Annotated in this window: 55 protein-coding genes, 1 pseudogene and 1 CRISPR repeat array (1 of these 57 only partly in view); of the genes and pseudogenes, 20 read left to right on the top strand and 36 right to left on the bottom strand. The window is 68.9% G+C overall.

The genetic code is table 11. The features are described 5' to 3' along the window. From casA to ABT078_RS21645, 5 genes are all read right to left on the bottom strand, one after another. On the bottom strand, window positions 1-1,219 hold the 5' portion of the coding sequence (gene casA, locus ABT078_RS21665) for a type I-E CRISPR-associated protein Cse1/CasA (RefSeq protein WP_351230093.1). The gene continues 509 nt to the left of window position 1, outside the view; the window shows 1,219 of its 1,728 coding nt (coding positions 1-1,219); its start codon is at window positions 1,217-1,219; the stop codon falls past the left edge of the window. A gap of 239 nt (window positions 1,220-1,458) precedes the next feature. Beyond that, the gene (gene cas3 / locus ABT078_RS21660) at window positions 1,459-4,353 is read right to left on the bottom strand and encodes a CRISPR-associated helicase Cas3' (RefSeq protein ID WP_351230163.1); all 2,895 of its coding nucleotides are present in this window, start codon (window positions 4,351-4,353) and stop codon (window positions 1,459-1,461) included. 154 nt (window positions 4,354-4,507) lie between these two features. Then, window positions 4,508-5,452: a CRISPR direct-repeat array (repeat unit 29 nt; unit sequence GGGACCATCCCCGCGCGTGCGGGGCCGAC). A 114-nt stretch (window positions 5,453-5,566) separates the two neighbouring features. Further along, a complete protein-coding gene (locus tag ABT078_RS21655; protein ID WP_351230091.1) occupies window positions 5,567-9,202 on the bottom strand; it encodes a LysM peptidoglycan-binding domain-containing protein in 3,636 nt (1,211 codons plus the stop codon). Between the two features lie 7 nt (window positions 9,203-9,209). Further along, a complete protein-coding gene (locus tag ABT078_RS21650; protein WP_351230089.1) occupies window positions 9,210-9,596 on the bottom strand; it encodes a pilus assembly protein TadG-related protein in 387 nt (128 codons plus the stop codon). A gap of 71 nt (window positions 9,597-9,667) precedes the next feature. Next, window positions 9,668-10,126 carry a TadE/TadG family type IV pilus assembly protein gene (locus ABT078_RS21645; protein WP_351230087.1) on the bottom strand — a complete coding sequence of 153 codons (459 nt, stop codon included), beginning with the start codon at window positions 10,124-10,126 and terminating at the stop codon, window positions 9,668-9,670. Window positions 10,127-10,267: 141 nt separating this feature from the next. Between ABT078_RS21645 and ABT078_RS21640 the strand changes: the two genes are divergently transcribed. Next, complete coding sequence (locus tag ABT078_RS21640; protein WP_351230085.1) at window positions 10,268-11,428, top strand: RNA-guided endonuclease InsQ/TnpB family protein; 1,161 nt, start codon at window positions 10,268-10,270, stop codon at window positions 11,426-11,428. Window positions 11,429-11,530: 102 nt separating this feature from the next. Here ABT078_RS21640 and ABT078_RS21635 read toward each other — a convergent pair whose 3' ends face one another. From ABT078_RS21635 to ABT078_RS21565, 15 genes are all read right to left on the bottom strand, one after another. Further along, window positions 11,531-11,890 (bottom strand): TadE/TadG family type IV pilus assembly protein, encoded by a 360-nt coding sequence (locus ABT078_RS21635; RefSeq protein ID WP_351230083.1) that lies wholly within the window; start codon window positions 11,888-11,890, stop codon window positions 11,531-11,533. A 107-nt stretch (window positions 11,891-11,997) separates the two neighbouring features. Next, window positions 11,998-12,186, bottom strand: a complete 189-nt coding sequence (locus tag ABT078_RS21630; RefSeq protein WP_351230081.1) for a hypothetical protein — start codon at window positions 12,184-12,186, stop codon at window positions 11,998-12,000. Between the two features lie 23 nt (window positions 12,187-12,209). Further along, window positions 12,210-13,094 carry a type II secretion system F family protein gene (locus ABT078_RS21625; RefSeq protein WP_351230079.1) on the bottom strand — a complete coding sequence of 295 codons (885 nt, stop codon included), beginning with the start codon at window positions 13,092-13,094 and terminating at the stop codon, window positions 12,210-12,212. A 5-nt stretch (window positions 13,095-13,099) separates the two neighbouring features. Next, window positions 13,100-14,014 (bottom strand): type II secretion system F family protein, encoded by a 915-nt coding sequence (locus ABT078_RS21620; protein ID WP_351230077.1) that lies wholly within the window; start codon window positions 14,012-14,014, stop codon window positions 13,100-13,102. Further along, on the bottom strand, window positions 14,011-14,739 hold the full coding sequence (locus tag ABT078_RS21615) for an ATPase, T2SS/T4P/T4SS family (RefSeq protein ID WP_351230075.1): 729 nt from the start codon (window positions 14,737-14,739) through the stop codon (window positions 14,011-14,013). Before ABT078_RS21615 ends, ABT078_RS21620 begins: the two co-directional genes overlap by 4 nt. Next, window positions 14,736-16,283, bottom strand: coding sequence for a TadA family conjugal transfer-associated ATPase (locus tag ABT078_RS21610; protein ID WP_351230073.1), 1,548 nt, complete (start codon window positions 16,281-16,283; stop codon window positions 14,736-14,738). The genes ABT078_RS21615 and ABT078_RS21610 overlap by 4 nt, the downstream gene beginning before the upstream one ends. Beyond that, window positions 16,276-17,148, bottom strand: coding sequence for a CpaE/TadZ family protein (locus ABT078_RS21605; RefSeq protein ID WP_351230071.1), 873 nt, complete (start codon window positions 17,146-17,148; stop codon window positions 16,276-16,278). Before ABT078_RS21605 ends, ABT078_RS21610 begins: the two co-directional genes overlap by 8 nt. Next, on the bottom strand, window positions 17,148-17,840 hold the full coding sequence (locus ABT078_RS21600) for an SAF domain-containing protein (protein ID WP_351230069.1): 693 nt from the start codon (window positions 17,838-17,840) through the stop codon (window positions 17,148-17,150). The genes ABT078_RS21605 and ABT078_RS21600 overlap by 1 nt, the downstream gene beginning before the upstream one ends. A gap of 37 nt (window positions 17,841-17,877) precedes the next feature. Next, window positions 17,878-18,360 (bottom strand): ATP/GTP-binding protein, encoded by a 483-nt coding sequence (locus ABT078_RS21595; protein WP_351230067.1) that lies wholly within the window; start codon window positions 18,358-18,360, stop codon window positions 17,878-17,880. 404 nt (window positions 18,361-18,764) lie between these two features. Then, on the bottom strand, window positions 18,765-19,307 hold the full coding sequence (locus ABT078_RS21590; protein WP_351230065.1) for a hypothetical protein: 543 nt from the start codon (window positions 19,305-19,307) through the stop codon (window positions 18,765-18,767). 1,808 nt (window positions 19,308-21,115) lie between these two features. Continuing rightward, window positions 21,116-22,339: a methyltransferase, FxLD system gene (fxlM, locus tag ABT078_RS21585; protein ID WP_351230063.1), complete on the bottom strand. Its 1,224-nt coding sequence runs from the start codon at window positions 22,337-22,339 to the stop codon at window positions 21,116-21,118. An 86-nt stretch (window positions 22,340-22,425) separates the two neighbouring features. After that, window positions 22,426-23,583, bottom strand: coding sequence for a lanthionine synthetase C family protein (locus ABT078_RS21580; RefSeq protein ID WP_351230061.1), 1,158 nt, complete (start codon window positions 23,581-23,583; stop codon window positions 22,426-22,428). Further along, complete coding sequence (locus ABT078_RS21575) at window positions 23,580-26,603, bottom strand: lantibiotic dehydratase (RefSeq protein ID WP_351230059.1); 3,024 nt, start codon at window positions 26,601-26,603, stop codon at window positions 23,580-23,582. The genes ABT078_RS21580 and ABT078_RS21575 overlap by 4 nt, the downstream gene beginning before the upstream one ends. Before the next feature lie 72 nt (window positions 26,604-26,675). Further along, the gene (fxlA, locus tag ABT078_RS21570) at window positions 26,676-26,858 is read right to left on the bottom strand and encodes an FxLD family lanthipeptide (protein WP_351230057.1); all 183 of its coding nucleotides are present in this window, start codon (window positions 26,856-26,858) and stop codon (window positions 26,676-26,678) included. A gap of 183 nt (window positions 26,859-27,041) precedes the next feature. Then, complete coding sequence (locus ABT078_RS21565; RefSeq protein ID WP_351230161.1) at window positions 27,042-27,431, bottom strand: DUF6415 family natural product biosynthesis protein; 390 nt, start codon at window positions 27,429-27,431, stop codon at window positions 27,042-27,044. Between the two features lie 143 nt (window positions 27,432-27,574). On the opposite strand from ABT078_RS21565, the gene ABT078_RS21560 reads away from it, so the two are divergent. Next, a complete protein-coding gene (locus tag ABT078_RS21560; protein ID WP_351230055.1) occupies window positions 27,575-28,924 on the top strand; it encodes an NsdA family TPR-like regulatory protein in 1,350 nt (449 codons plus the stop codon). 110 nt (window positions 28,925-29,034) lie between these two features. On the opposite strand, the gene ABT078_RS21555 is transcribed toward ABT078_RS21560, so the two are convergent. Next, window positions 29,035-29,391 carry a hypothetical protein gene (locus ABT078_RS21555; protein ID WP_351230054.1) on the bottom strand — a complete coding sequence of 119 codons (357 nt, stop codon included), beginning with the start codon at window positions 29,389-29,391 and terminating at the stop codon, window positions 29,035-29,037. Window positions 29,392-30,397: 1,006 nt separating this feature from the next. On the opposite strand from ABT078_RS21555, the gene ABT078_RS21550 reads away from it, so the two are divergent. Next, window positions 30,398-31,279 (top strand): hypothetical protein, encoded by an 882-nt coding sequence (locus tag ABT078_RS21550; protein WP_351230052.1) that lies wholly within the window; start codon window positions 30,398-30,400, stop codon window positions 31,277-31,279. Between the two features lie 218 nt (window positions 31,280-31,497). After that, window positions 31,498-31,794: a hypothetical protein gene (locus tag ABT078_RS21545; RefSeq protein WP_351230050.1), complete on the top strand. Its 297-nt coding sequence runs from the start codon at window positions 31,498-31,500 to the stop codon at window positions 31,792-31,794. 282 nt (window positions 31,795-32,076) lie between these two features. On the opposite strand, the gene ABT078_RS21540 is transcribed toward ABT078_RS21545, so the two are convergent. Both ABT078_RS21540 and ABT078_RS21535 read right to left on the bottom strand, forming a co-directional pair. Then, a complete protein-coding gene (locus tag ABT078_RS21540; RefSeq protein ID WP_351230048.1) occupies window positions 32,077-32,502 on the bottom strand; it encodes a hypothetical protein in 426 nt (141 codons plus the stop codon). A gap of 265 nt (window positions 32,503-32,767) precedes the next feature. Beyond that, window positions 32,768-33,190 carry a hypothetical protein gene (locus ABT078_RS21535; RefSeq protein ID WP_351230046.1) on the bottom strand — a complete coding sequence of 141 codons (423 nt, stop codon included), beginning with the start codon at window positions 33,188-33,190 and terminating at the stop codon, window positions 32,768-32,770. Between the two features lie 98 nt (window positions 33,191-33,288). Here ABT078_RS21535 and ABT078_RS21530 point away from each other — a divergent pair, with 98 nt between their 5' ends. The 6 genes and pseudogenes from ABT078_RS21530 to ABT078_RS21505 all read left to right on the top strand — a co-directional run bounded on the left by ABT078_RS21530 (window position 33,289) and on the right by ABT078_RS21505 (window position 37,068). Continuing rightward, entirely contained in the window at window positions 33,289-34,026 is a 738-nt protein-coding gene (locus ABT078_RS21530; RefSeq protein WP_351230045.1) for a dihydrodipicolinate synthase family protein, read from the top strand. Window positions 34,027-34,398: 372 nt separating this feature from the next. Further along, window positions 34,399-34,803 (top strand): RidA family protein, encoded by a 405-nt coding sequence (locus ABT078_RS21525; protein WP_351230042.1) that lies wholly within the window; start codon window positions 34,399-34,401, stop codon window positions 34,801-34,803. Between the two features lie 182 nt (window positions 34,804-34,985). Then, a pseudogene (locus tag ABT078_RS21520) lies at window positions 34,986-35,306 on the top strand (nitroreductase family protein); the annotation flags it as partial. An 88-nt stretch (window positions 35,307-35,394) separates the two neighbouring features. Continuing rightward, window positions 35,395-35,889 (top strand): cupin domain-containing protein, encoded by a 495-nt coding sequence (locus ABT078_RS21515; RefSeq protein ID WP_351230040.1) that lies wholly within the window; start codon window positions 35,395-35,397, stop codon window positions 35,887-35,889. Between the two features lie 112 nt (window positions 35,890-36,001). Further along, window positions 36,002-36,856, top strand: a complete 855-nt coding sequence (locus ABT078_RS21510; protein ID WP_502981271.1) for an IS5 family transposase — start codon at window positions 36,002-36,004, stop codon at window positions 36,854-36,856. After that, on the top strand, window positions 36,853-37,068 hold the full coding sequence (locus ABT078_RS21505) for a hypothetical protein (RefSeq protein WP_351230036.1): 216 nt from the start codon (window positions 36,853-36,855) through the stop codon (window positions 37,066-37,068). Before ABT078_RS21510 ends, ABT078_RS21505 begins: the two co-directional genes overlap by 4 nt. 712 nt (window positions 37,069-37,780) lie before the next feature. Here the strand turns inward: ABT078_RS21505 and ABT078_RS21500 are convergent. From ABT078_RS21500 to nhaA, 5 genes are all read right to left on the bottom strand, one after another. Continuing rightward, on the bottom strand, window positions 37,781-37,993 hold the full coding sequence (locus ABT078_RS21500; protein WP_351230034.1) for a hypothetical protein: 213 nt from the start codon (window positions 37,991-37,993) through the stop codon (window positions 37,781-37,783). Window positions 37,994-38,330: 337 nt separating this feature from the next. Next, window positions 38,331-38,498: a hypothetical protein gene (locus ABT078_RS21495; protein WP_351230032.1), complete on the bottom strand. Its 168-nt coding sequence runs from the start codon at window positions 38,496-38,498 to the stop codon at window positions 38,331-38,333. Between the two features lie 25 nt (window positions 38,499-38,523). Next, window positions 38,524-38,796, bottom strand: a complete 273-nt coding sequence (locus tag ABT078_RS21490; RefSeq protein ID WP_351230030.1) for a hypothetical protein — start codon at window positions 38,794-38,796, stop codon at window positions 38,524-38,526. Then, window positions 38,793-39,242 (bottom strand): CBS domain-containing protein, encoded by a 450-nt coding sequence (locus ABT078_RS21485; protein WP_351230028.1) that lies wholly within the window; start codon window positions 39,240-39,242, stop codon window positions 38,793-38,795. The genes ABT078_RS21490 and ABT078_RS21485 overlap by 4 nt, the downstream gene beginning before the upstream one ends. A 13-nt stretch (window positions 39,243-39,255) precedes the next feature. After that, window positions 39,256-40,572 carry a Na+/H+ antiporter NhaA gene (nhaA, locus tag ABT078_RS21480; protein ID WP_351230025.1) on the bottom strand — a complete coding sequence of 439 codons (1,317 nt, stop codon included), beginning with the start codon at window positions 40,570-40,572 and terminating at the stop codon, window positions 39,256-39,258. A gap of 346 nt (window positions 40,573-40,918) precedes the next feature. Here nhaA and ABT078_RS21475 point away from each other — a divergent pair, with 346 nt between their 5' ends. The 3 genes from ABT078_RS21475 to ABT078_RS21465 all read left to right on the top strand — a co-directional run bounded on the left by ABT078_RS21475 (window position 40,919) and on the right by ABT078_RS21465 (window position 43,467). Next, the gene (locus ABT078_RS21475; RefSeq protein ID WP_351230023.1) at window positions 40,919-41,365 is read left to right on the top strand and encodes a hypothetical protein; all 447 of its coding nucleotides are present in this window, start codon (window positions 40,919-40,921) and stop codon (window positions 41,363-41,365) included. 199 nt (window positions 41,366-41,564) lie between these two features. After that, entirely contained in the window at window positions 41,565-42,089 is a 525-nt protein-coding gene (locus ABT078_RS21470) for a hypothetical protein (RefSeq protein ID WP_351230021.1), read from the top strand. A 115-nt stretch (window positions 42,090-42,204) separates the two neighbouring features. Next, entirely contained in the window at window positions 42,205-43,467 is a 1,263-nt protein-coding gene (locus tag ABT078_RS21465; protein WP_351230019.1) for a PP2C family protein-serine/threonine phosphatase, read from the top strand. 514 nt (window positions 43,468-43,981) lie between these two features. Here ABT078_RS21465 and ABT078_RS21460 read toward each other — a convergent pair. After that, on the bottom strand, window positions 43,982-44,314 hold the full coding sequence (locus ABT078_RS21460) for a hypothetical protein (RefSeq protein ID WP_351230017.1): 333 nt from the start codon (window positions 44,312-44,314) through the stop codon (window positions 43,982-43,984). Between the two features lie 295 nt (window positions 44,315-44,609). On the opposite strand from ABT078_RS21460, the gene ABT078_RS21455 reads away from it, so the two are divergent. After that, complete coding sequence (locus ABT078_RS21455; protein ID WP_351230015.1) at window positions 44,610-44,786, top strand: hypothetical protein; 177 nt, start codon at window positions 44,610-44,612, stop codon at window positions 44,784-44,786. A 244-nt stretch (window positions 44,787-45,030) separates the two neighbouring features. Here the strand turns inward: ABT078_RS21455 and ABT078_RS21450 are convergent, their stop codons facing one another. Together ABT078_RS21450 and ABT078_RS21445 are read right to left on the bottom strand one after the other, a co-directional pair. Further along, window positions 45,031-45,702 (bottom strand): hypothetical protein, encoded by a 672-nt coding sequence (locus tag ABT078_RS21450; protein WP_351230013.1) that lies wholly within the window; start codon window positions 45,700-45,702, stop codon window positions 45,031-45,033. Then, complete coding sequence (locus ABT078_RS21445; RefSeq protein WP_351230011.1) at window positions 45,668-45,838, bottom strand: hypothetical protein; 171 nt, start codon at window positions 45,836-45,838, stop codon at window positions 45,668-45,670. The genes ABT078_RS21450 and ABT078_RS21445 overlap by 35 nt, the downstream gene beginning before the upstream one ends. A 214-nt stretch (window positions 45,839-46,052) precedes the next feature. Between ABT078_RS21445 and ABT078_RS21440 the strand changes: the two genes are divergently transcribed. The 4 genes from ABT078_RS21440 to ABT078_RS21425 are packed head-to-tail and all read left to right on the top strand — an operon-like array spanning window position 46,053 to window position 48,847. Then, window positions 46,053-46,265, top strand: a complete 213-nt coding sequence (locus ABT078_RS21440) for a hypothetical protein (protein ID WP_351230010.1) — start codon at window positions 46,053-46,055, stop codon at window positions 46,263-46,265. 1 nt (window position 46,266) lies between these two features. Further along, entirely contained in the window at window positions 46,267-47,088 is an 822-nt protein-coding gene (locus ABT078_RS21435; protein ID WP_351230008.1) for a hypothetical protein, read from the top strand. Beyond that, window positions 47,085-47,762: a hypothetical protein gene (locus ABT078_RS21430; protein ID WP_351230006.1), complete on the top strand. Its 678-nt coding sequence runs from the start codon at window positions 47,085-47,087 to the stop codon at window positions 47,760-47,762. Before ABT078_RS21435 ends, ABT078_RS21430 begins: the two co-directional genes overlap by 4 nt. Further along, on the top strand, window positions 47,759-48,847 hold the full coding sequence (locus ABT078_RS21425; RefSeq protein WP_351230004.1) for a tyrosine-type recombinase/integrase: 1,089 nt from the start codon (window positions 47,759-47,761) through the stop codon (window positions 48,845-48,847). The genes ABT078_RS21430 and ABT078_RS21425 overlap by 4 nt, the downstream gene beginning before the upstream one ends. Before the next feature lie 260 nt (window positions 48,848-49,107). Here ABT078_RS21425 and ABT078_RS21420 read toward each other — a convergent pair whose 3' ends face one another. The 4 genes from ABT078_RS21420 to ABT078_RS21405 all read right to left on the bottom strand — a co-directional run bounded on the left by ABT078_RS21420 (window position 49,108) and on the right by ABT078_RS21405 (window position 52,703). Next, on the bottom strand, window positions 49,108-49,332 hold the full coding sequence (locus ABT078_RS21420) for a hypothetical protein (RefSeq protein ID WP_351230002.1): 225 nt from the start codon (window positions 49,330-49,332) through the stop codon (window positions 49,108-49,110). Between the two features lie 805 nt (window positions 49,333-50,137). Next, window positions 50,138-50,995 (bottom strand): hypothetical protein, encoded by an 858-nt coding sequence (locus ABT078_RS21415; protein ID WP_351230000.1) that lies wholly within the window; start codon window positions 50,993-50,995, stop codon window positions 50,138-50,140. A gap of 336 nt (window positions 50,996-51,331) precedes the next feature. Beyond that, on the bottom strand, window positions 51,332-51,832 hold the full coding sequence (locus ABT078_RS21410) for a site-specific integrase (protein ID WP_351229998.1): 501 nt from the start codon (window positions 51,830-51,832) through the stop codon (window positions 51,332-51,334). A gap of 199 nt (window positions 51,833-52,031) precedes the next feature. Then, window positions 52,032-52,703, bottom strand: a complete 672-nt coding sequence (locus ABT078_RS21405; RefSeq protein ID WP_351229996.1) for a hypothetical protein — start codon at window positions 52,701-52,703, stop codon at window positions 52,032-52,034. 311 nt (window positions 52,704-53,014) lie between these two features. Between ABT078_RS21405 and ABT078_RS21400 the strand changes: the two genes are divergently transcribed. Continuing rightward, window positions 53,015-53,836: a hypothetical protein gene (locus ABT078_RS21400; RefSeq protein ID WP_351229994.1), complete on the top strand. Its 822-nt coding sequence runs from the start codon at window positions 53,015-53,017 to the stop codon at window positions 53,834-53,836. Continuing rightward, window positions 53,833-54,090, top strand: coding sequence for a hypothetical protein (locus ABT078_RS21395; RefSeq protein WP_351229992.1), 258 nt, complete (start codon window positions 53,833-53,835; stop codon window positions 54,088-54,090). Before ABT078_RS21400 ends, ABT078_RS21395 begins: the two co-directional genes overlap by 4 nt. 325 nt (window positions 54,091-54,415) lie before the next feature. Here ABT078_RS21395 and ltrA read toward each other — a convergent pair whose 3' ends face one another. Continuing rightward, the gene (ltrA, locus tag ABT078_RS21390) at window positions 54,416-55,768 is read right to left on the bottom strand and encodes a group II intron reverse transcriptase/maturase (protein ID WP_351230159.1); all 1,353 of its coding nucleotides are present in this window, start codon (window positions 55,766-55,768) and stop codon (window positions 54,416-54,418) included. Between the last annotated feature and the right edge of the window lie 686 nt (window positions 55,769-56,454).

Genomic DNA, 56,454 nt, shown 5'->3' with positions numbered 1-56,454 from the left:
GCGCGTCGAACATCACGTCGTCGACGACGGCGGACTGCGTGCCGTACGCCATTCCGGTCAGCTCCACCCGCAGCGGGTACGCCTCCCCGATCTCCCCCCGCAGTTCTCCGAGTTGGTCGAGAAGCTCGCTGGTGGCGAATCCCGCTGTCCGCTCACCGGCGTCCTCCGAGCCGCGCTCGGGGGCGAGCAGGGCATCCAGCCCGCGCCAGGCGGCTTTGCCGGCTTGCAAACGTAGCGGCCGCCGCGGCGAAGCGCCGGCTGGCTTGCCCTTGGACTTCTCGCGTCCCCCTGTGGGCTCCAGGCGCCACATGGTGTGCGGCTCCACTTCGGGCGTGTGCGGCATCCGGTCCCCAGCCGCGACCAGCACCCGGGTGACGCGGAGGTCGCCGTCCTCGGTCCCCTCGGGGAAGAGGCGGATGCGCCGGGGCTGCCAGGTCCACAGGTCCAGCAGCCCCTTGGGCGCACGCTCCTGCCATTGCGGCGTCGCGACCGAACACGTGTCCTCGATCCGGCCGTCCAGGTCACGACGCCTCCACTGCGGCAGATCGTCGGAGCGCGAAGGAGGCCCCGCGGGAATGTTGAGCAATAGCGTCTCGTACAGGGTGCGGCCCACGGGCACGGTGACGCCGAACTGTCCGAGCGGGCCGGTGGGGTTGCCGGTTGTCTTGCCGCTCTTGACCTTCGGGTCACCGACCGCTCCGGTCTTGATGGCCGCGGTGTCCCAGCAGTGGGTGTGCAGCAGCCAGTGCACTGCCTGAGCGGGGGTGAGTGCCAGCACATCGCCTTCGGTGCGTGATGCGAACAACGGCACGTTGTTGCCCGTCGCAGCCGTCGCCACCAGCAGCCCCGCTCCCTTCGTTTCGCCCTTGGCGGTCCGCAGGTCCGCTACCTGGGCAAACGGGTGCTGGGGATGGAAGAGGTCAAAGCGTTCATGGTGTGTGTCGAAGTAGTCGTTCAGACGCTGGATCTGTTCCGGCGACCACTGGCCCGCTCGGAACCAGCCGGCCCACTCACGACTATCGGCGGGACGGCCCACAGCGTCCACGACAACCGGCAGCAGCAACTGGCGCAGCAGCGCCGGCCGCTGGGTCGGGATGTCGACGACGAGATCCCCGAGTATGTGTGCCTGCAGCACAGCCTCGCGCAGCGAGTACTCCCGCATCGGGCCGCCTGCAGCCGAAGGCAGCCCCAGGAATGGGTTACTGAGCAGGGAAAACACTAATACCCCCCTATTGGTGAAGTGTTTTCGTCTAGAACGTAGCGGCTTGCACACAGGTGCCGCAGTGGTTCCTTGCAATCCGGTATGGCAATCTGCGAACGGCCCCGATCAGACGGCAGACGCCGTCACGCGTACGGGGATGGCCCGTGTTTTCGTCTGGCGACCAACCAGGGCAGCGCGTAGGCCCCGCATTCCGCGGGGAGCAGGGGTGCCGGGCGCAGCACGCCCGGCACCCCTGCTCAACGGCACCTCGCGGTGCGCAATCCGAGGTCATCGTCGTACCGCACGATGAAGTCCCCCATCCGGGCGCTACGCGACGCGTCCAGCACCAGCGCGCGGCTGTGCCGCAACCAGGGATGCCCGCGCCAGCCTGGCAACGGAGAAAGCGCCAGTGCATCCTTGGTCAGCGTGGCCGGCAACCGGACGGAACTCCCGATCACCTCCTCCACAAGTGCAGAGTCCACATCGCCGTTGACCGTCAAGGCACGGCCCGACAGGGTGCGATACATCTCCCCTTCGGCAGCCTGCACCACAAGGACGACCTCGACGGACTCGTCCCCGTCGCGCACCGCGGCCTGGAGCTCCTCCTCACTGCTACCGCCCAACGCACCCGCGTAGTGCAGCCCCGCCAGCGTGGGACTCTCGTGCTCCCCGTGCCGCGTGAGCAAGAACTGGCTAGCCGCCTCAGCGCGCCGACGGTCCTCCCCCTCCTGCTCCTCGCGCGCTCTCACACCAGCCGCAGCCCAGGCCTCGGGCAGCAGATCCGCCTCCTCCCCGTACACCGCCCCAACCAGCTCCGGCACCTGGCCGGGGACCGCCCACTGCCCGCCGCTGCCCGGCAGCACAGCGGCCGTCCGCAGCAGCAGATGACGGCCGTAGATCATTTCGCTCGCGTAGAGGAAATCCGGCTCACGCCCCTCGTGCGGCTGAAGACCGGTGACGAACACCTTGGGCTGCCGCAGACGCACCGGACGACGCGTGCCGGCGTGCCGGTGCAAGCGCCCGATACGCTGCAGCAGCAGGTCGATCGGGGCCAGGTCGGTGACCAGCAGATCAGCGTCCACATCAAACGACTGCTCGGCCAACTGCGTAGCCACCAGCACCAAGCGGCCGCCCTCAGGCCGTGGCCCGTCCGGGCCAAGCAGGCTCAGAGACTCCTCCGTCAGCTCGGCCCGCCGCGCGACAGTGAACCGCGCGTGCAGCAGCCGGACTTCCTCCGCTCCGAACCGCTTCCGCAGCTCCTCAAAGAGACTCTGCGCGCGGGCGACGGTGTTGCGGATGACCAGCGCCGTCCCACCATCGGCAAGCTGCTCCCCCAGCAAGTCGGCGACCGACGCATCCGCATCGCACTGGACCGCCCGCCGCTCCCCACCGGAAGTCCGGGGGGCGGGCATCCGCTCGGGAAGGGTCTCCACCATCACCGGCAGGTCCCCACGCCAGGTGTCAGCAACGTCCACAAAAAATGACGGCGCCGCGGTGTCCTCGTCGCGCCACGCAGCGGTCACACTGGGATAACCGTCCGGCTCGGATACCTCGACGGCAAACTCCTCCCGCGAGGCAGCCCCTGCCAGGTAAGCGGTCACCAGCTCCCGACGCTGTCCAGGAGGAAGCGTCGCGGACAGTACAACAACCGGTACCCGCGCTTGCCCGAGCCAGCGCAGCGCCTCCAGCAGGAAACGGCTCATATACACGTCACAGGCGTGCACCTCGTCCAGAACCACGACCTTGCCCGCCAGCCCCGCCAAACGCAGCATCACATGCCGGGTCCGCGTCGCCGCGTACAGCAACTGGTCGACGGTGCCGACCACAAACGGCGCCAGCAGCCCCCGCTTGCTCCCCAAGAACCACTCGGCCGGCGCCAAACGCTCACCACCATGACCACAAACAGGAACGATCCCGTACGGATCGCCATCAAGGCCGTACTCGTCGACACCCGCATACAAGGCGTCAGGATCGGCACCACCATCCTCAAGCAGTGCCGCCCACTCCCTATTGAACGCGCGCTTACCGTGCAGCAACGCCACCTGCGACGCCAGCGAGGCATCGATCGCCCCCACCCACCGGCGGGTGCGCGTGAACATCGGGTCACTCGTCGCCTGCGTCGGCATCCCCACAAACACGCCATCCGCACCGAACCGCGCGGCCAGGATCTCAGCCGCCCCCAGCGCCGCCTCCGTCTTGCCCTCACCCATCGGAGCCTCAACCACCAGCAGCCCCGGACCCCCCATCCCCCGGGCAGCCTCCATCACCATCGTCTGCGACAGCCGTGGCACACACGCGAACCTGTCCCGAAACATCTCCGGACCCGGCACCGCAACAGCGCCCCAACCGCCACGCAGCCCCAACTGCTCCCAAGCCACCTTCGCCCGATCACGGGCCGCCCCCAGACCCACCCGACCCAAATCATCCGCACCAGGGAAGCGACGCTCATCGCTGGCAATCCAGTCGGCCATCACCACCAGACCACTCAGCTGCAACTGCACCGCCCGCAAGGGGACAACCACCGGCCGGACCTCACCAAGGTCCGCAAAACCCAGTTCACACGTGAAGACCTCCAGCACGGCCTGCTGCACCGCACGCCACATCCCAGTGCCCCGCAACTGGCCCTTGGCCATCCGGGGTTCCTGAACATCCCCCAGCGTCGGGAAAGCTCCGTGATGGCCAGCAACCAGCGGCCACACCCAATCCACGTGCTCCGCAGCCCACCCAGCCTCACCCAGGGCCTGCCGCATCAGCAGCCCACCGGCCCAGTCGTGACGCCAACGCTTCTTCTGCCTCGCACCGGCCACAGCAGCAGCTTCCAGCCAGGTCAAACCCACCGCCCGGACAGCCGCGCCCCCTTCCGGCCATAACCGCTGATGCGCCGGCGTCGCCTTCCCCCAGTCGTGCACACCACACAACCACGCGAAAAACCTGCGCCCCCGCCCCTGGCCGGCCACCTCATCCAGCACACCATGCGTCACCGGCGCCAGATAGCGATCCCAAACCAGCTCCGCGACCGCAGCAGTATCCAAAAGATGCGACAGGAGCAGATTCGTCCGACCCCCAGCGCGCTCCTTCGACTTCCCCCACAGCGCTCCAAGCCCCGCTACAGCCTCGTCCCCGTACCGCGCCCTCACCTGCTCTAAATCCATCATCCCACCCCCAAGTTCGAAGAACGTGAGGTTAGCGGGCACCACTGACAATGAGGCCAAGCCGTCCGAGAACGGCTTGGCCCTCCGTCACAGGCGCGGGCCGACGCGCTCGCGTGGGGCCAACATGTTCACGACCGCGCCGGTCGACAGCTCACGAACCAACCCCGCGCCTGCGGGGCCGACGATCTGGATCCAACAGAGAGTCCCTACGCCTTCGAACCATCCCCGCGCGTGCGGGGCCGACCCCCGTACCGGCCTGGCGTCCCTGGCGGGCATGGGACCATCCCCGCGCGTGCGGGGCCGACATGTCGTTCGTCGTCGCGTTCGTGGAGAACCAGGGACCATCCCCGCGCGTGCGGGGCCGACCGGAGGACCGGAGCGGCCTTTCCACCCTTCCCAGGACCATCCCCGCGCGTGCGGGGCCGACCGCGTAGACCGCGACGTGGTTACCGGGGCCTGGAGGACCATCCCCGCGCGTGCGGGGCCGACCTCAACGACTGGGCCGCCGCCGAAGCCGCCCAGGGACCATCCCCGCGCGTGCGGGGCCGACCAGCAGGGCGTCGGCCTCGGCGCGGTCGCAGCCGGACCATCCCCGCGCGTGCGGGGCCGACCGGGGCGGCGGGTGCGGGCAGGGTCAGACGGGGGGACCATCCCCGCGCGTGCGGGGCCGACCCTCCGTGCGGCGTATCCGTGCCGAGTTCGGCGGGACCATCCCCGCGCGTGCGGGGCCGACCTGCCCTTCCGGCCCACGGCCAAGATGATCTGGGGACCATCCCCGCGCGTGCGGGGCCGACCGCGGTCGGTCGTGCTGTCGGTCGGTTCCTCGGGGACCATCCCCGCGCGTGCGGGGCCGACTTGTGCGGGTCGCCATGTGTCCACCCAGGCACGGGACCATCCCCGCGCGTGCGGGGCCGACGCCGTCGCCATCGACTCGGGCATCATGTTGTGGGGACCATCCCCGCGCGTGCGGGGCCGACCAGTCGTGGGCGTGGCCCGCAACGCTCGATCTGGGACCATCCCCGCGCGTGCGGGGCCGACGAGACCGCGGTGACGGCGACGAGTGCGGCGGTGGGACCATCCCCGCGCGTGCGGGGCCGACGCTTGCTGAACTGGGATGTTACGCGTGCCGAGCTGCTGTCTCGTTCAGTCACGGCACGGATTGGCCTCTGCCGCAGGCGAGAACCGAAGCGATCACGGAATCGCGGACGATACATCAGCGGGCGCGCGCGGTCGTGCGGGGCAGCAGCTTTCGCAGGAGTTCCGCGGTCTCGCCTTCCATGTCGACGCCGCCGAGCAGCTGTTCGTTGATGCGGGCCAGGCGGGCGGCGGCCTCGCGTAGGGCGTCGATGTCGCCGACCGCGTGGTGGGCGAGGAAGATCTGGCGGTGCAGCATCTCGCTTTCCTCGGCGGCGAGGAGGCCTCGGTGAGCTGCCCATAGAGCGCCGGAGATGTCGTCGGCTTCCCGGCACCGGGTGGACAGTATGAAGGCGACGTCGACGACCGCGGAGACCATTTCCTGGATGATGGGCTCTGCCCAGGCGTAGCGCTGAGGGTCGATGCCGGTGAAGGGCCGGCCTCGGACCAGGGCAAGTGCGCGGCGCAGGGCGAGATCGCCGTCTTCGTTGTTGCGGGCGAGGCCGATGCGCGCGAAGCGCTGGAATCGGGTCCAGTCGCAAGTGACGGCGGGGCCGAGGCGGTATCGGCTGTCTCCGGTGTCCTGGACGCGCGGCAGGTGCGCGTTGCCGTCGATGTCCTTGGCTAGCCATGAGCGGGTGCGAGAGATGACGGCGTTGCGCATCTGCTTGTTGACCAGGCGCCCGGGCCAGAGGGCGTCGTCGATGGCGTGGTGGTCGACGCCGGGGTTGAGGGCAAGGTAGGCAACCAGTTCGGTGCCGATGCTGCGCCGGTTCGAGTCAATGCGGCCGCTTGCGTTTTCAAGGCTGATGGGCCCCAGTAGCAGCACGGCTGGATCGCCGTCCGTGGCCTCCGGTTCGACGTGAGCGGCTGCTGGCTCCGCGGTTGGCGACTCCGGGCGGTCGAGCGGAGCGGGAGCTGTGGTGGAGGCGGGTGCTGGTGCGGGGATGGTGACGTGGACGGCTGGCGCGGCAGGGTGCGCGCAGGGTGTGGCGGGAGCGAGGGCAACGTCCGCCGGGCCCGCGGCGCTCGCGGGGTCCTCATTCTTCGTTCGGTCGGCCTTCAGCTCGGCGTGGTGCGCGTCTTCTCCGGCCAGCACGTCGGCGAGCGAGGGCCCAGCGGGCTTGCCTTCTGGATCGTTCTCGCCTTGGGCGTCCTTCTTGGCCAGGTCGGTCGAGGGGCCTGTGTCCTCGGCTTCCGCGGCTTCTTCGGCGAGGGAATCCAGCTCGAGCTCGGCGTACTCCGCGGGCAGCCCATCGTCGTCGGCGGACTCCAAGGAGTCCTCGGCGGCATCTGCCGGTTGCAGCTCGTCCATGGTGCCTTCCTCGCCGTCAGCCAGCTCGGGCAGGTCAGCGTGGGTCCAGTCGGGCGCGGGGTCATCGGCGTCGCTGGCGGCGAGAGTGAGCAGCTCGATGGCGTCGGCGAAGTGCTCGTCGCTCAGGCCTTGCAGCCTGACGGGGAGGTTGGAGCCGGGCAGGACGATTGTCGCGTCCGGTCCATGGCATTCGAGGGTCCACGCCGTGGCTGGCAGCTGGGCGGGGGCGCGGGAGGTGATGACCGCGCCCGCGGCGCGGGGCTCTTCGCTGAGGGCGTGGAAGAGTTCGGTGACAGCCGTGTCCTCGGGGAGGTCTTGGGCGAGCATGACGTGTGACGTCCAAGCGCCGCCGGCGTCGTCCATGAGGCGGGCGGCGCGCAGGCTGATGGCGCCGATGGCGGCGAGAGCGCGTCGCTGGTCTGCGGTGTGGCTGGTCAGGTCGGCGGTGGCGGCTGCGAGGTCTTCGATGCGTACGACGCGCTCGGGGGCGGCCTGGTCCAGGCCGGGAGCGGTGTGGGCGAGTGCCGTGACTTCGAGGTGGTCCGGCAGCGGGGTGCTGGCCAGTTCGACTGCGATGGCCTGCAGGACCTGTCGTGCCGAGTCTGGGTCGCCGGCCAGGTTGAGGATGCCGACGTGGTCAAGGTCGACCAGGACTAGGTGACCGGCAGCGTCCCAGCCGATCGAGACGAGGGCTGGGTACGGGGCATCAGCGTCGTTCAGCGTTTCCTCGTCAGCCAGGTCGGGGCTGGACGCGGCGCAGGTCCACAGGTCCGCACGGCCGGTGGTTGCGCTGAACGGCTTCATGGGAGCGGTGTCATCGGCCAGGTGTAGCTCGACCTTGGATTCGTGTAGGACGACCGCTTCGACGACGGGCAGTTCACGGTCGGCGGCGGCGAGGTTCAGCGCGAGGGAGCGCAGCGCGGTGCCCAGCAGGTCGAATCCGGTGGGGTGCTGGGCGGCGCGCAGGCCCTGCTCGGTCACGGCCGCGCGGCCGGTTGGCATGGGGATGCGTCGGCCCGGTCGGCGGCGGCGCTGCTGCAGGATCCGGCGGGTGGCCAGAGTGCCGACCAGGGCGGCCGCCAGGGCGCCGGCGCCCGCCCATACCGCGACTGGGGCCAGGGCGTTCTCGCCGTCGTCGCTGTGCTGCGCGGCGGGCGCCTGGCCACGACCGGTGTCCTGGCTGCTTGGAGTGGGTGCCGGGCTGCTCGGTGCCGGTTCTGCCGTACGGGCAGGCGCCGGGGTTGCGGCTGGCGGGGCCGGATTGTCGGCCTCGGTGTCCCTGTCGGCTTCCTCGTCCGGTGTCTCCTCGGGCGTCGGCGTCGTGTCGCTCTGCCCCTCGGGCTTGTCCGGCGTCTTCGGGTCGGCCGTGTCCTTGTCGGCGGCCGGCTCGCCATCCGCGCCGGCCTTGGGCAGGTCCAGGTTCTGGCCCGGGAAGATGAGGTTCGGGTTGTCGAAGCGGCCGCCGCCCGGGGTGGCTTCGCCCTTGTTGGCCTCGTAGATGGCTGGCCAGTCGGTCGGGTCGCCGTGTTCGTCGGCGATCGACCAGAGGCTGTCGCCATCGCGGACCGTGACGCTCTCCGGCCGGGCGTCGGCGCTCTCGCTCCCGGGGCTTTCGTCGTCCGCCTGGTCCTGCTGCTTGATGCCCTGCTCTTCATGACTCGTCTGCTGCTCGGCAGCATTGCCTATGGCTGGGCCCTTGCTCACCGTGGGCGCCGAGCTGGTGGCAGCTGGGGCGACGGGCCGGGCGTCAGCAGGCAGGTTGATGACGGCGTCCTTGGGGAGGAACTCGTCGCCAGCGGCAAGCTGCGGGATGTCGGGGTTGAGGGCGGCGATGTCTTTCCAGCGCTTTCCGTCGCCGAGGTACTCCTCCGCCAGGTCCCAGGGCAGCTCCGTCGTCGAGGACACGGTGTGCTTGGGCCAGTCGGTCTCCTCGGCCAGGGCGGCCGGCTTGGTACTGGGCGATGCGCTAGCGCCGGGCGCTCCCACCGTTTGCACCGCCGTTGCCGCGACCGCGGGTCCGGTCGTGGCGGCCGAGGCGGCGGTGGGGGCGAGCAGCACGATGCCGCCGATGAGGAAGCTGGCGAGGGACTGCAGGCCGCCCAGCCCTTTGATCCTGGGGGCGGAGCGTCGGCGCAGAACGGCGACGATCTCCACCAGGACGGAGAATGTGAAGGCCAGCCATGCTGCCCAGCCGATGCAGGTGAGCACGACGAAGAAGAGGCTGCCGTCGTCCTGCCGCATCAGCAGGTCGAGACCGCCGGACAGTTCGGTCGGCTGATGGCCCACGGCGAGGAGCAGATACGGGACGCCGCCGACCAGGGCCACGAGAAGGGCCAGGCCGAGCAGGGCCCGCAACAGGGCGCCGAGGGCGCGCAGTGGGGCGGGGGTTCGGTGGGCCATGTACGGCTCAGCCTCCAGCTTGGGTCTGCAGGTGGGCTTTCGCGGTGCCGGTCACGCTGATCGTTCCCGCGCCGACGACCTGGGCAAAGTACGTGTCGTAGCTGTCGTGCACAGTGACGGTGAGCGTCTGCCCGCCGTCGGTAATCGTGACGTCGCCCTGGACGCCGGCTGCGGCGAGGTAGTCCTGAGCCGCGCCGACGGCCGCGTCCGGGTCGATCGTGATGGCGGTGCCCTCGATCGCCTGGGCAGGGTCGAGTTGCTGTCCCGCGGTGCGGGCGGCTTCCTGGGCAAGCGACGTGGCGCGGTTGCCGGCGTTCAGGGCGCCGCCACCGTCGACGAGCAGCCCCATCACCATGAAGATGGCGATCGCGGACACGGCGAAGAAGGTGGACATGGACCCGCGGTCGCGACGGCGTGGGGACAGTGCCACCGGCCGTGGTGCTCGGAAATGCTGAACCCAACCCATCATTGACGGCCCCTGTAGGTGTCGATGGGGCTGGTCCACGATGCGGTGAGCGTCTTCGCGCCGGGCAGGCCGGGAAGGCCTATATCGGCGAGGTTGGCGGTGCAGGCGATCGTCGCCGTCACGTTCGCCTCCACGCCGATGTCGAGCGCGTAGCCGGAGGTGTCCACCACCACGCTGGAGCTCTGGCACGTGATGCCCTCCCCTTCCAGACTGCGACTGGCTGCGGCCTGGGCCTCTGCCTGAGCGCTGCCGGCGTCGCGCTCGAGCGAGGCGGCGCGGGCCGCCGCGCGGGCTGCGGAGTCGACGGCGCCGTCGGCGTCGGTCACCCGCCCGAACGCCACCATCAGCAGCAGCAGGCCGATCATCACCGGCGCGAGGACCGCTGTCTCCAGCGCGTAGGAACCCCGGTCGCGGCGCAGCCCCCGCGCCAGCCGCTGCCAGTACGTGCGGATTTTCACTGTTCTCTCCAGGGAGGCCCGGCAATCAAGCCGGGGAGGAATGGGTCCTTGGAGCGGAGCCGCGCAGCGGCGGAGTTCCCTCCGTGTCTGTCGTGACCTGCACTTTCGGCTGCTGTCAGTGGCGACGGTTAGGTTGATGGGGTGAAGGTCGTGGTGCAGGTGAAGCTGCTGCCGTCGCCCGAGGCGGCGGCGGCCTTGGCGGCGACCCTGCCCGTGTGCAACCGGGCGGCCGATGCCGCATCGGCGGTGGCGTACGAGACGGGCACCACCACCCGCAACGAGCTGCAAAAGCTCGTCTACGCCCGCTTGAAAACGGAGTTCGGGCTGGCTGCCCAGCCGGCCGTGCGGGTGGTGAAGAAGGTCGTGGACGCCTACGCCACGTTGCACGCCAACATCCGGGCGGGAAACCTCGGCCCGAACGGGTCGAGGCGACGCAGGCGTGCGGAGTCGAAGCCGATCGTCTTCCGGCCTGATGCGGCCCAGCCGTACGACGACCGGATCCTGTCCTGGCAGCACGACGCGCGGACGGTGAGCATCTGGACCGTGGCCGGGCGGATCAAGAACGTCCGGTACACAGGCCATCTGGGCCAGTTGGCGATGCTCGAGAAGTACCGGCGGGGCGAGTCGGATCTCGTGCACCGTGACGGCATGTGGTTCCTGATCGCCACCTGCGAGATTCCCGAAGCGCCGCTCAACACCGACCCGGTGGACTGGATCGGGGTGGACCGGGGCATCGCCAACCTCGCCACCACGTCCGACGGGAGCAACTACCAGGGCCGCCGCCTTGGCCGCTACCGGCGCTGGCACGCCCGCAAGCGAGCCGAACTCCAGGCGAAGCAGACCCGCTCCGCCGCCAGGCGGGCCAAACGCCGGGCGAAGAAGGAAGCCCGGCACGCTACCCACGTCAACCACAGGATCAGTAAAGAGATCGTGGCCGTCGCACAACGCACCGGACGCGGAATCGCCCTCGAAGAACTGAGTGGCATCCGTGACCGGGTACGGCCTTCTCGCGACCAGCGGGCCACGCTCTCCTCCTGGCCGTTCCACCAGCTCGAAGAACACATCCGCTACAAGGCCCAGCGGGCCGGGGTACCGGTGATCTCGGTGGACGCCCACTACACCTCGCAGATGTGCCCCAGATGCGGACACACCGCCAGGCACAACCGTCCCGCCCGGGACACCTTCTGCTGTCGTCGGTGCGGGCTCGCTGGCCCCGCCGACCACGTCGCCGGGGTCAACGTGCGCAACCGTGCACGCTCGGCGTGGGTTCTCGTCAACGGACCCGTACCACAAAGGACCTGAACACCCCCTTTCGCTGGTAGATGCGACCCGTGACCGCCCTGCCGTAGGGGGCAGTCGGGAGCGCGACAAGGCGCAAACGACAGAGCCAACACGCTCGATCGTTTACGGCCGAGAAGTTGACGGCTGAGTCCACCGTTCGGTCGGAGCGTCAGCATGCTGTACGACATCCAGTTGCAGGCCCGGGACGAGGGTGGGGACGCTTCCGCGTACGGTGATGCGGATTTCCTGGGCGGTGCTGCCGGCCGAGGACACGCTCGCGCCCCGCACGCTGCCGCCGAAACGGCCGAGAAAGGCCTGCGCCTGGGCGACGCCGTCCCCTTCACTCGCGCCGAACTGGCGGCCGGCCTCCACGCCGTGACGGGCGGCGGACTGGGCGGCTTTGCGTGCGTGGTAGTAGAGGCCGACTTGGATGGAGGTGAAGATCAGCGCTAGCGCAACCAGCGCCAGGACTGCGAACTCCACGCTTCCGAAACCGCGATCGTCAGCGCGCAGGCGGCCGTTGACGACTCGCCAGCAGGTACGTACCCGGCTTCTCACACCACTCCCCTCCCTTGTCTGGTCTGCGTGGTTCAGCCTCCGTTGATGACGCCGATCTTCTCGGTGAGCTTGCTGCGGATGGCTACGACGAGCAGTCCGGCGCCGAGCAGGAGTGCGCCAGCCATCACGGCGAGCTCGGTGCTGGTGACGCCTGCGTCGCGAGCGTCACGGAGCTGCTGGTAGCGGGCGCGGATCCAGGTTGTGAGCATCTGGACGTCCATGCGGTGTCTTTCTCCTTTGTGGTTCAGCTGCTGAGGATGGTGATGGTGATCGGGATCATGACGAAGATCAACATGAGGATGACGCCGAATGTGACGGGCAGGACCATGGCGGCAGACGCCGCGTTGGCTTGCGCCTTGGCGTCGCTGAGGAGCGCGATGCGCAGCTGCCTGGCCTGGGCCTGCAGGGTGGCGTAGACGGCGGCGCCGTCGCCGGCCAACGCCAGGGTGTCGGCGGGTCGTGTGAGTTCGGGGATGTCGAGCTCGTTGCCGAGCTGCTTGAGCGCGTCCCAGACGGTGACGCCGGCGAGATCGGCCTGGTGGAAGGTTTGCCGCATCCTCGCGAAGATCCAGCCGTCGCCGACTTCAGCGGTTTGGGTCAGGGCTTGGGCTGCGCCCGAGTTGGCGATCCTGGCCAGTGCCACCCGCTCCAGGTAGGAGGCGGCGGCGTGCCGGACGATCAGGCGGGCTTCGGCCGCGTCCCGGGCGACTTCCTTGCCGGGCCAGAACCAGAACAGCCCGCCAAGCCCGAGCGAAATCAGTGCCGGCACCGCGTAGGGGAAGGCCACACCGGCGAGCGCAAGCAGGGCCTGGACCAGTTGCGGGAGCAGCAGCCCGTACAGCGCGAACAGGACTCGCTTGCCGAGATGCTCCGCGGGGCTGATGCGCAGCAGGTTCAGGTCTTTGAGCGGCAGGGTGATGCGGCCGCCGAGTTCGGCGATCAGCCGGTTGCCGACACGCTCCGGGAGCGACCCGGTCAAGGACGGCGCCGCAGACGGCAAGAGGGCGCTGACCTTGCCCGCGTCGAGCCGATCGAGGGCTGAGGCGAGGTCGGGCTTGGCGGGCCACGCGGCGCGTACGGCAAGTCCGATCAGCGCGCCGGCGGCGGCCGCGGGCAGGACGGCCTCCATGGGGATCATCGAGGCCCTCCGATGGTGAGCTCGGTGGCGGGCAGGGGGTCCAGCAGGCGCGGATCGGGCTCGGTACGGGCGATGCGGCGCAGCATGTTCAGCGTCCAGGCGAAGGCCCCGCCAATGGCGGCGAGCACGATCTGACCGAGCGGGGATTGGTACCAGCCGCTCCAGGCGTCGTTGAGCATGCAGCCGATCACGACGATGCTGATGACCATGGAGACCATGCGCGAGGACTTGCGGACGGAGGCGCGGTCGGCCTCCACGTCGCGGGCGTCGGCGGCCTGCTGGTGGATGGTCACGGCGAGGGCTTCGAGGGCGTCGGACAGGCCGGGGCCCTTGTAGACGGCGTGGGACTGGAAGAGCAGCACGACATGGTCGGATACGCCGTCGGCGAGCTCGTCCGCGAAGTGGGCGAAGGCGTGGTGGGCGTCCATGCCGGAGCGCAGCCGCTCGGCCAAGGCCCGTACGTTCGGCGCGATCGGGCCGGGCGCGGCCTTCGCGGAGGCGCGGATGGTCTGGGCGAGGCTGATACCGGCGGTGTGCACGCCGGCCAGGTGGTTGAGCCATTGCCCGAGGGCTTCGAGGCGCTCGATGCGGAGTTTGGCGGCGGTTCCGGGGGTGAGGATGAACGGCAGGCCCAGGACGGCGGCGCCGGCGAGCAGGCCGTGGACGGGCCAGCCGGTCCATGCCCACACCACTAGGGCGGCCACGCCGGCAGTGGTGACGAGGTGGCGCCAGCGGTGCTGCCAGTTCTCGGGCAGCTCGGCCTTCGCGCGCTGGATGCGGCCGGCCAGGCGCGATGTGGGTTTGATGGGGTCGGGCACGCGGCCGCGGATCTCGCGGACCGCTGCGACGACCGCGAGTAGTGCGAGCACGGCGCAGCAGGCTGCGACGAGAGCGAGCTGGGATGTGTTCACCGGTGCCCCCAGGTGCGGGTCGCGTCGGTGAGCCAGGTGTGGTCGAAGCTGGCGTGCTCGAGGTCCTGGATGCGGGCGGGCCGGTTCTGAAAGACGGCGCGGGGCTGCCCGGGTACGGGCGCGAACACCTGTTGCAGGGTGATGCTGTCCTCGCGGGGGTGGGCCTCGCTGATGTGGGAGACGAAGCGGCGTTCATCTCCCGGTCTGCCGTGGCTCTCGAGCTGGATGATCAGGTCGATGGCCTGCCCTACTAGATAGGTGGCCGCCTCGGGGTTGCCGATCTCGGCGGCGCAATGGTCGATGAGCTGGTTCAGGGCATCGCGGGGGTTCGTGGCGGTGAGCGTGCACATCGAGCCGGCGTCTCCCGATGCCATGGCCTGCAGCAGCGGGACCGCGCTGTCGGGGCCGGACTCGTCCACCAGGATGCGGTGGACGTTGTGGCGCAGGGCGATGGGCATTAGATCGGTGGCGCTTGGGCCGGTCATCTCGATGACCTGACGGCCCGGGCCGGCGAGGTTCAGCTGGGGGGCGACCTCCAGGGTGACGATCCGGTTGTGTGCCGGCACGGCGCGTCCGAGGGCTCTCAGCAGGGTCGTACGGCCGGTGCCGGAGCGCCCTGAGATCACTAGGTTCATGCCGCTGTGTACGGAGGCGTTGAGGAGCTGGGCCACGACCGGGTTGATGAGCCCTCGCTCGGTCAGCTGCTTCAGGTCGGGGAGGTTCATCGTGCGCTCACTGTCTGCAAGGGCTGGGGCCAGCCGCCGAGGTTTCCGGTGAGCCACTGCCGGTCAAACAGACCGGTGCGTTCGAGCTCGTCGATGAATGAGGGCATGTTCTTGTAGGCGCCGCGGATCTCGCCGCCTTGGGGGGCGAACAGCTCGGTGGTGGTGGGGCGGCCGCCTTCGCCGACGACGTCGTGGACTTCGTAGATGTGGGAGACGAACCGGTGCTTGCGGCCGCCGATCGCGGTCTCGTCCAGGTAGGTGAGGTAGACGACGACGTCGATGGAGGAGGCGATCAGATGGTGGGCGGCTTCGGTCGCCATCCCGGCCTCAGTGCACAACTGCACGAGGCGGCTGATGATGGCGTGCGGCCGACGGACGTGCAGGGTGCACATACTGCCGGAGCCACCGGCGGACATGGCCTGCAGCATCGGCACGATCTCGGTGGAGCGGACCTCTCCGACGATCACTCGGTTCGCGTTGTAGCGCAGCGCCGTGACGAACATGTCGGCGATGGTGACCTCGCCGGCGCGCTCGCCGCCGCGGACCTCGCCGTTGGACTGCCGGGCTTCGAACGCAAACGTCACTGGTCCGGGCTTGGGGCCGGGTTCGTCCAGGTAAAGCTCGCGGTCCGACTCGAGCGTCACCAGGCGCTCAGCCGGCGGGATCTCCCGGCCGAGCGCGCGGAGCAGTGACGTCTTGCCGGCGCCCATGTCGCCGACGACGAGGATGTTCTTCCTGGCGTGGACGCAGGCGACCAGGAACCGTTCCAGGAGCGGGTTGATGGAGCCCCACTGCACCAGCTCGGCGATGCCGTGCTGGCGGATACGGTGCTTGCGGATCACGACCGACGGGCGGGACGTCAGGAGCGAAGAGGTGACGCGGGAGCCGTCGGGCATACGGAAGCCGACCATGGGCGTGGCCTGGGTAAGTGCCCGCTCGCCGTGACCGGACAGGCGTGCCATCCGGTTGACCCAGGTGATCAGCTCTTCGTGGCTGTCGGCGACCCGGTCGATCGTGCGGCGCGGCTTGTCGTGGTACTCGACGTGTGCGCGCAGGCCGTCGACCATGACGTCCTCGACGCCGTCCTGGTCCAGTAGGGATTGCAGGCGGCCGCCGCGATACATGGAGTCGAACACCGCGGTGCCGATCGCGGCTTCCTGCTCGGCAGTCAGCGGAGTGTTGCCTTGGGCGTACTTGGCGGCCCAGTCGGCGACGACGTTGCGCACCAGGGACTTCGCCATTGCCCGGCGGTCGTCTTCTTCGAGCAGCTTGTCGGGGTCCTGGGCGCTGAGCTGCTTGGACACCTGGGCCTGAAGCTCCTCGATGACTTCCCAGCCGACTGGGAGCTCACCGGGCAGACCGGCCAGCCGCGGCACAGCTGCCGGATTCGCGGGCGCGGGCGCTGACGGCATCGGAGCGGAGGGCCGCAGCGGCTCTGCCGGACGGCGCTGGCCGATCCTGCCGGCGAGGAGTCCGGCGATATCCTCGCGGCCCATCGGCGCCGGGTGCCCGTTGACTCCTGGTCGATGCTGGATGTCAGCCACGCATCCCTCCCTGGCTATCCGTCAGCCGCTGCAGGACGCCGGCCAGCTGCGGGTTGGCCGGCCGCGGCGGGTACTGCTGCTGGATGCTGCGGCGGGACGCCGCGGCCTCGAACTGCTCCATGGCCGTGCGGGCATGTCGCAAAAGTGGGCTTCGGTTGTAGCCGCGCGGCGGCCGCCCTCCGTTTGTCAGGTAGTTCGCGGTGTCCGAGTCGAAGGGCAGGGCCGCCAGGACCGGCGTCTTCAGCACGTCGGTGACCTGATGGGCGCGGTAGGGGCCTTCCTCGATGAGCAGCAGTCCGAGCGCATCAGCTCCGGTTCCGAGCTCAGCAAGCTCGGTGCGCAGCGGGTTGATCACATGCTTGGTCAGGGCGAGGGACTGGTCCGTACCGCGGACCACCAGCAGGACGAGGTCGGCCTGATGAATCAGGGGGGCCGGGGTGAGCGTGGGGTGCAGGTGCCCTGCTTCAAGAGCGAGTCGGCCGGCGTCGATGACGACGTCGTATCCGGCCTCATCCGCCAGCACGTGCATGACCTCCGACAGGGCAGGCCAGGTGCGGCTGAGTGCGGCGGCCTGGGCCGGGTCGGTCAGGCCGGGCAGCAGCTTGCGATGTCCGGCAGCGTCCATTGACCACAGATGGTTGGCGAAGGCATTGGCCAGGGCTACGGAGCTGGTCCGCTCGGCCGCAGCGAGGTGGTACAGCCCGTACCCGGCGGTGACGTGTCCTTGCAGGAAGCCAGCCCGTATCGTTCCGCCGGCAGGGTCACACTCGGCGAGCAGCGACGGCCGCTTCGAGGCCAGGGTCAGCGCGAGGGCGGAGGCCGTGACGCCAGAGGACTTGGCGGAGAGGAGCGCAGTCACTGGCATCAGTTGCTCCGCGGTTCACGAACGAGGGCGATACGGCCCTGGGCGGCGCGGGTCGCCAGGAGCGGGCCGTCGGTGGTCGCGACGGCGAGGTTGACGACGACTGTGCCGGAGGCGTCCGGCCGGGAGACCGTTACGACGACGCCGCTGATGGTCGACGGCGGCGCCTCGGCGTCCTTGCTGCTCTGCTGCTCGCCCTGGGCGGGGGTGGTGACGGCGAGGACCTGGTCGCCGGGGGCGAGGGTGCCGGCCGGGGCCTGGCCGCGCTTGACCTGGACGCCGACCTGCTGCTTGTCGTCGCCAAGGCCCGTGCCGGCAGCGAGCTGCGAGGTGGTGAGCAGGCCGCCCTTGCGCAGATCGACCGCGGGCCGCTTGCCCAGCATCGACGCCTTCTGAGCAGCGGGCACCGGTGTCAGCGCGGTATCGGTGGAGACCTCGGCCACGATCAGGTCAGCGTCGGTCAGGGCCTGCCCGGCCGGCACATCGCGGGCGATCGCCAGGACCTGGACACGGTCACTGGCGGACGTGACGGCGGCGGCCGCGCCCAGGCTGGCCAGCACGGCCAGGACGATGCACAGTGCGGCGACCGACCAGCGGCGTTCCCGCTTGACTGGAGCCGTGGTGGTGATGGGGACCTCGGGGCGGGCCGGGGCGGCAGGGCGTGGCACCGACGGCGCGGCAGCGGGGGATTCCATGCGGTGAAGTGCCTCTCGAGTTCTTCGGCGGGGCGTACTAGTTGAGGACCTGAACCTCGACGACTGTGATGTCCACGTCGCTGTCGCGGATCTCGGTGAGCTGGCCTGTCTGGCCGCCCCCGGCCACCTGCCAGTCGATCGTCCAGGTGGACGTCGCTGTCACGTGGAACTTCCCGGACGGCTGCGTCGAGGACGGGACCTCGTAGCGGTGGCCGCAGTCCGGTGACGGCTTCTTGCCGTACTCCGGCTCGTAGGGGGTACCCGGCGTGGTGCAGGTGACGGTCTTCCCGTCCCCCATCTGCCACACGATCTTGCTGACCTTTGCAGTCGCGGTCACGGTGACGGCCCCAGCGGATGCGCTGGCGGTGTTCGGGCCGTACGTCTCTGGGCCGGTCTCGGTCCACATGTAGACGGGCATGCCGACGACGCCCTTGCCACCCGGCTTCGGCGTGATGCCGATCTCCGGTGCGCGCAGGCGCATCTTGTCGGCTGCCTGCTGAGCGAGCTGCGCGGGATCCACGACCGGGGCAGCTGGGGGTCCGCCAGGGCCTCCGTAAAGCGTCTCGGTGATCACTGTGGAGGCGCCGTCTTCCATGAAGTAGCGGCAGGTCCGTACATAAACGGCGCCACCGTCGGCAGGGTCGTGCCCTTGCCAGAACTCACTGCCAGCGGGTGGTTGAGGGTCGAGCTTCTGCGGAGGTGTGCACTCAGGCGGCTTCGCCTTGCCACCTCCGCCGCCCCCGGCATCGCCGGTTCCGCCGCCCGTGCTGCCGGGCCGCTCGCTGGGTGGTTTGCCGGGCGTTTCGGCCCCCACGCAGACGAACGGGTCGTCGCAGCCAGGACTGGCTGCGGGCGCTGCGAGGGCGGGGGAAGGAATCGTCAGTGTCGCCGCGGCAAGCAGGGTCAGCACGGTTGGCCGAGTTCTCAGCATGGCTTGACCTGCGGGTCGTCCTTGATGACCTTCCATCCGTCGGGCCACTTCTCGATGGTCGACGCGATGACGTACCTGGTCAGGCGGTCTGACGGAAGCGGTACTGGTTTGTTGTTCGACCGCTCGACGACGTTCCAGCGGGTGATGTCTAAGCAGCTAGAGAGCGTAGCGCTGGGTACCTTGCGCTCCATGTCGATCTTCGTGACTGTGGAGTTGTCGACGGTGACGCTGCCGGTCATCATCTGACCCTTCGAGTGCCTCTTCTTCGCAGCGTCCTCGGCGACGAACAGCGCGGTCCCGGCGGCATACTTCCGCAGGCCTGTGCCTTGTGACGTACCGCTCGCAAAGGTCTTCTCCATCTCCTTCCAGTAGTCGCGGTACGTTTCAATCGCTTCCTTTTTGGCGGACTCGGTCGGGTCCGCCGGTTTGGTCGACTGAATCGCGGGCGGTGTCGGGGACCCCTTGGGGTCGGTGTCCTTCGACTCGTGAGTGCTACAGGCAGATGTGGCCATCGTGGCGCAGGCCACGAAGAGCACAGCCGCGGACCTCGTGCCATTCCGCTCGCGAAGTGGTGCTCGACCTGATCGTGCTCGCAGTGGCACTGCGCCTCCCCGTGTGTCTTTGACGGCACCTGTCGCCCTGCAGCGGTTGGACGGCGTTGTCGCCGACCCCAACCGCCCCAGCTGGCTGGTCTGTTCACGTACGTTACGCATAGATGATCCAACAACACAGCTAGTTAGGACAGTTCAGGGCCCGCATGACGGGCTCAGAACCTGCCTGGTCCGGCTGGGCGGAAGCGGGCGCGGGCATTTCCGTCTGCCCTGGTCCGCGCTGCTGGCAGCAGCGCCGCACTGCTGCTGGGCGGAATTGTCGGCGGGAGCCGACGGGCCGACGGGGGGCCTTGTTGCCGGTGGGAGTGCATGCCGCAGTGCCGGTGAGGGTGAGGACGGCGGCGCGACGGCGAGCACCCCCTTTGTGCCTGCTGGTCCGGGACGTGGTGGTGTTCATGCGGGACTCCTTACGGCTGCAGCCGGGTGGGCTCGACGGCGGCGGGCCAGATCGTGATGACGTGGCCATCGAGGTGACAAACTGGTTCGGGTGGGCCGCCCGTACGGCGGTGGCGGACCAGATGTCGAAGGCACCGTGCAGGATGACCAACCCGTTGTGGTGCGTGGTGATCTGGCGGGCACCGGCGGGCCAGACGGTGATGGTTACGTCGTCACGGGTCACCTGCCGCCCGGACAGGGAAGCTCTGACAGCGGCGAGGTCCTCGGCGGTGAACCATCCGCTCAGGCGGATGAGGGTGCCGTGTCGGCGGACGCGCTGAGTGCGGGACGGCCAGGTGACGGGCGGAGCCGTGGTGGGCGCGGCTCCGTCGTGCCCAGCGATCAAATCGCTGCGAACGCAGCTGAGTGGCGTTTGCAGCGCACCGTTCACGACTGTTTTCCCCTTTGCGAAGCCGTCCTCGCGTTTCAGGCATGAACTGCCCCCGTTGACAGAAAGCTGCTGCGATCTGGCGAGATGATCCACCGCAGCAGCAAACATAGAATGTTTACTTACGGGAAGTCCAGTGGATTGTGTGGTGAACCTGGCACATGTCAATGGGAGTTGAACCGCTTACCTGGTGATGCGGCGAGGAGGGGCCTCAGCGGCAGGTTGGGCTGCATGCCCATAGGAGCGCGTCGGCGCGGTCAGCAGGCCCGTGCCGGTGAGGAACAGGCCGAAGGTCCCCGTCAGCAATGGTGACGACGGACATGCATGATCCCCGGCCGGACCTTGTAACCGGGTAGGCCGAACCGGGGCCATGCAGCGGGCGCCCTCTACTGCTCGCCATGGTCGCGCTTTCGCGCCCGCGTAGACGGGGGCGGGGTTCAAGGGCAGGCCACACGTCGAGGACGTGCACGCCTGTCGGCCGCGGGCCTTACCGCACAGCGCTGCGCCGGTCGTTACTGTAACAGCATGCCTCAGGCGAAGCAGGCTCGTACTTGCCGCCACAACCACATGGAAAGGGTCCGGCGCCTCCTCGGCGGCCGACGGCTCCGTTGGTGGAGCGGTCTTCTACTCAGGTACAGGCGTCTCAACCGGAGCCACGAACGTCATCTCTGGCTCAAGCCTGGAGAACGGGCTCTCCTGCATCTGGGAGCGGCTGGTCTCGGGTGAGAGGAGGGCTGTCTCGATCACCACCGTTCCTCCGGAGCTCTGCGGGGTTGACGTAAAGCGCAACCCCCTTCACTCCCGAACGTCAACGACCCTGATCTGTTACACAGCTCCGCTTGGGGCTCTCGGTCTCACGGACGCGTTGACGCCCCGACGCACGTCGGGGCCTCGCAGAGAGAGCAGTCCGTCAGAACGTGATCACCATGCGAGCGGACGGCTTCTCGATAAGGGAGCCATCGGCAAGTTGGTCGTCCGAGGTACCTGCCGGGAACAGGCTGATCACGGGCTCGGCAGTCCGGGCACTGCCCCAGGCCCGGATCTGTGCACACAGCCGCTCTGCGAGCGTGCCGCCAGCCGGGCCGTAGCCAGCGGCGCCGAGCCGGAAGCGGGGCTCGGCAACTTCCTCGGTCGTGATGCGTTCGAGGGTGAGGTACGCCATCGAGTCGCCTTCGACAAGAGCGGGGCTGAGAGCCGGAATCGCAGGACGGTGGAGCCCCACGTCGATAGCGGCAGGCTTCACAGTGATGCGGCAAGTGGTCTGCTCGGTGGCGGACAGGCGCAGCCAGACCCCATCGAAGGACTCGGCCGGTCCGACCGTTGTGTCGGTCCAGGCGACAGTTCCCGGTTGGGAGACGGCAGTGCGCAGGGCCGACGGGTCGATGGGCTGGTCGTCGTCCCAGAACAGGCGGATCAGGTGGTCGTCGTTGACGTAGCCGGAGTGTTCTCCGTCCTGGCCGATCATGGGCAGGAAGCCGCACATCTTGACGGAGTCGGACAGGAGCCGGTCGGGCTGTCGGGCGAAGGCGACGCTGCGTGTCAGTCCTCGCCAGCGAAGGGGGATGACGAGTCGGCCCTCGGGGGTGAGCTGCTCCTGCATGGCGGGAGAGGGGTCCCAGACGCCGACTGTGGCGATGATGCGGTCGAAGGGGGCGAGTTCCTCCGCGCCGAGAGCGCCATCGCGGGTGAGTACCTCGATGTCGCCGTAGCCGGTGGCGTCGAGCGTCTTGCGTGCGTACGCGGTCACCGCGCTGTCGATGTCGCCAGTGATGACGCGTCCGGTGGGGCCTACTAGGTAGCGCATGTAGGCGGCGTTCACGCCGGTGCCCGCGCCGATCTCGAAGACCCGATCGCCTGGGCCGAGCTCGAGCTGGACAAGCATGAAGAACACCACGTCGGGCTTCGAGGCGCAGCTGAACGGCAGGGAGTCCTCGGCTGGGTTGTCCTTGATGGTCACGGCCTCATTGGCATACGCGGTCTCGATGCTGACGGCCGGGAGGAACTCGTGGCGGGGTACCGCCCGCATGGCCTCCTCCACTCGCGGGTCGTAGAGCCCGGCTACTCGGTTCTGCACAATCTCGTCGATGAGCCGGTCGCGCAGGACCTCGGGCGAGGGCTTGGCGGTGGTGTTCATGGGGTTCCTTCCGCGAGTGGGCCCGTCGGTGAAGAAGGGCACGAGCCTAGCTATGTGATCTTGATGTGTGGTGGTCCTTGGGCGGGTCAGCCGTCCAGGAGGAGGCAGGCGTCCCAGTGGGGGGTGGGCATGGCGTTGACGGCCGTGTCGAGCTGCGCCAGGTGTACGCCCTCGGTGCCTTCCATCAGCCCCACGGAGGCCGGTGGCCCTGCACGATTCAGGTGGTCGCGCATCCGGGCGCGCAGCATGGGCAGGGCACCTGCGAGGGCACTGTCGGGCCCGGCGTCGTGGGCCGCACGCTGAAGGGTGCGTATCAGGCCGGCCCAGCCGTGGCAGAGGGAGGCGTCGGTGAGCTGGGCGAGCTGCTGCTCGTCGGTGACGCATGCGGCCAAGGCTGCTTCGGCGGTTCGCTGCCGTGGTTCGTCGCCGAGGGTCAGTGCGGCGAGTTGCTGGGTGCGGGCGATTCCCGGGGTGCCGTAGCACCAGGACGGGCGTCCGGGACCGTGCCGGTGGACGGTGCGGGCTTTCCACTCGTCCCGGGAGATCGTCTCCGGCCACCAGGCTCCCTCTCCGTCCCCGTGGCGCCACTGGTCCAGTGCCGCGCAGATGTAGCGGATCGCGTCGGCGTGCCCGGGAACGGTGACGCCGCGGCGCATGCAGGTCGCCAGGAAGGCGAGTGGGCCGGTGATGCCGTGGGCCAGGCCGAAGTTGCCGTGTCCGCCCGGCCATGTGGGGCTCGGATGGAGCTCGGGACCGTCCCCGGACCACCAGCCCGGCAGGAGCTCACCACGGCTGCGGAGCGGGGCCGTCAGTCGCACCAGGTACGACACCACATCTCGCACCAGCGGTTGCTGCCGAGCGAGGTGGTAGGCGCCGAGGCCCGTCAGGCCGCTGATGATGTCGAACTCGCGCAGCCGCGGCAGCTCGCCACGGTCGATGCGCTTGTGTGCAGCTTGCAGCCGTTGCCGGGTGACGTTGGCGATGTGCACGTCGAGCGAGGCGAGTGCCGGCGCATAGGCCGGGCGGTCCGCGATGTGGAGGGCGAAGGCGACGGCGGGCGCCCCCTCGAACAGGCTACAGACGGTCGGGTCGGCGTTTACCTCGTGGCGGACCATGGCGGTGACCCACTCGTGAACGGTGTCCCACCCACCCCGGCCCACGTGGGCGTTGGTGATGTGTAGCAGCGCGATGCCTGGCGCGCCGGAGTACAGCGACTGCTCCCATTGTCTGCCGGAGGCGGTCATCGGTGGGCCTGCCAGGCGCGGGCTGCCTGCCGGGCGAAGTGGCGGCAGACTTTCTCACCGGGCCGGTCCAGGCCGAGCGCGCGATTGTGGTGCATGTGCAGCAGCGACTCCAGGATGGCGCTCGTGTCGGCGCTGTCAGGGAGCTGGCTGCGGTAGTGCGCCAGGGCAGCGGTTCTACGGGTCCAGGTGTCGGTGATTTCGCTCTTCCATCCGGGCAGGTCCAGGGGTGCGTCGAGCTGGGCTAGGCGCAGGGCCTGGTCGGCGACGGTGCGGTCCGCGGCCGCGGTCGGGGCGGGTTGGTTGGCGAGCCAGTCCATGGCGGCGTCCGCGCCGAGGAATCCGCGGGCGATGTCCACCATCCCCAGCGCGACCAGGGCGGTGGGGTGCACGAGGGTGCCTGGGACGTGGCGCAGACCGGCGGCGACGGTGAGGGAGTCCGCGGCGAAGGCCGCTTCGGCCGCTTCCAGTGCGGCGCCCTGCCCGTAGCGGCCGCTCTCGGGGCTGTAGGTGTCCAGGACGAGGCGGCTGGCCAGGGATCCGCCGCGGAGTTGCTCGGCCCATTGCGCGATGGCAGCCGCGAAGGTGGCGTACTGGCCGGTGCTCGGGATGCGAAGGCGCAGCCGGAGGTGGTCGGTCTCGTACGGGCTGCGGTAGCGCAGGAACCACCAGGCGGGCTCGCCAGGAAGGGCGTCGAGGAGCCGGGGAAGGTGGCCGGTGATGATCTCGTCGATCCGCTCGGGGTGGGTGTAAATCTTCGCGTAGAGCCATCGGGCGTCCGGCGAGCCGGGCATGTGCCCGAGGGCGCTGTTGACCAGCGTCGGTAGCGGGCGGCCGGTCAGCGGATCTGGCGTGGGCGGGCGGGTGGTGACAAGTGGCAGAGCAATCTCGTGCACGTGCTGGCCAATCCACCCGAGACTGTCGTCGGGGGCTGCTTCGGTGAGGGCGGCTTCCTCGCGCTGGTCGAGATGGGCGCGGAGGATCGCGGCGTGTAGAGGCTCGCTGAGTGTGAGCGGCAGGGTGCGGTCGTCAGTGCGCAGCTCCACCGTGTCCGGGCAGGCCCAGCGCTTGCGCCACTGGTCGAGGGCCTGCTGCCACGCGGATGGGTCTCCGGTGGTAGGCAGGTCGGTCCGGGTGAGGTACCAGCGGGCGGGGGCGAGGATGGTGCGCTGGTATCGGACCCTGGGCAGGTACGGGAGCCGGAGGGCTTCAGGGCCCCAGTCGAAGCCGGTCCACGACGCGGTGAAGGCGCGCGGCAGGTGGGCGAGGAACCGGGCCAGGGGCGGCGGCTGCTTCTCCAACGCCATCGCGTGAAAGACCTGCGGCTCGATGACGCGGCGGCGGGAGACGCTGACCAGGTACAGCCGTCCATGCGTTGCGGTGACGGCGAGATCATCCAGCTCGATCACCGCCTCGTCCGGGCCGCGATGCTCGCCGAGCGGGATGACGTGCCCCACGTAGGCGGGGATGCGGCAGACGTTCTCTGTGTGCGGGTACAGAGGGGGGAACGACAACTGCGCGCGTATCGCCTTGTCGGTGCCCGCGGGAACGGTTCGGTAGACGTCCGCCAGCCCGGAGCCGCTGGCAGTGGGCGTGAAGCGGGAGGTGAGCGTGCCTGCGGAGCGTGCAGGGGTGACGGTGAGGTTGAAGTCGCCCCGGTTCAACGCCTCGATGCTGGGGGCGTGCACGCGGCCGCACATCTCCACATGCGGCGGCTCGGGCGCGAGGGCCTGTCCATCAATCAAGGTGTCGATCGTGTCGTCGGTGAGAACAATCTCTCGACTGCCGTCAGTCACGGCCTGCCAGGCGAGCGCCAGCAGCCGCTCATCTCGCCGGGACATCTGTTGAGCGGGCGGGGCCATCGTGCTGCCGGGGTATTCGGCGGGGAAGCCGATGCCGGCGGCCGGGTCCAGCACTTCCCTCAGCGGCACGAGCGTGCCAGTGCCGTACCGCTCCCAGAAGACGGTCTGGTAGTCGTGCCAGACACCGTGACCGGCCGGGCGACGGGTCAGCCGGAGCAGGGCGCCGGCCGCGGCCTCCATCTCGCGGGCGACGCTGACGGGAATCTCGACGGTGGCATCGAGCAGCAGGTCAACGGCCAGCGGCGCCCGGCCGGCGTCGGACATCGTGCGCAGTTGCCGGGTCAAGGCCTCGCGAGGCCGGGCCTGCCCCTGGCCCGGGGTGTCGTTGTGGTAGCGCACCGCGGCCGCGACGGCTTCCAGATCCCGCAGGACCGCCGCGGCGCCTTCGACCGTGCTCGCCTCAACCTTGTGCAGTTGCTCAATGAGGTGGCCGAGCGGGTCGGTGACCGTCATCGGAGCCCGAAGGCACGTCAGGAGGAACCCCTGCTGCACGAGCTCGGTCAGCATGCCGCGGACCCTCGCCGCGTCCGTGCCGGGAAACGTGTCGGTGAGCGTGTCGACAACGGTGCCGAACCGGATCGGAGCGGCAGCGCGGTCCTGAAGTGCCCGCACCACACTGGTGTACCGGATGCTGGCACCGTGCGGGCCTCCGTGCGGGACTTGCAGGCGCCCGCCCCGGCGAGCGGCAAGGTTGTTCAGCACGACGTCCAGGCGCTCCAGCAGTACCGGGCAGGCCTCCAGCCGACCGATGACGTCTCCGAGCCACATCATGTCGACGCGCGCGACGGCCCGGTGCCCGCTTCCCCAGCGAACGGTGGCCGACGGGCCCAGACGGGCGGGAGCGACGCCGGCGAACAATCCGAACGGAGTGGGCCGGCCCGTGGCGCGCAACAGGTACCGCGCGGTCGCCATCGTGGCCCGTCGCAGCTGCTTGCCGGGCGCCGCCGACCCGGCGCGCAGCGCGTCGACGCTGAGGTCCAGGGCGGGATTCGCCTGCCGGATCGGGCCAGCGAGGTCCGGGCGGGACCAGACGTGTGCCAACCACTTTAGGCATCCGTCGGCGTCGGCCGGGTCGGGCCACCACGTGGGCAGATGACTCCGCGACGCGGCAGCGGCCCGCAGCAGAGCGGTGCCCGTGTGCTTGTACAGCTTCCTGCTCATGCGCGACAACTCCTCCGTCGTACAGACTGAGACGGAGGGCCGGGCAGGCCCCGGCCCTCCAGGAAGCGGGTCTCAGACCGCGCTGGCGCAGGACGACGAGCAGGTAGCTGCGCAGCCGTCACCGGTGCCACATGCGGCCGGCATGGCGAGGCCACCGAGGTCCGTGGTTACGTCCAGGTCCAGCGCGAACGGGTCCTCAACCACGGCAGCAGTGATCTTCAACTGGACAGCCTCTTCGGTCATGACAGCAGTCATGGCTACTCCTTCGTCGAATCGATGGGCGTGCTCATGCGGTGGTGCAACCGAGTCCAGGCGCGAGGCCATGTCCTCGGGGCTGAGGGGGAAGCGAGGGTCAGCGCGCCCCAGCCTGGGTCCTCGGCCGGTGAATGAGCTGCTGTGGGAACTCAGCGACAGCGAGGGCAGGTCGGGCGGCGGTACTCATGCGGAGGGCCTGCTCAGGTTCTGCAGGTGGTCCAGCAAGGCATTGACCGACCGTGCGAGGCGCACCGCCTGCTTGACCGGGTCGCTGGAGATACCGCGTGGGGTGAGGCGAGCCCGCGCCTCCCCGCAGCAGGCGAGCGCGCACGCCCTGGGGATGTCCGTCTCCGGCAGGCGGCCCGCTACCTTCTGCACCTCGGGGACCAGCAACTGAATGTTGCCTTCGAACAGGGAGGTGAGCATCTGCAGCTTCTCGCCAGCGGGAGCGGCGGCGTCTTGCGCCAGGACCCGAGCGGTGGTCTTACGCATCTCCACCACGTCCACCGGCCACATTTCGGGAGTGGATGCCGCAGGCTCCACGGAGCCCTTCGCAGCGTCTGTGCCGGTCATGGTGGTCACCCGTTTCTCCAAGGCTGAGATCGTGCGGTGTCTCGCGAAGAGGTAACCGCTCGATCACTCTCCGCGGGTACTGTTGGGAAGAGGTGGCACCGTGAACACCGTGAACGCCATGGAAGTTGTCGGGAGTTGAGGACATGGCCGCGAGGAAACGCACGCCCAATCCCGCCCTATCAGGGTTGCTTGACCAGGCACGATGGACCCGCACGCAGCTCGCGCAGCAAGTGAACCGGCTCGGCCCGCAGGCCGGATTGCACCTGACGTACGACCGCACGGCCGTTGCGCACTGGATCGCCGGCACACCGCCAAGGCCCGAGGTCAGGCCGCTGATCGTCGAAGCGCTGTCAGCGCGCCTCGGTCGCCCGGTTACCCACGCCGAGGCCGGACTCGAGCCCGCCTTGTCCGCCGACGGGTCTTCCCGACCCGACACTGTCGAGGAGTTGATAGACCTCGGAAGGGCGGACATGGACCCATCCCGTCGCGGCCTACTGGCCGCAACACTGTTCTCCGCAGCGCTCACCGTGCCCTTGTTCGAGGGGGCCGCTCGAGCCGCGGACGAGCCGGTCACACCGGGAAAGGCCACCACACGGATCGGGGAGTCTCAGGTCGCGTCGGTGCGCTCCATGACGGGGCGAATTGCGGACATCCTCGACGAGTTCGGGGCCGGGCACGCCCGCCCCATGGCGGCCGCGTTCCTCGTCAACACGGTCGGCCCGTGGATGCGCGCACAGGCCAGTGAACGCGTACATGCTGACATGCTCGCTGCCGCGTCGGACCTGACGTACCTAACCGGCTGGATGGCCATGTACGAGAAGGCCCACGGTCTCGGCCAGAGCTACTACGTCAAGGCTCTGAAGCTCGCCGGCGAATCCCAGGACCACGTGACCTACTGCCGCACCCTGCGCGGCATGTCGCTCCAGGCGTCGAACCTCGGCTACGGCAGGAAGTCCCTGGAGCTCGCGGACTCAGCCGCCGAAGCCGCCCCGGCGGCCGGCCCGCGCCTGGTGGCCTTCCTACGCGGCCAGCAGGCGCACGCCGCGTCCATGGTCGGCGACCGGCACCAAGCCCACGCCCGGCTACGCGAGGCGGAGACGGCACTGGCGAAGGCCGACAACCGGCGCGACGCGATCGGCGGATACGACCAGACCGCCTACCTCTTCCACACCTCCCACGTGCTGATGGAAGAGGGCGACCTGCCCGGCAGCATCAAGGCGCTGAAGCAGTCGATCCGATTCCAGCCCGCTCAAGAACGTCAGGGCCGGGTGCATGCGTACGCGGTCTTGGCACAGCGGCAGTTGCGGCACGGCCACCTGGACGCTTCGTGCGACTCGTGGACCCGCTTTCTCGACGAGTACGAGCACGTCTCTTCCGTCCGCGGCGACGACCACTTTGCAACGATGCGCCAGGAACTGTCGCGGCACGCCAAAGCCCGACCGGTTCGAGAGCTGGCTGGCCGCGCCCGGGAAGTCGCAGCGCTGAAGGTGTGAACAACAACGGTGTCCCCGGGGAAGCTGTCGGCAAACCCCCTGGGGCACCTTTGCGCCGTAGGGGCGGCCCCAGTCGTTCGGTGCGGGCGATCTATACGCGTTGTCAGGGGTCAGTCGGTGCGCCATGGCAGCAGCGGCGGCGGGCCGTCGTCCGCTGCTGGTTCGACGGTGGGCGCGTATGTGGGTACGGACCGGTGTGGTGGCGTCGGGCCCGGCGCAGCGGCCACCGCCGTGGTGTACGGCTGCTCCTCGGGGATGGGCGACAGCGGTGGGGCGTTCCGCGTAGCGGACGTGTCGGTGCTGCGTCGCCGGAGGAGGGGTGTGAAGGCGAGGGTGGCGACGGCGCCGACGGCGAGCGCGCCCGCTGGGAGGGCCCACGCTGTTGCGCTGTCAGCAGCGGCGACGGTGCCGTTGTCCGTATCACCAGTGGGTGTTGCCGGTGCTGGGGTGGGCTGCTCGGCGGGCATGGCCTGGTCGGCTGGCTGTCCGCCGGGGGCGGGTGAGGGGGTGCCTGCGTCGAAGGGTTCGGCGGGCTCGGGGGCGACGCCGGTCGCCGTGGCGGTAGAAGGAGCGCACTGCGGATACGGCGCGGCCGCGTGAGGAGTCGGCTATGGGGGTTCCGTCGAAGATGGTCAGGCGGTCGGCCCAGCCTTGGATGTGTAGGGGCTCGAAGTGCCAGACGAGGTCGCCGATGTAGGTGAACCAGTCGTAGGCCCAGCCGGATGGGGCGTCGATCCCGGCAAGGAGGAGGCCGTGGCGGTAGCGGGTGTCGTCGTCCCAGGCGCGGCCGCGGACTTCCTGGCCGTCGGGTCGTACGTATGCCCCGGACAGCCATGAGCGCAGGGTGGCGTGAGGTCGGGGGCCTCGAGCGAGCGGGTCATGACCCCACTCTAGGAACTTTACGGAACAGATTGGCTACCCCCACCAAGGAGCCGCCGTCACCCAAGGTCCGTGGGAAAGTTGCGGAGCGCGGCGCGGGGCGGCGCCCCACCCTGGCAACTGGGCTGGGGTAACGGTCTGTTCCGTAAAGTTCGGGTCGGAGCCCAGACGGGCGCGTGCCCGTGCGCAGCCCGCATCGAGCGCCGATAGGAGCGGGACCCCGGCGCGTTGGTGCCTCCGCACGCCCGCTCCCCGCGAACCTGCTGGCCGACTACTCCCGTGCCGCGCCACCGGCAGACGGCGCGCACCTGGTCGTGAACCTGGCCACCGGCGAGTTCGACATCTCGGGCCAGTGTCCCTGGTTTGAGCCGGCCCGCTGCTCCCCGCCGCGCCCCTGCGGCGGGGAGCAGCAGCCCTAGGATGTGCAGCCTTCATTCGAGAAGAGAGTTGGTGGGGGATGGGGAGAATCCGTGTAGGCGCCCTCGCGTTGGGGTTGCTGCTCGCGGCCACGGTTAGCGGCTGCGGGTCGGATGAGGCAACGCCGGGAACCTGGGTGGGGGGCATGCCCGAGGACGCCGTGATGCTCCAGATGACGTGGACCGGGCAGAAGGTCACGGGCTCCATGGACGTGACGTCGATCCCGGACGAGGAGCCGACGAGACCGAGGCGGGGCACTTCGGGATCACCGGCACCGCCAGCGAGCGCTCAATCACATTGACCCTCAATCGCATCCTGACGATCTCGGGCACGTTCAGCGGCAAGTCGATGACGCTGAACTTCCCCGACCGGGACACCGGCGCGATCGAGCAGATCACGCTCAAGCCGGGAACCGTGGAGGAGTACACCAAGCTGGCCGACGGTGTCCGGCAGAGGGCCAACAAGGCCCTGTCGACGGAGCTGAAGGATGAGGCGGAGCGGGACAAGATCCGTGCCGACGCACAGACACGGACCGACCTCGACACCGCCGCAGGCAAGGTTGCCACCGCGTATCAAGAGCTCACCACGGCCCTGGGTGAGAAGCAGGACTTCACCGACCTCGACCAGAGCCTCGCTGACGCCAAGGACGCGTTGGAGCGGGCGCAAGGGCACGCTGCCACGGCCACGAACACGGGGCGCGATGCCGACGGCGACGGGTGCTATGAGGCGTCCAACGCCGCGTACGAGGCCAGCAACGTGGAGTACGAAGCGGGCAACGTCACCTACGGCCGAGGCGTGCTCGACGACGTCGGGGGAAATTGGGCCGAAGACCTGAAGACCCTCAAGGACGCCTACGGCACGTACCAGAAGCTCCAGACGGCCTTGCCGAACTACAAGCCGCTGACGGTGTCGTCGGCCCAGCTGACCGCTGTTGAGACCAAGGTCGGTCAGGAGACCAAGGCCCTGCTCGGCAAGGGACGGAAGTACCAGGACCAGGTGGACGGCCTGCTGAAGACTGCGAACGCTGCGGCAAAAGCCGCCGACGACGCGGCCTGCTGAGCCGCCCGATCCGCACCCCGCGGCGGGGTGTAACGAACACGCGCCACGGCACGCACCCGACCTGGCCGCTAGGCCTGGAGCCGCCTGTGCAGGCAACCGTGCAGACACCTTTGGGTGCAACCCTCCCGAGTGGTGACGGGCCAGCGGCCCGTCGATCGGGCCGATCTAGGCGTGCCCGAAGGTGGCATGCCATGATCACGCCATAAGGGGGGCGAACCGTGGCTCTGTACATCGTCATACCGACCGGCTTGATGGCGCTGCTGGCCACTCTCAGCGGAGTGGCCGCACTCGGCTGGGGCTGGCTGCCGCCTTGGCAGCGGAGGCACACCTTCCGCCCACACCTGGTCGGTTGGGCGGACTTGGTTTTCGCTGCCGCGCTTGTCGCCCAACTGGTAGGCGGCATGCTGCGCGACTCTGGGCACATCCACTCTGGGGTTACCGCGGCCGGGATCGTCATGATGCTGTGCGGCATCCTGCTGACTGTGCTGGCTCAGCGCCCGCCGCAAGGTCGCTAGCCGGGGCGATTCAGTCTGACATTGGTGGGCGGCGTACGGCCTCCTGCTCAGTTCCCGGCAGCCCACACGGGGACGTGTGTGCGGTGCCGGAAGACTGTCGGACTGGTCATGGCCCAGCCCAGTCCGTGCGCAGGTGGACTTCTCCAGTACTCCTCAAAGCAGCGCGGCGGCTCGTGCACGCACATCCGCTGCCGACGAAAGTGATCGCTTTCGAGGCGGTTGCAGGAGATACACAGCAGCCCTTCTCCGAACTACCGGTTCGGCACGAGGTTGCGCGTTGAGTCAGGAGCGTCCCGGCTCCCGGTTGAGTTCGTGGTAGGCGCGGAAGTCGAAGAAGCGCAGACCGTCGATCACTGCTCCGGACTGGATTTCCTGCACGGTCCAGGGGTGGGCGGAGTAGTCATCGATCGCCACGCCTCCATGTTTGAGTAGCAGCGCGATCAGCTGGTGAACCTCTGCGGTGCCGTCGATCCGACCGGAGATGTCGATCTGCACTGCCCAGGTGGGGTGGAATCCGACGGCCCCGTCGAGGACCGTCACGTCGTCGGGCTCCCAGTCAGAGAAGAGGCAGCCGTTCTGCTCTTCGTCGATGTCGATGTAGAGGTTGCCGTCCAGGGTCCAGGGATGGCGCTGCTGGTTCAGGTGTCGATCAAGTGCGGCGATGGTCTCAGCTCGCTCACCTGCGGGAAACACGAACACTGTGCGCATGGATTGGAGCCTAGGCGGTCCGTCTTCGAGGCGGCTACGAGTGTTCAAGGCTGGTCCGGGGCCGGTGGGGAGGTGCGTCCGGCGATGTTGGCGAAAGTAGGCAGACCCAGGTGAGTGACCGTGGGCTTGAGAGCGGCGTCGAGCTGAGACAGTTTGTCTTCGGCGCCGGCGAGGCTGATCTCGAGGCCTTCCATTTGCCGCGTCGCCCCGACCACTCCTCCGCAGGACCGCGGCGCCTGAGCGGAACCGCCGAAGGGCCCCCTCTCTATACCTCCGGCGGGTCGAGTCGCGCCGCTGGCTGGAGGAACTCACTGGCAGTCGACGAGAGCCGTAACCATCGGTGTCCCGATCTGGGGGTGATTCCGATAGACAGCAGGCGAAGTCGAGTGACGCGTTGCCGGATGCCGTCGGGCAGCACTGGCAGTGCGGCGAACAGCTCCAAGTCCTCCTGCTTTTGCAGGGCGGCTGCTGCGGCTACGTACCAGGCTTTCGGCACATCCGGCTTACCGGCTGTGGCCAGCAAAGCAACGAGTACGACGTCCTCAACCTGGGCGAGAAAGGTGGGACGATCCACCTCCCACGCGCGGAGACGCTGATCCAGACGTCCGGCGAAGCTTCGGTCGGACAGACGCACGTGCATCAACTCGCTGGCGGCGTGTTCCCCTGCGGTGATCGGATCGAATGTCATCCGCGGCCCCCATTCCTGGCTGGTGCAGGCAGGACACCAGGATGGCACCCGGCCCGCACCGGACGTGCTGCTGTCAGCCGCACTTCACGCTGAGGACCGTGCTGGTCGAAGGCACCAACGACACCGCCGCCGCCATCACGACACTGCGGGAGCTCGCTCAGAGCGGTGACGTCGCCGCGGCGCTGGTACCCGCGCCGCCCTACACCCGACCCGGTGAGGCGGGAACGCTGGCGCACTTCACGGCACTCGCCGAACACGGCGGATTGCCGCTGGTCGTCTACGACATCCCGTACCGCACCGGTCAGCCCCTCAGCACCAGCACGCTGAACGCGCTCGGGCACCTACCGGAGGTCGTCGGGGTCAAGTACGCGACCGGCGCGATCGACGCAGCCACGATGGAACTGCTCAGCTCGTCGGCACCAGGCTTCGCGGTGCTCGGCGGCGATGACGCCGTCATCTCGCCGCTGCTCGCGGCGGGCGCCCGCGGCGGCATCCTGGCGTCGGCCAATGTCCGCACCGCTGACTTCGCCGAGCTGATCTCGCTGTGGCAGGGCGATGCTGCCGGACCGGCCCGCAGGCTAGGAGCCGAGCTGGCCCGGCTGTCCGCCGCGCTATTCGCCGAGCCGAACCCGACCGTGATCAAGGGGGTGTTGCACGCCCAGGGCCGCATCCCCAGCCCGGCAGTCCGGCTGCCGCTGCTGGCCGCCTCCGCCGATTCCGTCCGGCGGGCGGCGGACCTGGCCACCACCCGGACCCACCAAGCGACCCTGCGGGGCCAGACGGACCTGCCGTCGTCGAGGACGTTGACGGTCAGTGTTGCTGGATATGCGGGGTGACCGACGTTGAGGAGCTCACGCGGATCCCACTCATGGCGTCAAGACGGGTGGGGAATGCGGCGCAGAGGCTTGGTTGCTGCTGCGGCGGTAGCCGTGATGGTCCTTACGGGGGCTGCAGTAGCGGCGGCGAGTCATACCCGCCCGGCGAGGACGGGTGCGAGCTGAAGGGGCGCGCAGCCTCTGGCGGTCTGGTGCGTGGTCGATTCGATCGGGGTCGGCTCAGTGGGGTGCTGCATGACGCCTGCCTTAAAGCCCCGCCCCTGGTGTGCGGCATGTCCCAGGCCTTCCTCAGTGCGCACGGCATAACTTCTTCCTCGAAAGAGGACTGTCCGTAACTGGCAGCGCTATGCGTCGTCTCACAGGGAGTGAGTCATGCCTGTTCAGGCGAAGAGATTCGGTTTTGGTATGCCGTGGGAGTCGCTCTACGGATACAGCCAGGCAATCCAGGTCGGTGACGCGGTGTACGTGGCTGGGCAGGTGTCCCATGACCGTGACGGCAACTTCGTGGGTGCCGGCGACTTCGAGCTCCAGGTCAAAACTACGCTGGCCAATCTGGACCTGGTGCTGAAGCACTTCGGGGCCGAGCGCAGCCAAATCGTGGAGAGCACGGTGCTGGTGAGGAACCTGCGGGAGAACTTCGACACGACGGCACGCCTTCACGCCGAGTACTTCGGGGAGCACCGGCCCACCAGCACGGTCATGGGTGTCTCTGACCTGGCACTATCGGACCAGTTGGTGGAGATCGGCGCGCTCGTGCGTCTCGACGTGAAGCCATAGGTCGGAGTCGGCCTGGCTCTCTCATTCATCTGTCGGGCTGCCGTACCTCTCGTGCCGCTGCTGGCCGCAGCAGCGGGCAGAAGCGTGGGTCCAATCTGTCTCTTTAGCCCACGCGGTCGAACTTCGGCGGTCGACCCGCTGCGTGAACCAAGCTTCTTGCGGTTGGGGAGCATCCTGCTGCCTTGGACCTCCTCTTCCGCGAAGCCCATACCGCTGACACATTCAGCGTCGATCCAGTGATGGACGAGCAGATGCGGGCCATCTATGACCTGGTCAAGTACGGCCGAACAGCCTTCAACCAGTCCGCTGCGCATCGTCCTGGTCCGTAGGCCCGAGGCGCGCGAGCGTCTGCCGGCGCACACATAGCCGAGGGCAACAAGGCAAAGGCAGCCATAGCGCCGCTGTCCGCGGTCCTCGCCACCGACTACGAGTTCCACGAGGAGCTGCCGAAGCTCGCGCCGTTCGCGCCCGCCGCGAAGGACACGCACTTCGCCGAGCGCCCGCCGCTGTGAAACCTACCCAGACCAGTTAGTCCACCAGTCCTTCAAAGGGCTGGCCTGGAACCACCTACTCACGAATGAGGAAGTCGCCATGTCCTACCCAGAGCCCCGCTACCTCGGCGAAAGGGGCCAGGTCAGCGCACTGTTCCGACCTGTACCCCCGCAACCCGACACCGGCTCGGGCGGCACCAACATCAGCTACGTGGCCAAGCAGGAGCACACCAACGACGAGTTCGGCCTGTACAAGATCGACATGGAACCGACGGCCATGGGCGCCACGGAACACTTCCACCGTACGATCTCCGAGTCCTTCTACGTCCTGTCCGGCGAGCTCCGGCTCTACAACGGCGAACGCTGGGTCACAGGAGGCGAGGGAGACTTCCTCTACGTGCCGCCCGGCGGGCTCCACGCCTTCCAGAACGACAGCGACGCCCCGGTGTCGTTTCTGCTGCTCTTCACACCGGGAGCTCCCAGGGAGGAGTACTTCGAGAAGGTGGCGGAGTACTCACAGCGCGGCGGCGAAGAGTTGAAAGCCTTCCGGATCAGGCACGACCAGTACAACACCACCGACATGCTCGACGAATAGGCTGCACTGAGTGGGCGTTAAGTCCGATCTTCCTTGGTTCGTGATCGCTCGATCGTGGTACTGATCGCCGTCCGGACCACCGGTTGGGCATGTCCATGTTGAGATGCGGGGCGTGAAGAGAGAGCCGTACCCCAGCGACTTATCGGACGAGCAGTGGGCGTTGATCGAGCCGATGATCACGGCCTGGAAGCAGGATCGAGTGGCGCGGTCGGCGACTGGGGATCCCGGGTCCTGTGACCTGCGGGAGGTCGTGAACGCGATCTTCTACCAGAACCGGACGGGCTGTCAGTGGCGCTATCTGCCTCACGATCTGCCGGCCTGGTCGGCGGTGTTCTACTACTTCGGCCTGTGGCGCGAGGGCGGCCTGGACCAGCGGATCCAGGAACTCCTGCGCTGCCAGGTACGGGAGAGAGCCCGCCGGTTAGAGGACCCGTCCCTCGTGATCATCGACACGCAGTCCGTACGTGCGGCTGCCAGTGTCCCCAAGACCACGACGGGACTGGATGCGAACAAGAAGGTGTCGGGGCGCAAGCGAGGACTGGCCGTGGACGTTCTGGGGCTGGTCATCGGCGTCGTCGTCCTGGCCGCCTCCGCACATGACAACGCCGCCGGTACCGCTCTGCTCGACCAGGCCGCCGAACGATGCGGGATGCGGCTGGAGAAGGCCCTGGTGGACCAGGGCTTCAAGGACGAAGTCGTCATCCACGGCGCCCTGTTGGACATTGACGTCGAGGTGGTTCGTCGCAACCCGGATGATCAGGGCAAGGGCTTCGTCCCGCAACCGAAGCGGTGGATCGTCGAGCAGGTCAACGGCACCTTGATGCTGCACCGGCGACTCGCCCGCGAGTACGACCATCGGCCCGACACCTCCGTCTCACGCGTCTACTGGGCCTCCACCGCGAACATGACCCGCCGCCTGACCAGTCCCACCCCGGCCTGGCGCGACACCCTCGGGCTGGCCGCGTGAACGTCATCGAACTCCTCGCCGACCTCCAGGCCCGCCACGACGAGGCCACCACCCGAGCCGGTGAACTCCGCGGCCAGATCGAGCACCTCACCGCCGCCCTGGCCGAGACCGAAGCACATCCACGATCTGCTCGGTGCAGTTCTCCGGCTGCCAGGACGACGTATGCAGCGCCGACGAAGAGTAGACCTGGGATCCCGAACATGCTGCGCTGATCGCTGTCGAGGACAGCCTGGTACTGACTTTGGGAGATCTCGACAGTGCCGCGCGCATTCGGCGTCGTGTCGAAGGCAAAATACCGACCGTCCTTCACCTCGGCCGCCTGCAAGTTCCCTTCCCCAGTCGCGCTGAAGAGCGTCAGCACAACACCCGAGATGGCCAATGCCCCCAGTGCCGTCTGTGCCTTGCCAGGCAGACACCGGAAGGCCCGCCAAACCGAGTGCCGATCAGCGCGCCTCAGGAACATACGCACCAGAGCAGCAATAAAGATCGGGAAGAGTAGCACGGCAGTTGCCACCATCGGCCATCTCGACCCGGCCAGCGGCAAGGTTCCAGGCAGCCAGGTGAGCGCGGCCAACACCAACAACACGGTCCCCAGCGCGGTCGCAATAGCGCCGTGCAACTTGAAGCTCCACCCCCTGTGCCACAGCCTGGCACAGGGACCGTTACAAGTCGTTGCCGTGCCCCGGCGCTCACGCAACTCCAGCGGGTACTTCCTCGGTGCAGGCATCGTCTGGGCTCCTCTCCTGAGACCCATCTGACCCTCTGTCACCCATCCCCACATCTCGGGGGAACCTCAAGGTGGCATGAACCGGCTGAGCCCCCCGCTGGCTCTCCGATAAGCCTGGGCCTGGTGTCCTGGGCAGGATCCGCCATGCACGATTGCTGTCAAATGATGAAGAGGCGACAGACCGCGCAGGGGACGGGTCAGGAACGGGGGCCGGGGGGCTTGCGCCATTGTCGGCGTAACCAGTTGCCGGTTTCTCCCACGGTGACCAGCAGCGCGGCGGAGGCGGCACAGGGAATGAGGCCCGTGGGCTGGTCCACGGCGCGGCTCAGCAGCCAGAGCGCAAGGGTGAGCAAGGCCCACCAGAGGCCGATCGACCTGATGCCGGGCCACCAGCGAGGCGTGGTTGTCACAGTGCAGTGCTCCTTGCTCGGTGTGCGGTGACGGCCGCGAAGATGCATCCGCATCCAGCCGCTGCGATGGCCCCTGCAGTAGCGGTGGCGGCCAAGGTAATCACCGGTGGGGCGCCGGCCAGACGGGGAATCGCATTGAGCGGAGCTGCGGTGTAAATAGCCAGGAGAGCCCAGCCGTGCGGTCGTGCCGGGGCAAGCCGGACACGCAGACGCTCCGGCATGCGGCCGGTGACCATGGCCAGCCCGGCGGGCAGCAGGGTGAGGGAGAAGAGAACGAGGCCTGTCCACTGCCAAGTCATGGGTGCGAGTGCTCCTGTGGTGTCGGGGGCGGGGACAGTCAGCTGCGGCGGGTTGCGGCGATCATGATGAGCCCGGTGGTGAGCGCGGCGAGGCCGATGACCAGGACGGGGAAGCCGGGGCCGGGCAGGACGTACATCGCTGCCCCGGCCAGGGTCAGTGGCGCTCCTGCGGTCGCCAGGACGGCCCCGGTGCTTCGTTGGGACATGCAGCTCCTCATGCGGGATTGGTGGTCAGGGACGGTTCGCGGCCTGGTGCACCAGGTGGGCGGTGATCGCTCCAATGAGGAGTGCCCAGGCGATGGCGGCGGGGCCGGTCTGTGGCCAGCCGAGCAGGAGGGTGGCCGCGGCTGCTATGGCTCCGGCGGCCAGGGCCCGGCGATTGCCGGCGAACGCCCACTGCCGGCGGGCGCTGCCGGGTCGGCGGATCTCGCTGAGCGCGGTCTTGATGACCAGCGCGGCGATCACGATGGCCACCGGCAGGATCGCGTTGGCGGTGCTGTTCATGCTGCCGCCTGGAGGAAGTGCTGCATGAGGCGGGCGGCGGGGACCGTGCCGAGCACCGTCACCTGGGTGTCGTCGCGTTCGATGACGGCGACCAGAGGGCTGTGGGTACGGGACATCAGGGCCGCGCCCTCCATGGGGCGCGCGTCGGGCCCGCTAACCGGCGGCGCATACAGGCGCCGTGGCGTCCACTCGGCGACGGTGAGCCCGGCGAGGCGTTCGGCGAGCTCGGCGTCGTGCTGCTCGGCCACGACCCCGGCCAGTGCCGGGTCTTCGGCGATGTAGGCGGGGATGAGCTGGGAGCCGGGCACGATGGCGTGCGGCTGCCCGTCGGCATCCAGGACCAGCAGGGCGGGCAGCGACTGCTGGGCCAGCATCCGGGCCGCGTCGATGGCGTCGTCATCGGTGGTCACGAAGGGGTGGGGCTCGGCGAGATCCCGTGCACGCATGACCGGGCCTCCTTCAGTTCCCGCCCGCGGCACGACCATGCCCGGGGCTGGCCTGCTGGTAGACGTCGGGGACGCCGTCGGCATCCTCATCCCGCGTCTCCTCCTCCCACAGGCGGCGGTAGACCCCGTTGCGGCGCTTGACCAGAAGCGCGGCCACCGTGGCGGCAATGAGCGAGCCGAGCAGGACGGCGGCCTTGATGTGCTCGGCGTCGGCCGGGTCGGGGAAGGCGAGCTCGCCGATCAGCAGGGCGACGGTGAAGCCGATCCCGGCCAGCACCGCCAGGGCAAACACGTCCGCCCAGGCCAGATCCGGGTTGAGCCGGGCCCGGGTGAACCGGGCAGCGAGATAAGTGCCGGCGAAGATTCCCACCGTCTTGCCGACGACCAGCCCGAGGACCACGCCCAGCGGCTCCGGGCGGGTGAACACCTCGCCCAACGCGGCGGCCGAAATGCTCACCCCGGCGGCGAACAGGGCGAACAGCGGCACCGCCACCCCGGCCGAGACCGGCCGCAGCAGATGCTCGGTCCGCGCGCCCGGGGAGGCGTTCTCGCCCTCATCGCGGGTGGTGCGCAGGATCAGGCCCATCGCCACGCCGGCCACCGTGGCGTGCACGCCGCCGTTGTACATCAGCGCCCAGATCGCCACACCCAGCGGCACGTACCACCACCAGCCCCGCACCCGGCACCGCTGAAGCACGTAGAAGACGACCAGCCCGGCCAGCGCCCCGCCGAGTGCCAGCAGGTTGAGGTCTGCGGTGAAGAAGACGGCGATCACCAGGATCGCGCCCAGGTCGTCGACCACGGCCAGGGTGAGCAGGAAGGCCCGCAGGGCGGAGGGCAGGTGGGTGGAGAGCACCGCGAGGACTGCAAGCGCGAAAGCGACGTCGGTGGCCATCGGCACCGCCCACCCGGCCCGGCTCCCGCCGCCGATGCCGGTGGTGACCAGGTAGAGGGCGGCGGGCACGGCCATGCCGCACAGGGCGGCGACCACCGGCAGGGCCGCGGTGGCCGGGGTCCGCAACTCGCCGACCACCAGCTCGCGTTTCAGCTCGATCCCGGCGACCAGGAAGAAGACGGTCAGCAGCCCGTCCGCCGTCCAGTGCCCCACCGACAGGTCCAGGCCGAGCGCCGATATCCCGAAGTGGAAGTCGCGCACGTGTTCGTACGCCCCGCTGACCGGGCTGTTCGCCCACACCAGCGCCACCACGGCCGCCGCCAGCAGCACCAGCCCGCCGACCGTCTCCGTGCGCAGCGCCCGGGCCACCTGCACCCGCTCCGGCCACGGCAGCAGACCGAGAAAGACAGAATGCTCACGGCGGGCAGCACGCATCCGGGACCTCCGGGGCATCGACATGTGGGCACACGGGCCCCTTCGACGCCGACCAGACTTCCCGGCACACCCCGCATCTCTTGACGCGTTCTTTACACACTATCCCGTTGCAGCCCCGACAGGACCAGAGCACCCCACGCTTCGTGGCTCCGTCGACGCGCCTGTGAGCAGGGCGGAAGCCGTGCTGCGGAGATCGTCAACGCGACGGCCGCGCCGCTCCGCCGCCTGGCGGTATGTCCCGGAATGTGCTCTTAGTCGGTTGGTGGTTTGCTGCTCGGTGGCGGCGGCCGGGCTCTCCTCGGTGTGCCGTACATCGTGCTTTCCGGCGCTCAAGGAGGAGTTCCGCATGTCCGTCTACACCCCCCAGCAGATCAGTCAGCCGCAGACCCAGCAGCCCTACGGCCCGCAGCAGCCGTTCGCTCAGCAGGGTCAGGGGCAGTTCGGCCAGCAGCAGATCGCGCAGGTGGTCCAGCAGTCGATCCAGCAGGCTTGCCAGCAGGCGAGCCAGCAGGTGGCGCAGCGCATGCAGCAGACGCTGCAGCAGCTGCAGCAGGTCCAGCAGCAGCTGCAGCAGCAGGGCTTGGCCCACCAGGCGCACCCGTACCTGGCTGTCGCGCTGCACCACACCCTGCTCCAGGGCGTGCGCAGCGCGGTGGAGCAGTCCGTGCAGCAGGCGCTGCCTACGGCGATCCTGACCTTGATGCAGCAGGGCCAGCAGGGCCAGCAGCAGTTCGGCCAGTTCCCGGGCCAGGGTCAGGGCGGGTTCGGGCAGCAGCCGCCTCTGGGCATGTGAGCCTTCGGCCGGGCGGCGCCCGTTCCCTTTTCTCCCTGGAGGGAGCGGCGTCTGCCCGGCCGGATACCCGCCGCGCCGGGGCGAGGCAAAGGCGCGGCGGTCGCTGGCCGGGGAGCTCATGGACACCCGCTTCCCGGCCAGCCACTGAAGATCCGGGGCGTACGACGACGCTTTACGTTGAGACGGCGGTTTTGGCTGAATGAGTGAGCAGGGCGGCAACGATATGAAGCCGGGCAACGGCAAGGGCGGGAAGACCCCGCGGGCGCAGGGCGCGGCGGGCGAGCCTGCGCAGCAGCCGGCGGCGGCTGCGGGCGGGGAGGCACAGGCACTGGGATACGTCCCGGGGCGGGGTGTGCCGGCAGGGTGGGGCCGGTTCCTGGTGGCGCCCCGACCCCTGGCCCTGCTTCCGGGTGGGGTACCGCCGATCGAGGCCTCGGCACTGTTCGCGCAGCTCGAGGAGGACCCCGATGTGGAGCCTCTGACGCAGGTACGGCCGTCGCGTTCACGGGGGTTGGGGGCGATCGCCGAGCCGCATCCGGCCTGCCCCCCGGCCGCGGTCGTGGCAATGCCCCAGGAGCGGGCCCGCGCGCTGGCCGCGAACCCGCAGGTCGTCGTGGAGATCGACCAGCCGCTCACCTTGGCAGCAGGACTACCGGGAGCAGGCATACGCCGCAGCGTACCCACGGGACTGACAGCACGACGCCGTCACAGACTCCAGGTGTGAGTAGTTGCGGTACAGAAAGTAACCAATATGGTTTCGTCCGTGCCCACGCCTGGCGGCTGCGTCCCCTGGGCGCTGACCTGCCCGGAGCGCCGCTGGTGCTTATGGTGAAAGAGGAATGATCGACATAGCGTCGCGGGCAGGTGGCATCGTGGACGCATCCGAGATCGACTACGAGGCGGTATTCCAGGCACTGCCGAGCATGGTGGCCCTGTTCACCACGGACCTGGTGTACGCCGACGTCAATGAGGCGTTTCTGAGAGGCATGGGGCGTACCCGTGATCAGGTGGTAGGCCGCTACCTGTGTGATGCCTTCCCCGACGACCCCGAGGACCCCGCCGCGACCGGAATGCGCAAAGCACAGGATTCGCTGCGTCGGGTGGCCGCCACCGGGGAGCGCGAGGTCATGACGCCTCACCGCTACGACGTTCAGTGCCCGGACCGGCCCGGAGTGTGGGAGGAACGGTACTGGAGTTCGGTCAACGTCCCCGTCTTCGGCCCGGACGGGCAGGTGGCGCTGCTGTTGCACCGGGAGGAGGACATCACCGAGCTGGTCCGCACCCGCAGTGGCCGAGCCCGCGGAGGCGGGGCGACGACACTGGAGGCCGAGCTGTACACCCGGGCCCGGGAACTGCACGAGATCAACGAACGCCTGCGCCAGGCCCACGCCCGCGAACGCAAAGTCGCCCTGTGCCTGCAAGAGGCGATGCTGCCCAACCCCGGGCCTCTGAGGCATCACCGCACAGCAGCGCGCTACCGCCCAGCAGTCGGGGCCCTGAACGTATGCGGGGACTGGTACGACCTGTTCCACCTGCCCGACGACCGCATCGCGGTAGCCGTCGGCGACGTCGTCGGCCAGGGCCTGTCCGCCGCCGGAGTCATGGGCCAGCTGCGCAGCGCCCTCAGCGCCGCGTCCCGCGTCGCCAACGGCCCCGCCCAGGCCCTGGAAGCCCTCGGCCTGTACGCCCGCTCCATCGACGGCGCGGAGTCCACCACCGCGGTAACAGCCTTCATCGACTGCACCAACCACACCATCACCTACAGCAGCGCCGGCCACCCTCCGCCGGCCCTGCTGCACCCCGACGGCGCCGTGGACTTCCTCGACCAGGCCACCGATCCCCCGCTCGGCGCCCGCCCCGAACACGTCTCCCGCCCCCAAGCCGAGACCGCGTTCACCGAGGGGGCCACCCTGGTGCTGTACACCGACGGGCTGATCGAACGCCGCCACGAGGACATCGATGCCGGCCTGGCCCGGCTTGCCGACTCCCTCACCCGCCACCAGGGCACCGACCCCGAAACACTCGCCGACGCCCTCCTGACCGACCTGATCCCACCTGCCGGTGCCACCGACGACACCGCCCTGGTCGTCCTTCACCTGTGACGGCGGCGGCCATCACGGCGCTCACCGCCGGGTCGTGGCCGCCGCTGGAAATCCGGAACAGTCGCGGCCGATTAAGCCGTCTGACCGAAGCGAGCTCATGTGCTTCGACGGCATCTTCCGCGTGTGCATCAACCGGTTGTTGGACACGGGCACCTGGAGGCCGGCGCGCCGGGCAGGAGTTGCGCGACGGGCGGCGTCGGCGAGGAGACACCGCCCACGCCGGCTGCATCGAGCCGTACCGCACCCCTCGACGGCTACGCCGACCACGACGGAATGCCGCTGTAGACCGACCCGTGCACGCGATCCCCCGAGGCAGCCCGACCGCCTTCGGGCCCTATCGGGACCGGCCTTCGGGTGCCGGGACCCAATCGTCACGTGAGGATTGGGGTTCGGAGTGGTACGGTGCTGTAAACGTCACGTGACGATTAAACGGGGAGGGCGTTCCATGACGATGTGTCCGGTGTGCGGCGCAGATCTGCCCCCACAGCGTGGCCCGCGCGCCCGCCGCTACTGCTCACGTGCCTGCCAGGCCAAGGCATATCGAGCCCGACAGCAGCAGCGCGACGCGCACCGACTCGTCTCCGGCGACGAACAGAGCCTGCTCGCCCAGTACGACGGTGTGTCCGCGCTGGAGCTCGCCGACCAGCTCGCACTCGCTGCCCGGCGGCTGGCCGGCGCCTTGACCGCCGGGCAGCCCGCCGACGACTTCGACCTTGGCGTAGTGGCACGGATCCCGGTCGTTCTCACGGCCCGTGCCCACCAAGCCGCCCCCGCTGCGCAGGCCCTGCACGGCATCCCAGGCCGCCAGCCGGTCCCGACCATGGCCGTCATCGACATGGCTGCCCACCGGGGCCGCACTGCCGCCACCACGGCATTGGCCGGTCCGGCCGCGGTCACCAGCACTGGCGCGCCACGTGACGATTCGAGGTGGAGCACCCCGGCCACCCGCCCGTCGGCGCGCACCGCCAAAGCATCACGTGACGATTCGACGGTGACGGCCATGCCCAAGGGCATCGCGGCCGCAGAAACTGTCGGAGAAGAAGGCCCGCGTCATCGTTGACGCCGCAGAACTGGTCCGCCATCCGGAGCACCGGGATAACCACCGGTGGATCCTGCGCAGCGGCGACACAGTCATCGGTTACGTGGAACCGACCTACGGCGGCACCTCGCGTTCCGGGCGCAACGGCTGGACTGGTCGCCTCGACGGCATGTCCGGCCCGCGCCGCAAATCCCGGGACGGGGCAGCGGTGGACCTGGCGGAGCGCTGGATACGGCTGGTCACCGCCGTACCGAAGCGCACCATCACCGGCGAGTCCTGACCGCCGAAGTAGAGCGTGTGGAGGACGTCCCGCACACCGGGCAGCAATCGGCGGGCGCGGCCCTCATGCACGACAAGGGGGCCCAGTCAATCCGGGCCCCTGCTCAGACGGTCGGGGTCACCTGTGCCCGAGCCGGTGCTGTGGTGGCTGGGTGCCTACGACCCCGACCGCGCCCACGCGGGCTGCATCGAGCCGCACCGCACCGTCGACGGCTACGCCGACTGCGACGGACAGCCGCGGTTGCTCACTGTCCGGTCTCCTCGTTGGTGGGCCTGCTTGGGCCGGGGGTGAGGACAGAGGCAGCGAGCTCGCGCTGCTTCTTGGCGCGGGCGCGGTGCTCGTCGGCGATCGTCGGCTCGGCGATCGCCAGTTGCTCGTAGACCTCGGCCTGGGCGGTGTGGGTGTCGGCCCAGTGCTGGCGGGCGGCGGCTTGGCCGTCGGTGCCGGTGGCCTCGAATGCGGTGTTGAATGCCGCGGTGTTCTCCTTCTTCAGCTCGTCCAGCCGGGCGTACAGCAGCCGGGCAGCGACCCGGTGGGCGGCGGCGGTCTGGGCCTCGGCGACACCGCGCGTGGGGTCGGTCGACGTGAGCCCGGCTGTGATGGCGTGTTCCTCGTCCGGGTGCAGCTCGGCGTACCACTCGTCGATACGGCGGGCGAGGTGGGCGGAGCCGAACTCGGCGGGGTGGCGGCGTTGGTTGACCACCGTCCAGGCTCCGACCGCGGTGCCCCACTTCTCGTGGGCGGACTGGTTGGTCATCCCCGCGGCGTTGCCGATGTCGGTCCAGCTGGCGCCACGTTCCTTCTCGACGATGACGGCCTTCTCCACCAGGACGTCGGCCAGGTAACGCAGGTGCAGGGCCGCGCTCAGGAAGCCGCCGTGCTCACGGTCGAGCGCGTAGCTCCAGCGGGATGTCACGCAAAGCGTCGGCGGCGAGGCGCCTGAGGGCGTCGGCGTGGGCGACGTACGCCTCGTCGAGCGAAGGCAGCGTCGCCGGTCTCGACTCGGACGTGGTGACGCCCACCCGCGGGGCGAGGCTCTCTTCATCACTCATGTCGTCAGGCTACCCCTGACGGCAGCAATTCGTCAGGGATAGCCTGACGTTTGACGGACGGTTCGCGGCCGGAGCGACACGTCAGCACTCGACGGCGCTTGGGCGCAGTCCGACATCCGCCCGTCCGGGTGACCAGAACGAACACACAGGATAATTACGGTTATCCTGTGCGTTGCTGAGAGGGCGTCACGCGCGCCAATTGAGGGGGATTCACGTGGAAACTGACGAAAAGTCGGACGATATCGTCGGTCGCACCTTCGCGCCGGTCTGGCGGCGGGCCTCCTCGCCCCCACAGCTGGACTTCCCGCCGATCCGCAACGGCGTCGACTACGTCGTCAGCGTCATCGACCACCTGGACGAGTACGAGTCCGAGGTCGGCCCCCGGCGAAATCAAGTACGCGGTGCTGCATCTACAGGCGGCGGTTGAGGTGCTGCTCAAGGCCCGGCTGCAGCGCGAGCACTGGAGCCTGGTGTTCAAGGACCCCGGGCAGGCGACCGCAAAGAAGTACCACGAAGCAGACTTCGAAAGCTGTGGCACCGACGCCGCCGTGGAGCGGCTGCGCAACGTCGCCGACATCGCCATCGACGACAAGGACCACCGGGCGCTGAAGGATCTGGCGAAGGATCGCAACGCTCTGCAGCACTACGGTCTGACCCACAACGCCAAAGCGGTCGAGGCACGCGCCGGCGCCGTCCTTGACTTCCTCGTGCGCTTCCTCGACGAGGAGCTGCTGCCATTGCTCAGCCTCGAGGAGCGTACCGAGATCGACGATGACATGGCTCGGGTGCGCGAGGGACTGAACAGCATCGCGTCCTACATCACGCGGCGCATGAACCGGCTGCGCGGAGCGCTCAAGGATCACGTGAGTAGGACCGTCAACTGCCCCGACTGCGACCAGCGCGCCCTGGTACTGGTGCCGGGAGGCGGCGAATGCCACTTCTGCAGCGCCTCATGGTCCGAGCCTGATGGGCTGCTGGCCGACTACCTGTACGGGCATCCCGATCTGCCCGACCTCGTGCACGCGTGTCCCCAGTGCGATGCGCAGACCTTCTCCGAGGCCGTCGCGTTCGCCGACGCCCCGGGAGCAGACCTGCTGTACTGCTTCACCTGCGCGACCCGCTTCGGCCGATCCGAACTCGCCCCCTGCGCCGGGTGTAGGCGCATCTGGCCCGTCGAGGGAGACGACGACGGGACGCCAGCCCTGTGCCAGGGCTGCCGCGACCAGGCCGCACTCCTGGAGGACTTGTGACTTCAACCGCGGCACAGCGTGCTTGGGACGAGCTCAACGAACGGCAGCAGACCTATCTGCGGGTGCTGTTCGAGCAGGACCACGTAAAGGAGGAAGCGCGGCGTCGCCTCGGCGCGCGGGGCCACTGGAGCAACACCCCGGCCCGGGTCTGGCGGCGAATCGACTTCAACGACCCGCACGCGCCCGTGGCGGAGCGGCTGCGGGCGGAAGGGGTGTATGACAGCGGCGCCGGGTCAACCCTGGCCGCGCTGCGCAGCCGGGGACTGATCGAAACCCAGACCGCGCCCGGCTTCATCTCCGACCCGGTGCACGTCTGGCTCACCCGCGCCGGCCGTGCCGCCGCGCGCACGGGCCTGAATGTCTCCACCCGGCCACGCCCGCCGCGGGGGCTTCTGTCGGAGCACCTGTGGCGCCAGATGGCCGCGCTCGCCCACGCCGAGGGTGGTGGGCACCGCTTCGGCCGACTGCCAGGCGAGGCCCACCTGTACCTGTGTGTGGGGTACGAGCAGTACAACAAGCGCGGCTACCTCGACTGGGAGTGGGACGGTCCGGTCCGGGGCCGGTACGTGTTCACCGCGGCTGGCCGAGCCCACTACAGAGAACACCTTGAGGCGTACCGGGAGCTGTACCCGGCCGTCGACGCGCCCGAGCTCGCCGAGGAGGTCCCATCATGACAGTCCCGGTCGCGCGCGGGACAGCCGCACTGTCCACGGCCTTCGCCGATCCGCGCGAGCACTGGCCGCTGCATGCCCGGCGGCTGTACGACTTCCTCATCACGCTGTACGGCGAGGACGATCCGCTGCCGACGCTCGCGGCCGGATGGGTCGCTCACCAGCGCTCGGAGAACACGCAGCGCGCGTACGCGCGCGGCTTCAAGGTCTTCGAGGAGTTCGCCCGGGACCACGGCACGCACCCGCTGCACGTCAAGTTCATGCTGGCCGACACCTTCTCCAAGTACCTGGAGACCGCACCCACCTGGGTGCGGGTCAAGGGCGGCCAGCGCGGCGAGCTGGCCCGCACCGGCGAGCCGTACTCGGACGCCTCGCGGGCGAACGCGCTGTCGGCGGCCAGCTCGTTCTTCACGTACCTCGACATGGTCAGCGAGGACGGGGTGAAGAACCCCTTCGACGCCGTTCAGCGCCCGGTCATCGACCCGGACTACTCGCCCACCGAGGGCTACACCGAAGAGCAGTGGATCAAGCTGCTGATCACGGCCCGAGACCGGCACCGGGTCGCGGCCTACCGCAAGCGCGCGTACGCGCTGCTGCTCGTCCTCTATACCTGCTGCCTGCGGATCGACTCCCTGCTGAATGCGCGAGTGGAAGACCTCGGCTACGACAAGGGTCACCACGTCCTGCGGGTGAAGGTGAAGGGCGGGTCCTTGAAGAAGAAGCCGATCCCGCCCGTGGCGTGGGACGCGCTGCAGGACCACCTAGGCGGCCGCACCGACGGCTGGCTGTTCGAGACGGCGACCGGGGGCCAGCTCGACGAACCGGCGGTGTGGCGGCTGATGAACTCGCTGGCGAAGCGGGCCGGGCTCGGCGAGGTCAACCACCCGCCGCACGGCGTGAAGGTCGACGCCATCACGCACGCCTTGGCAAAGAAGGACGCGCGGATCGACAAGGTCCAGGCGTGGGCCGACCACAAGGACTCCCGCACCACGCAGCGCTACAACAAGCGCAAGCAGCTGCTCGACGACAGCCCTGGCTACGGACTCGCCAGCGACGTCGCAGGTGCCCTGGAGCACGGCGCGGCCTGACCGGCTGTCTTGGCCGGTATAGCCCGGATATGTGAGCGGTCACCCACGCTGTCCTTGGCCTTCGCCTTAAGCAGGGCGCGGGCCTCCTCGGCGACGTCCTCGGCCAGCTGCAGCTCGAGCTGGCGGCGGTCAGGTGCTGGCCACCTGCTGACGCGGGTGTGACGTGTCCGTGGCTCGCGCTCCGCACACCACGGTGACGAGGCACGAGCCACGGCTGCCGCGCGTGCCCGTGGACCGGGCACGCGCATGGGAAGGGCCTCCTACGGAGCGGGCGGTCTCGACTGCGCGGGGGGCGTCGGCGTCGTCATGGGTGTCGACGGGGCCACCGTCTGCGGTGTGGCCGAGGAGGGGTCCTTCTCCATGAGGAGCAAGAAGACGGTCACCACGGTGAGGCCGACCACTATGGCTGCACCCAGCTTCTGGTCTCGGTAGGCCGCGTAGACCGCGGCTCCGCCGAACGCGAGGCCGACGAGGAGCGTGAGCATCACCGGTCACCGCCGAAGGGGGCGACGGCAGAGAGCATCCTGTGGGGGAAGAGACGCAATGGAGTCCCCCTGTGTGACTTCAGGGCGTGCAGCCCCTTAGTCTCGATTCCAGCGCTGATGGCTTCGATCCAATCTTGATGTCGGCTTCTGGCAGGAGCACGAGTCGGGTGGCGGGCTGTCGGACTACGTAGGTGGCCCCCCGTTGGCGCGGGGGGTCACTGTTTTTTGCCTCCTGGTGTCGAGGACGGGCATCGGACTACGTGATGACCGACAACGTCCCGTTGGCGCGGGTGGTGATTCTTGGCAACCGCAACCGGCGTCAATCTCGGCCCGGATGTCCTTGTTTCACCGCGCTGTTGGTCAGAGCAGAAGCGTACGCAGTCCTGGTAGAGCCGACACGAGCACCCGTCTCCCTTCAGGGGGCCCGACAGCCCGTCAGGCTCGAGCGGGGGGAACACTTTTCCGGCGGTTGTGTAGCGTGGTTGTTGTGCTCCGTCCCGAGCACCGCCAGTCAGTATTCGCGCAGCTCAGAGCAGTTCCGGTCGGCCGCCGAGATGACAATTGGGCGACCACCGCCCCCTCCAGGGCGTGACCGAAGTCACGTACACACGTTGTGTGTTGCCGTGCTGACCTTGAGGCGCGAACCCTCTTTCGCGTCAACGTTCCGCAGGGTCGAACCGGATCACGGCGCCGGTCCGCAGCGCGTCGATCATGTAGCCGCCAGACGTAGCCGGCGTACGGTTCCACTGGCCGGCGGCCGCGACCGGCGGTCCTCGGCCCTGCGATCGCGGGTGGTCGGCGGCGGTCATCCCGGCTGTCCGGCCTGCCTGTCGGCGTCGCCCCCCGGCGGCAACAGTCCCAGCTGCTCGGTCTCCAGGCGCTCGATCTCCGAGTTGCTCAGATTCAGGTCGAACGGCGCGGCCAGCCGGTAGGTGTGCACCCACTCGAAGCCGCGCATCGTGCGCGCGTTCACCACTTCGTCGGTCCCGGCCCTCACCAGCAGCTTGTGACCCAGCAGCTCCTCGATGCCGCGCGCCACCGTGTGACGGCCCAGGCCCAGCGCCCGGGCGCCGCGGGTGTCCTGCGGGAGGGTGAAGGTTTCCTTCCTCCTGCTCATCGCAGCCAGCAGGACGGCCTTGCCCGGCATCCCCAGCGTCTGGTGCCAGCCGTCGCGCCAGTAGGAGAAGGGGACTCGGAAGTAGACATCGCCCCTCGCGCCGGTGGGGGCGGTGTAGGGCAGCGTGATCCCCCCGACCCGCCCGCGCTCTCGGAGCTTGACGATGCGCTTGAGGTGGCCGTGCTGCCGACGCTCGATCAGACCCAGCTTCTCCAGGTGATGCCACTGACGCGAGACGGCCATGCTCGCCTTCTGGTCGGGGAGCATGTAGATGCCGGCTGCTCGTCCCCATAGCTGCGAGCGCTCGGTGACGCCGTAGTCGCCGCCGGTGGTGACCGCGTAGACCAGCAGCAGCAACTCCAGGGCGTATGGGGCCCGCAACAGCTTGGACAGGGGCCCCGGCCCGGTGGTCGGCTCCTCCCCGTACTGACCCTGGACGCGGGCCTGGATGAACTCCCGGCGGATCGGGAAGACATCGTCGCGCCGCTGGGAGCGCCGCAGCAGGTACTCGATCGACTCATCCCGGGTCATCACCCGCTCGGCCATGGCCCCCTCCCCCCTCCGCTGGCGCCCCGGCGGCGCCCCCGCGAAGAGCATGCCCCCATCCGTGCGGTCCGGCCGAACGCCGTCCACCCGTCCCGCACACCCTCATCACCGGTGCCGGCGGAAGTGGTAGATCCAGACTACTAAGGACCCCCGTCTAGGACCGGATGCGCTGAAAACGCAGGTCATTCGGCAGCAGCATCGAATCCACGCTCACCTTTCGCCGACAAGGTTGCAGGCTCAGAACCCATCGACTGCGTAGATTCACGGCGGAGAGTGAACCGGTACGCATTGGTGAGCCGAACAGCCCCGGGAACGCAGGTGACATGTCCCGCCGCTCTACAGCACGCCGAGCAGGGCGTTGTCCTCCCACTGGTCGACGACTTCGAGGTAACCGGCGAGGACCTTGGAGTGCGGGGCCCAGCCGCCCTGCTTGGCGATGACGATCTGGTCGTGGCCCTTCAGACGGGAGGACGTCGCGAGCCCGCGGCGGGGGGAGTGGCCGGTGAAGCGGATCTCGATCCCGGCACGCTCGCCGGCGCGGGTGACAACGTCGCCGATGGACTCGGGCTGCAGCCCGCCCTCCATGAGGGTGTGCCATCGGTTGTGCAGGCGGCGCCATGCGTACCCGTCGGGGTCGTCGAGCCCGGCGGCCTCCTTCCACGCGGTCCACGCGCGGACCGGGCAGATGGAGGGGCGGCTGCCGTAGGGAACGGGGACGACGCGGGGGCGGATCTTGGAGACCCGCATGTCGGCCTGGATGCCGCCGGGGGTCTCGGCGTAGTCGTGGACCCGGTTGGCGGCGAGTTCGTGTCGGCGGCCGGCGACCGCGAAGTGCATGAGGACCAGGGCGCGGTCCGCGACGCATGCTGTGGCCGCTGTAGCGGCGCATGGCGTGCCGCAGCAGCCGGCGGGCCCGGCGGCGCTCGGCGGCGAATCGCGCGCATGGGGTCGGTCCACGGCGGCTGCCCGTCGCAGCCGCCCAGATCGACCAAGGGCACGCCCCGGCCTCCGGACTCGGCCGTGCGGGGGTCCCGATCTACACCGGCTGTCCGTCGCAGTCGACGTAGCCGTCGCCGGTGACGTGCGGCCGGGTGCACGCCGCATGGGCGGCGGCGTGGTCGTAGGCGTGCAGCTGGAGGAACGCGCCGGCCTGCGCGGCGGCCTCGGCCACGGTGGCGCAGGCCTCGTTCTCCTCTGCCACGGCCTCGTCGTAGCCGACCGCTTCCCAGGTGTACCCGGCGCCGTCCGGCAGTTCGGAGATCTCGGCGTGGCCTCCGGCGAGCTCCAGCTCGATGGGCTGAGGCGCGGTGCCCCGCTTGTGGACGGCGTCGGGCCAGCGCAGCCGGGCGGACTGGCGGGTGATGCCACCCCAGGCGGCGCCGAGTTTGGTGTAGCTGGCGCCGGTGTGGCCGGCGTTCTTGGCGGCGGTGGCCGCGAAGGTGTCGATGGTGCGCTGCGCCGTGTGCAGCGCGCGCAGGACGGCGAGCTGGTAGTCGGGGGCGGCGATCGCGGCGTCGGGGAGGTCCTGGCCGGCGGCGCGGTAGTCCTGCGCGCGCAGGGAGATGCGGGAGGCCAGCTGCTGCACGGCCTCGAAGATGTCGTCCTGCAGGTTCAGCAGGTCGTCCTCGCCGGGCTCGCGCCAGGCGGGCTCGCGCAGGGCCAAGATCCGGGTCCAGAAGTCGGGGTCGTCCTTCATCGACAGCGTCATGTGACAAGTCTTCCTGTCACCTAACGGCTCGACAAGAGTTTTTGTCAGTACGGCATCTGACATTTACGCCTGTCACTCCGGACCTGGATATGTGAGCTTATCCGGAGTCCAGACACAGGCTCGCGGTCAGTGGAGACGTCCAGGGAGCCAACGTCGGCTGAGCCAGGTCCGCGTCCTGGCTTGGGCCGGCCGCCGAAGGGCAGCGCCAGGAAATTATCGGCAGCGCCGGAAAAAGTCGCAGCGGAAGCGTGGGGTCACAAGTCCTCGCAGCCATATGAGTCGCCAACGACCTTAAAATCACAGTGCGAGGATTGGTGTTGCTCAAAGTGATCACCGGTGGCGACGAGGCCGAACTGAAAGTGAAGATCCCATTCGAGGGCGGGGAGGATCCGCCTCCCCTGCCCTTGGAGGAGGACCGGCAGCTGTACGACGAGCTGCTGCGGGCGGAGTTCCACGGGCCGCGCTACGAGATCTTCGCCCAGGAGCTGTGGACATACGGCATCCGCACCCTGACGGCATGGATGCGTACAGGCGTCATCGCCCAGCACTGCCACCGGTACAACGTCGCCTTCGACGCCTCGGAGGCCGAACTGTCCATCCTCGCCCGGACCTCAGAGGTGCGCGAAGCCCTGGCGGTGGACAGCATCGCGGCGGCCGCCCCCCGCTTTCTGGAGCGCTCGCTGCGCGGCGGCGAATGGAACCCGGACAAGGGCGCCAGCATGTTCACCTTCTTCGTGGGCGGATGTGTCATGGCATTCGGCGACGTTTTCAAGACCTGGTCCCGGAAGCGGCGCCGGGAAGTGGAAGTGATGGCCTCCGGACTGCTCAACTCCGCCGAGGTCGGCGCCGTGTTCCCCGGTCAGCTCAGGCTCTTCGATGACCCCGCCGAGACGGTCGCCTCGCGTGACACGCTGCGGCGGATACTGGACGAGGCCACCCCCGAGGCCGCGGCCATCTGCACACTGATGCTGCGGCGCCCGGAGCTGAACCAGCGCGAAATCGGCCTTCTGCTGGGCGGCTTAAGCGCCCGTGCGGTCGAGGGGCAGCTCCGCCGGCTCCGTAGTACCGCTCGCGCGCTCGCGGCGAGCGGGAAGATCAGTCGGCCGCGGTTCTGCGAGGCGGGCCAGCGATGACCGTACAGATCGCTCCCCAGGCCGTGATGATCCTGGTCATCGGCTGCCTCGTCGGGCTCGCCGTCTACAGACACACCGCTCAGACCCATTCCGGTGCCCCGACCCGGGGAGACCTGGTGGGTGCCATCGGAACGGCGGTGGGCGTCATCACCGTCCTCGCGCTCCTCCTCGGCGTAGACGGCGCCGGAGAGACAGCCCAGGGACCAGGCCCGACCCCCGCGCCGACCGCTACGACGACTTCGGGCTCCCGGTAAGCAGTACTTACCGGGAGCGAGAGGTATGTGAGGTTCTCCAGGGTGCAGAACCACGCTTCGTCCCGACCGAGGCCCGCTAGACTCAGCAGTGCCCGAGCGACGCAACACTGGAAGGAACCAGTGAGCAATGATCACCGCTCTGGGCGACGTGGTACCCACGATCCTCGGCTTTCTCGCCTTCGTCTCCCTCGCTTCGGACCCGGCCGCCCCGTGTGGTTCTAAGTAGGGTCGGGGACTGGCGCGGTGGCCTGTGAGGGTTCCGTTTCCAGCCCCCGCCCGTCAAACCGTGCATGCGCTTCTCGCGCACACGGCTTACCGACATCGTTCACCGGCTGGCATGCACCGCCACCCTGCGCACGTTTCCAGACAGGCGAAAAGCTCCGAGCCTGGCGAACCACGCGCCGTCGTGGCGCTTGCCCCACTTTCTGCCCGGGATGCCGCGCTTGCGATTGTCGAAGATCGCGAGACGCTCGTGGACGTAGCTGTCGATCGTAGAGAACTTCCCGGCGGAATTGCCGTTACGGAAGTACGCCGCCCAGCCTCGCAGGACCGGGTTCAAGTCGGCGACCACGGCCGACAGCGACCGTCCCACGTGACGACGGTCGGTCGCCGCCCGGATCTTGTCCCGCAGCACCCCCATCGCCCGCTGAGACGGCCATCGTTGCAGGTGAAACCTGCCACGGTGACGCCACGATTCCACCTTCTGATGGTGGAAGCCGAGGAAATCGAAACCTTGCCCACCCCTGGCGAGGTGGACGATGCCGGTCTTCTCCGGATGCAGCTGCAACCCCAGGCTGACCAGCACCGCCCCGGCCAGTTCCCGCGCCTGCTCGGCGCGTTCCCTGGTCGGGCACAGGATCACGAAGTCGTCGCAGTACCTCACCAGCACCCCGAGCCGGTGCCCGCCTCGCTGCCATGCAGCGTCCAGGACGTGCAGAGCAATATTGGCGAGCAACGGTGAGATCGGTGAGCCCTGTGGGGTCCCTGCTCCTGGTGAGCCGGTCGCCCCGTCCTCCAGAACCCCCGCCCGGAGCCACATCCGGATCAGCTTCAGCATCGAGCCGTCCACGACGCGCCGGGCCACCCGGGCCACGAGGGCGTCATGCCGAATCGATCCGAAGCAGTCGCGAATGTCGGCCTCAAGCACCCACTCCCGGCCCCGGTTCGCCTCCACGCGCACGCTCTCGCACGCCTCGATCGCGGACCGCTTGGGCCTAAACCCATAGCTGACCGGCAGAAAGTCCGCTTCGAATACCGGTTCGAGAACCAGTTTCGCGGCGGTCATCACCACCCGGTCAGCCACCGTGGGAATCGAAAGCGGCCGGAACTCCCCCGGCCGCCCCGGCTTGGGGATCAGGACCTGCCGCAGCGGTGACGGGCGATACGTATGCGCCCGCAGTTGCTGCGACAAGTCGCGGAGGAACTCCTCCACCCCGGCGGCGGCCACGGCATCGACGGTCACCCCGTCCACGCCGGGAGCACCCCGGTTCGCACACACACCGGACCAGGCCCGCCACAAGACATCTCTGCGGGAGACATGGCCGTACAGGGCATGGAACCGACGTTCAGGATCTTGCTTGGCACAGCGGTAGAGCGTCCACTGCAAGGCACGGACCTTGTCCAAAGGCCGGCCATCCAGTCGTGCGACGCCTTCCTCCCGGCGGGCGGAACTAGCCATTCCGGCACTCACCCGAGCCACCTCCTCACACGCGACACGCATCGATGAAGCAGGGGCCCTTCGCTCCTGACGGGTTGTGTTGTCCCGCCGATCAGCACTACTACGACCCCCTCCGACTGCCTCTCGACAGCCCGCCACTTCCCGGCTCCACCGGTTATAGGCGGGCCCTGCTTCCCGGGCCGCAGACCCGGGGCCGAGGAGGCCCTCTCCAGTTCCCAGGACACCCTTCTGACCGTTCCACGCCCCTTACGCCGGGAGGTTCCTCAACGCCCGCTCCAGATTCCCAGGCATCTTCCATGGCCTTCGCCCTCTAAGGCACGGGCTCGGCTCCTCCTTGGCCCCGCTCACGCGGGTCGGTGCTAACGACGCTGCAGGCTTCACTTGATGTTGCGGACCGGTCAGTTGCGCACCCCCACGGGGTGATCGTCGCTCCACTTCGACACCGGCCTCTCGACCGATGCCGGGAGCCCCGCTACCGAGGACTCTGGCGTCTCCTCGGACCGGACTTGCACCGGCTGGCTGCCCTGAACTTGTCGCCCGAATTACATCGAACCTCCTTCTCGTCCGACGTTTTCGGACTGCTGGACGTACGCCTTGATCCACCGAGGTGGTTTGAGAGTGGTCTTTTGATCGGTTTCGGGTCGGGTGGCCGGGTGAGGGCAGGTTGTGTCCGCTGGTCTGCCCAG

This window comes from Streptomyces sp. NPDC002133 (genome assembly GCF_040296405.1).
In the GTDB taxonomy this organism is placed as follows: domain Bacteria; phylum Actinomycetota; class Actinomycetes; order Streptomycetales; family Streptomycetaceae; genus Streptomyces.
This window is presented reverse-complemented; position numbering and strand designations above follow the sequence as displayed.

Coding starts and splice junctions, on each gene's coding strand:
- ABT078_RS21560 (WP_351230055.1), top strand. CDS start 27,575: ATGGCCGCGAGGAAACGCACGCCCAATCCCGCCCTATCAGGGTTGCTT.
- ABT078_RS21470 (WP_351230021.1), top strand. CDS start 41,565: ATGAGTGAGCAGGGCGGCAACGATATGAAGCCGGGCAACGGCAAGGGC.
- ABT078_RS21485 (WP_351230028.1), bottom strand. CDS start 39,242: ATGCGTGCACGGGATCTCGCCGAGCCCCACCCCTTCGTGACCACCGAT.
- ABT078_RS21630 (WP_351230081.1), bottom strand. CDS start 12,186: ATGGACGTCCAGATGCTCACAACCTGGATCCGCGCCCGCTACCAGCAG.
- cas3 (WP_351230163.1), bottom strand. CDS start 4,353: ATGGATTTAGAGCAGGTGAGGGCGCGGTACGGGGACGAGGCTGTAGCG.
- ABT078_RS21650 (WP_351230089.1), bottom strand. CDS start 9,596: ATGTCCACCTTCTTCGCCGTGTCCGCGATCGCCATCTTCATGGTGATG.
- ABT078_RS21615 (WP_351230075.1), bottom strand. CDS start 14,739: ATGAACCTCCCCGACCTGAAGCAGCTGACCGAGCGAGGGCTCATCAAC.
- ABT078_RS21655 (WP_351230091.1), bottom strand. CDS start 9,202: ATGGCCCACCGAACCCCCGCCCCACTGCGCGCCCTCGGCGCCCTGTTG.
- ABT078_RS21425 (WP_351230004.1), top strand. CDS start 47,759: ATGACAGTCCCGGTCGCGCGCGGGACAGCCGCACTGTCCACGGCCTTC.
- ABT078_RS21600 (WP_351230069.1), bottom strand. CDS start 17,840: ATGGAATCCCCCGCTGCCGCGCCGTCGGTGCCACGCCCTGCCGCCCCG.
- ABT078_RS21540 (WP_351230048.1), bottom strand. CDS start 32,502: ATGCGCACAGTGTTCGTGTTTCCCGCAGGTGAGCGAGCTGAGACCATC.
- fxlM (WP_351230063.1), bottom strand. CDS start 22,339: ATGAACACCACCGCCAAGCCCTCGCCCGAGGTCCTGCGCGACCGGCTC.
- ABT078_RS21525 (WP_351230042.1), top strand. CDS start 34,399: ATGCCTGTTCAGGCGAAGAGATTCGGTTTTGGTATGCCGTGGGAGTCG.
- ABT078_RS21415 (WP_351230000.1), bottom strand. CDS start 50,995: ATGGCCGAGCGGGTGATGACCCGGGATGAGTCGATCGAGTACCTGCTG.
- ABT078_RS21565 (WP_351230161.1), bottom strand. CDS start 27,431: ATGACCGGCACAGACGCTGCGAAGGGCTCCGTGGAGCCTGCGGCATCC.
- ltrA (WP_351230159.1), bottom strand. CDS start 55,768: ATGGCTAGTTCCGCCCGCCGGGAGGAAGGCGTCGCACGACTGGATGGC.
- ABT078_RS21395 (WP_351229992.1), top strand. CDS start 53,833: ATGACCGTACAGATCGCTCCCCAGGCCGTGATGATCCTGGTCATCGGC.
- ABT078_RS21495 (WP_351230032.1), bottom strand. CDS start 38,498: ATGTCCCAACGAAGCACCGGGGCCGTCCTGGCGACCGCAGGAGCGCCA.
- ABT078_RS21405 (WP_351229996.1), bottom strand. CDS start 52,703: ATGACGCTGTCGATGAAGGACGACCCCGACTTCTGGACCCGGATCTTG.
- ABT078_RS21625 (WP_351230079.1), bottom strand. CDS start 13,094: ATGGAGGCCGTCCTGCCCGCGGCCGCCGCCGGCGCGCTGATCGGACTT.
- ABT078_RS21515 (WP_351230040.1), top strand. CDS start 35,395: ATGTCCTACCCAGAGCCCCGCTACCTCGGCGAAAGGGGCCAGGTCAGC.
- ABT078_RS21555 (WP_351230054.1), bottom strand. CDS start 29,391: ATGCCCGCCGAGCAGCCCACCCCAGCACCGGCAACACCCACTGGTGAT.
- ABT078_RS21445 (WP_351230011.1), bottom strand. CDS start 45,838: ATGAGTGATGAAGAGAGCCTCGCCCCGCGGGTGGGCGTCACCACGTCC.
- ABT078_RS21465 (WP_351230019.1), top strand. CDS start 42,205: ATGATCGACATAGCGTCGCGGGCAGGTGGCATCGTGGACGCATCCGAG.
- ABT078_RS21605 (WP_351230071.1), bottom strand. CDS start 17,148: ATGCCAGTGACTGCGCTCCTCTCCGCCAAGTCCTCTGGCGTCACGGCC.
- ABT078_RS21575 (WP_351230059.1), bottom strand. CDS start 26,603: ATGAGCAGGAAGCTGTACAAGCACACGGGCACCGCTCTGCTGCGGGCC.
- ABT078_RS21535 (WP_351230046.1), bottom strand. CDS start 33,190: ATGACATTCGATCCGATCACCGCAGGGGAACACGCCGCCAGCGAGTTG.
- fxlA (WP_351230057.1), bottom strand. CDS start 26,858: ATGACTGCTGTCATGACCGAAGAGGCTGTCCAGTTGAAGATCACTGCT.
- ABT078_RS21475 (WP_351230023.1), top strand. CDS start 40,919: ATGTCCGTCTACACCCCCCAGCAGATCAGTCAGCCGCAGACCCAGCAG.
- ABT078_RS21410 (WP_351229998.1), bottom strand. CDS start 51,832: ATGCACTTCGCGGTCGCCGGCCGCCGACACGAACTCGCCGCCAACCGG.
- ABT078_RS21580 (WP_351230061.1), bottom strand. CDS start 23,583: ATGACCGCCTCCGGCAGACAATGGGAGCAGTCGCTGTACTCCGGCGCG.
- nhaA (WP_351230025.1), bottom strand. CDS start 40,572: ATGCGTGCTGCCCGCCGTGAGCATTCTGTCTTTCTCGGTCTGCTGCCG.
- ABT078_RS21420 (WP_351230002.1), bottom strand. CDS start 49,332: ATGCTCACGCTCCTCGTCGGCCTCGCGTTCGGCGGAGCCGCGGTCTAC.
- ABT078_RS21490 (WP_351230030.1), bottom strand. CDS start 38,796: ATGAACAGCACCGCCAACGCGATCCTGCCGGTGGCCATCGTGATCGCC.